Origin of the sequence: Pseudoxanthomonas sp. Root65 (assembly GCF_001427635.1) — a bacterium.
Lineage (GTDB): Bacteria > Pseudomonadota > Gammaproteobacteria > Xanthomonadales > Xanthomonadaceae > Pseudoxanthomonas_A.
Genome location: NZ_LMHA01000003.1, coordinates 280086 through 337756 on the forward strand (window position 1 = coordinate 280086; position 57671 = coordinate 337756).

The window sequence follows — 57671 nt, forward strand, 5'->3', positions numbered from 1 at the left end:
TTCCGGGTCCTTGATGATGGACAGCCACGGCGCCAGGCCGGTGCCGGTGCCCAGCAGGTAGAGGTTGCGGCCGGGATGCAGATCGCTGATCAGCAGCGTGCCGGTAGGCTTGCGCCCGATCAGCACGGTGTCGCCGGGCTTGATGTGCTGCAGGCGCGAAGTCAGCGGACCGTTCTGCACCTTGATGCTGAAGAATTCGAGCTGTTCTTCCCAGTTGGCGCTGGCGATCGAATAGGCACGCAGCAGCGGCTTGCCGTCGACTTCCAGTCCGATCATCACGAACTGGCCGTTCTCGAAGCGGAAACCGTCGTCGCGGGTGGTGGTGAAGCTGAAGTAGGCGTCCGTCCAGTGACGGACGTCGAGCACCGTCTCGGTGCCGAACGCAGAGGACATGGGGGAATGGGGGCGAGTGAAGCGACGCGTCATTGTAGCCGACCGGCGCGGAGCGGCCTTGATCGTGCTCAAGCCGGACCGTCCGGATCGGGCACGCGCCCGCCGCGCCGGTGGAAGCAGAGTTGCTCGACGAGGCGGCGTACCGGGCGCGCCGTCAGCAGCAGATCCATCGGCGCATCGAACTGCCCGTGATCGAAGGCCCAGCGCAGCAGGCGCTTGAGCGCGAAGCCCGGAACGGGTGGCGTCATCGCCACATCCGTGGCCACGACGCCCGACAGTCGGCTGGCCAGCAGGCGTCCTGTCATGGCGCCGTGGCGTAGGCCTGAATGGATGCCGCCGGCCGTCAGCGGCGACACCATGCCGGCGGCATCGCCGACGAGCACCACGTCATCGCGCCCCATCGGGCGGACGGGCCCGCCGCACGGAATCAGGCCGGCACGGACGCTGTCCGGCCGTCGCGTGGCCATCAGCCCCGTCATCGGCGCGATGTGGTGCAGGAAGCCGACCATGTCCGGCGCCTGCGTGCTGCCCGGTCGGTACCGCCGCGCCAGACCCGCCTGCACGCCGGTCGGTGTCTGCGCCACCCAGCCCAGGTAGCCGGGCGCGAAGCGCTTGCTGACAAAGCAGTGCAGGGCATCGGGTTCGCGCAGGGCCACGCCGTCGAACTCGTATTCCACGCCGTGCAGGAACTGGTTCACCCGGCCCAGTCCCAGCCGCTGCGCGACCCGCGAGCGTGCGCCATCAGCGCCGACCAGGAAGCGGGCGTGGCCGACGCCTTCGACCTGCCATCCCGTCGAGATACGCACTGCGTTGCGGAACCCGCACCCCCGCTTCAGTTCCACGCCGCACGCTTCGGCGCGTTCGCCCAGCCAGCGCATCAGCGCCGGCGTGTCGGTGGTGAAGAAGCGGTAGCCATCCGCACCCAGCCGGACGCTGCGCAGGTTCGGGGCGTAGAGGCGGACGTGGGGGACGGCACGCACGAGGGTCGGCGGCAGGCCGGCCAGCAGCGGGGCGTCGCACGCTTCCTGCACGAGGATGCCGGTGGTGTGGAGGCGTTCGCCGAGATCCTGCTTGCGATCGATCACGCAGGCGCGGAAACCACGGAGGGCGAGTGCGTGCGCGCAGGCGAGGCCGGCGAAGCCGGCGCCCACCACGATCACGTCATAACGTTGGTCCTGCATCGGTGGGCACGCGCTCCATCAAAGATGCAGTGCAGCGTGCAGGCCTGACGCGGAGTGGCGATGAAGTCGCCATGAAGTCACGGCGACCAACCCCCGAAAAGGAAGAAGGCGCCGATGGGCGCCTTCTCCGTGTTGCTTCAACCGTGGCCGCCACCGCCGCCACGGGGGCCGCGCTGGCCGCCGCCGCCGGGACGACCGCCGGGGCCACGTCCACCCGCAGGACGTCCACCCGGTCGCGGACCGGCCTGCTGCGGGCGGTTGCCGCCGCCACCGGGACGCCCCTGCGGACGCGGGCCGCGCGGCTGCTGGCCGTACGGACTGAAACCGGGATTGGCATGGTCGGAGGGGAAGCTCGGCGCGCTGCCGGGATGACCGTAGGGGCGCGCCGCGCGCTGCGGCTTGCCAGCGCCGCCTTGCGCACCACGCGGTCCGCGTTCAGCACCGAAGCCGGGACCGCGCTCGTTGCCGAAGCGGTCGCCCCCGAAGCCGCCGGGACCGCCGCCCGGACCACGCTTGCCGGCACCGCCACCAGGCTTGCCGCCGGCACCGGGAGGCCCGCCCGGCTTGCCGCCGTAGGGCTTCTTCGGGCCGCCGGGACCGGCGTTGCGGTGACCGGCCGGACCGGTGTCGACGCCATCCGGGACGTACCAGCTACGGAACGCGGCGGGGTTGCCATCCGGCAACGGCTTCGGCCCCTTGGGCGTGCGCTGCTTGAACGGACGCTGCGACTGCTTGGCCGCCTGTTCGCCGCTGACGGTCAGGCCGCCATGCGGCTTCTTGCCGCGACCACCGCGGCCGCGGTCTTCGCGCACGTGGTCGAAGCGGCGCAGTTCGCGGCCTTCGTCGGCGCTGTTGTGGCCGTTGACGTAGGCGCTGCCGCTGCGGCCGCCGCCCACGTGCACGGTGGACTTGGCGGCCTTGCGCTGGCCGATCACCGGCTGCAGGGTCAGCGCGGCGGGCGCGCCGACGTCCAGGCCCAGGTCCTTGCGCAGCGCTTCGACCTGCGCGTCCGGCAGTTCCTGCGTCTGGCCGCGCAGCAGCGGCTGCGGCAGGCTGACCTTGCCGTAGCGCACGCGCTTGAGGCGGCTGACCTGGCAGCCCTGCGATTCCCACAGGCGGCGCACTTCGCGGTTGCGGCCTTCCTTGACCACCACGCGGAACCAGTCGTGCGAATCGGTGCCGCCGATGCGGTCGATCTCGTCGAACTTGGCCGGGCCGTCGTCCAGCGCCACGCCGCGGCGCAGGCGGTCGACGATGTTGTCCGGCACGCTTTCCTGGCCTTCCGGCGCACGCACGCGCACGACGTATTCGCGCTCGACTTCGTACGAGGGATGCATCATCGCGTTGGCGAGTTCGCCGTCGGTGGTCAGCACCAGCAGGCCGGTGGTGTTGATGTCCAGGCGGCCGATCGCGATCCAGCGCGCGCCTTTCAGCGAGGGCAGCGCTTCGAAGATCGTCGGACGGCCTTCGGGGTCTTCGCGGGTGGTGACTTCGCCTTCGGGCTTGTTGTAGATCAGCACGCGGGCCGGTTCTGTCAGCGCGCTGGCGACGAAGGTCTTGCCGTCCAGTTCGACGCGGTCGCCGCCCTTGATCGACATGCCGGTCTGCGCGACTTCACCGTTCACCTTGACCAGGCCCTCGGCGATGCGCTGCTCCAGCGCACGGCGCGAGCCCAGGCCGGCCTGGGCCAGCACCTTGTGCAGGCGTTCTTCCAGGCGAGGCGTTTCCACTGCCTCGGTGCCTTCGCCGCGCTTCAGCGACAGCTTGCCCAGGGAGGTTTTCTTCGGAGGGGTGTTGCTCATTGTTTCTGCTCCGACGGTGCCCGGTCTTCCTGGTCGGAAGCAGCGGCGTCGTCATCTTCGGGTTGAGGTTCATCGTGATGGCTGGCGTCGTCGCCAGCGTCGTCCGATGGGGTGTCGTCGTCGGCATCGTCCGATGCCGCGGTGTCGTGGTGTTCGTCGTCCGTGGCGCCGTCATCGTCCGCGACGGGCGTGCTTTCGTTGTGCGTGTCGTCGTCCTGGGGGGCGTCGACGGCATCGCCACTGGCGATGCTGACCGGCAGCGGCGCACCGTCCAGCGGCAGCTGCGGTTCCAGTTCGCCGATGTCCTTGAGTTCGGACAGCGGCGGCAGTTCGTCCAGGCGCTTCAGGCCGAAGTAATCGAGGAAGCTCTTGGTGGTGCCGAACAGCGCCGGCTTGCCGGGCACGTCGCGGTGGCCGACCACGCGGATCCATTCGCGTTCTTCCAGGGCCTGGATGATGTTGCTGCTGACCGCCACGCCGCGGACCTGTTCGATCTCGCCGCGGGTGATCGGCTGGCGGTAGGCGATCAGGGCCAGCGTTTCCAGCGTGGCGCGGGTGTACTTGGTCTTGCGCTCGGTCCACAGGCGCGCGACCCAGGCATGCACGTCGGCCTTGACCTGATAGCGGTAGCCGGAGGCGACCTCGACCAGTTCCACGCCGCGGTCGGCACAGGCGTCGGCGAGGTCCTGCAGCGCCTGTTCGACGCTGCCTTCCGGCGCGGGGTCGTCCTCGGGGAACAGGCCATGCAGCTGCGCCAGCGTCAGCGGCTGGGTGGCGGCCAGCAGGGCGGCCTCCACGATGCGGTTGATGAGCGATTGATCCATGCGGTCCTGTCGTTCGGAAGTGCGGCGGGCGGGCGCCCGGCCGCGGTCACGGGCTGTCGTTGGCGGCGTCGCTGTCGTCGAATTCGCTGGAGAACTGCAGCGGTTCGTTGGTGTTGTTCAGCGCCAGCGACTTGATGTAGATGGGAGCGAGCGGGGCTTCCTGCACGATGTCGAGCAGTTGCTCCTTGGCCAGTTCCAGCATGGCCAGGAAGGTCACCAGCACGCCCAGCTTGCCTTCCTCGGGGGTGAACATGCTCTCGAAGCGGTGGAACTTGCCGTCCTCCAGTCGGGTAAGCACGTCGCCCATCCGCTGGCGCACGCTGAGCGCCTCGCGCTTGATGGCGTGGCCGGTGAACAGCTCGGCGCGCTTCAGCACGTCGTGCAGCGCCAGCAGCATTTCCTTCAGCTCGACCGGCGGCGGCAGTTTGACCGAGGCGCGGTCCGGCACGTCGGCATGCACCGGGGTGGTGTCGCGATCCTGGCGGGGCAGGGCGTCCAGGTCCTCGGCGGCCTGCTTGAAGCGCTCGTACTCCTGCAGACGGCGGACCAGTTCGGCGCGCGGGTCGCCTTCTTCGCCTTCCTCGCTCACCGGCCGCGGCAGCAGCATGCGTGACTTGATCTCGGCCAGGATGGCGGCCATCAGCAGGTATTCGGCGGCCAGCTCGAACCGCAGCTCCTGCATCACATTGATGTAGGCCACGTACTGCCGGGTGATCTCGGCAACGGGAATGTCCAGGATGTCCAGGTTCTGCCGGCGGATCAGGTACAGCAGCAGGTCCAGCGGGCCCTCGAAGGCATCGAGGATGACTTCCAGCGCGTCCGGCGGGATGTACAGGTCCTGCGGGATCTGCAGGACGGGCTGGCCATGCACCACCGCCAGCGGCATTTCCTGCTGCTGCGGACGCGTGGACGGGGATTGTGGGTTCGCGTCGGACGCGAGTTCTGGGCTCATCAAGAAACAGCCATCGTGCGGGTCACCCTGCGGGCCTGCACGTGGCAGGACGGCGCGGCACCGGCAATGCACCAACCATCATCATCATGCGTCGCAGGGCGAACGCTTCCCTTACAGCAACCAGCAAAACACACCGCAGGACTGCGGTGGCGGACAGCGAGAGGTCGTCGGGCGCGGGCGGGTGGGGGCAGCGAATCGAACGTCCCGGTAGTCCCTCGACGGGGCAGGGAGGTCGGCATCGCCGGTCTTCCCCTGGACGGGCCGCTGCTTCCGGCCGTGCAATGGAGCACAGGGTAAGCCTTGGCCCCCACCGTGTCCAGCCTCGACGCGCGGGCCGGCCCGTACAATTCAGACTTCGTCCCCGGAGTGAACACCATGTGGTATGCCATTGAAGGCCATGACGGCCCCGACGTTCTGGCCCGGCGCCTGGCCGCGCGGCCGGAGCACCTGGCGCGGCTGACCGCGCTGCGCGACGAAGGGCGGCTGCTGCTGGCCGGTCCATGCCCGGCGATCGATGCCGAAGATCCGGGCCCGGCCGGGTTCAGCGGCAGCATCGTGATCGCCGAGTTCGATTCGCTGGAAGACGCCCGGGCCTGGGCCGATGCCGACCCATACGTCGCCGCCGGCGTCTATGCCCGCGTCGACGTGCGTCCGTTCCGCAAGGTCCTGCCGTGAGCCGCGTCGAGCGCATCCGCGACGCGCTGCAGGCCGCCCTGCAGCCGGCGTCGCTGGAGGTCCTGGACGACAGCCACAAGCACGCGGGCCACGAAGGTGCCCGTGACGGACGCGGTCACTTTACCGTCCGCATCATCAGCGACGCCTTCGCCGGCAAGGTGCCGCTGGCCCGCCACCGTGCCGTGTATGCCGCCCTGGGCGAGATGATGCAGACCGACATCCACGCCCTGGCCATCGAGGCCCGCACACCGGACGAAGCCGGCTGACGTCCCCTCTTCGGCAGCGCGGCATGCGCCGGCCGATGAAAACGTTTACATTCGCCCCCTTTCGTCACGCCGGGAGGGCGCCATGTCCACCAACCACCTTTCATCGCGGCCGCTGCTGGCCGGCCTGATCGCCACCTTGCTGGCCGCCCCGGCCGCGGCCGCGCCACCGGCGTATGCCACGCCGCAGGAGAAAGCCTTCGTCGACGCCCTGATGGCGAAGATGACCGTCGAGGAGAAGCTGGGCCAGTTGAACCAGCCCGCCGGCGTGGGCAACAACACCGGTCCGGCCGCCATGACGGGCAACGAGGACCAGATCCGCAAGGGCGAGATCGGCACCTACCTGGGTACCCAGGGCGCGGTGCTGACCTGCCGCCTGCAACGGATTGCGGTGGAAGAGTCGCGACTGAAGATCCCGCTGATGTTCGGCTTCGACGTGATCCACGGCCACCGCACCGTCTTCCCCGTGCCGCTGGGCGAGTCGGCAAGCTTCGACCCGGTCGAAGTGCAGAACGGCGCCCGCGTGGCCGCGGTCGAAGCCGCGGCGCACGGCATCCACTGGACCTACGCGCCGATGGTGGACATTTCCCGCGACCCGCGCTGGGGACGTATCGTCGAGGGCGCGGGCGAAGACCCGTACCTCGGCTCGGTGCTGGCCGCGGCGCGCGTGCGCGGTTTCCAGGGCGACGACTTGCGCGCGCCGGATACCATCCTGGCCACCGCCAAGCACTTCGTCGCCTATGGCGCGGCCGAGGGTGGCCGCGACTACAACGTGGCCGACATCTCCGAGCGCGCGCTGCACGAGGTCTACCTGCCGCCGTTCAAGGCCGCCGTGGAGGCTGGCGCACAGTCGATCATGGCCGCCTTCAATGAAGTGGCCGGCGTGCCGATGCATGCGCACCGTCCACTGATCGAGGACGTGCTGCGCAAGCAGTGGGGCTGGGACGGCCTGCTGGTCAGCGACTACACCGGCGTGATGGAACTGATGCCGCACGGCGTGGCCGCCAACCGCGAGGAGGCCGGCATCCTGGGCCTGCGTGCCGGCGTGGACGTGGACATGGTCAGCCAGATCTACGTGAAGGACCTGCCGGCGGCGGTAAAGGCCGGAAAGATCCCCATGGCCGAGCTGGATGCGTCCGTGCGCCGCGTGCTCAATGCGAAGTACCGGCTGGGCCTGTTCGACGATCCCTATCGTTACTGCACCGACGACGGCGCCCGCGAGCGCGCGCTGACGCTGACCCCAGAGCATCGCGCGGCCGCGCGCCGCATGGCGCAGAAATCGCTGGTGCTGCTGGAGAACGATCGCAACGTGCTGCCGCTGTCGAAGTCCGTGCGCACGCTGGCCGTGATCGGCCCGCTGGCCGACCATCGCCGCGCCATGCTCGGCAACTGGGCGGTGGCCGGGCGCGAGGAAGACGCGGTGACGCCGGTGCAGGGTCTGAAGGCTGCGTTGGGCGAGGGCGCGCGGCTGATCGTCGCCAAGGGCGCCGACATCGACAGCCAGGACACGTCCGGCTTCGCCGAGGCGCTGGCGGCGGCCCAGCAGGCCGACGCGGTGGTGATGTTCCTCGGCGAACATCCCGACATGAGCGCCGAGGCGCACAACCGCACCACGCTGGACCTGCCGGGCGTGCAGGAACAACTCGCGCTTCAGGTCGCCGCGACCGGCAAGCCGGTGGTGCTGGTGCTGCTGAACGGGCGTCCGCTGTCGATCGGTGCGCTGAAGGGCAAGGTGCCGGCGATCCTGGAAGCGTGGTTCCCCGGCGTGGAAGGCGGACATGCCATCACCGACGTGCTGTTCGGCGACGTCAATCCGTCGGCCAAGCTGCCGGTGACGTTCCCGCACAACGTGGGCCAGATCCCGCTCTACTACGCGCACCGCAACACCGGCCGTCCGCCGAGCGACACCGACAAGTACACCAGCAAGTATCTGGATGCGCCGTCCACGCCGCTGTACGCGTTCGGCCACGGGCTCAGCTATACGACCTTCCGTTACGACGCGCCGGTGGTGGCGAAGAAGACGCTGGCGCCGTCCGCCCTGCAGCAGCAGGTCAGCGTGCGTGTCACCAACACCGGCAAGCGCGCGGGCGAGGAAGTGGTGCAGCTCTACGTGCGCGACGACGTGGCCAGCGTCACCCGCCCGGTCAAGCAACTGCGCGGCTTCCAGCGCGTCGCGCTGGAGCCGGGCGAGTCGAAGACGGTCACCTTCGAGCTCGGCTTCGAGGATCTGGCGATGTACGACGCGCGCATGCAGCAGGTGGTGGAGCCGGGCACCTTCACGGTGTTCGTGGGCGGAAGCTCGGATCGCACGCAACAGGCCGCGTTCTCGGTGGCGGCGCCCTGAAGGACGACGGCGGCGTGGCATCGGCGATGCTGCGCCGCAATATTTTCTGCCGGATCAAGGTGCGCGCAAACGACTGAATTCACAGTGTATTTCGCACCAACTAACGCGGGCTTTACACGTTTCCGTGAAAACGGTTACAGTCCGCGCCACTCAAGGCTGTCATCACCGCGGAGGGGCGGGGAATGGCGAGAACCTCGGTCACCATCAAGGATGTCGCACGCGAGGCGCGGGTCTCCGTCGCCACCGTGTCGCGTGCCTTGAACGGGCATGAGAACGTCGCCGACTCCGTTCGCCAGCAGGTCCTGGCCACGGCCGACCGCCTGCGCTACCAGCCGCATGCCGCCGCGCGCAGCCTCAGCAGCCGCCGCACGCAGACCATCGGCGTGGTGTTGCCGGACCTGTACGGCGAGTTCTTCTCCGAACTGATCCGCGGCATCGACCAGGTCGCCCGCGCACGCCGCCAGCATCTGCTGGTGTCCAGTTACCACGGCCATCCGGAAGAGCAGGGCGAAGCCCTGCGCGCCATGCGCGGTCGCGTCGACGGCTTGCTGGTGCTGTCGCCGTATACCGACCGTCCGGGCTTCCTGGTCGACAACCTGCCGTCGTCGCTGCCGGTGGTGCTGATCAATACCGATGTGCAGGACTCGCCGTACCCGGCATTGACCATCGACAACTACAGCGCCGCCGTGGCGATGGTCGAACACCTCGTCCAAGCTGGCCATCGCCGCATCGCGTTCATCGGCGGGCCGGAGGGCAACTTCGATGCGCGCGAACGGTTGCGCGGCTACCGCGATGCGATGGCGCGTCTGTTGCCAGGTGCGCAGCCGCAGGAGTTTTCCGGCGATTTCAGCGAGTCCGCCGGCTACGAAGCAGGCAGGCACATCGCGCATGCGCCAGACAGGCCGCAGGCCGTGTTCGCTGCCAACGACATGACGGCGCTGGGCTGCCTGTACGCCTTCAACGAAGCCGGTGTGAGCGTGCCGAAGGACGTGGCCCTGGCCGGTTTCGACGACATCCCGCTGGCGCGCTTCGTTCACCCGACCTTGACCACGATGCGGGTGAGTATTGCCGAGCTGGGGGGGCAGGCGATGAGCCGTCTGCTGGAAACGATCGAATCCGATGGTGCGCGTGTGGCGCCTTCGGCCATGTTGACGCCGGAGCTGATCGTCAGGGCGTCCAGCGTGGGAGAGGGCCGCCGCACACAGACATAGGGAAAGCGTGACCGCTTTTTTTTGGAGCGGGCTGTAATCGATTACAAGCGGCATCAAGCCGATTTGCAGTACATCAATCTTTGGAGGGAGAGCCAATGAATAAGCGCAACCGCACCACCACATTCCGACCCAATCGCAAGCTGTTGTCCTGTGCCCTGGCGAGCTGCCTGGCCATGGCCGCGCCGCAGGTGATGGCGCAGTCCACCTCCGCCACGCTGCGTGGTGCAGTGACGGCGGACTCGACCATCACCGTCACCAACGTGGATACCGGCCTGACCCGTACCGCGAAGGCGGCGAACGGCAGCTACAACATCGGCGGCCTGCCGCCGGGCACGTACCGGATCGATGTCAACGCCGGTGGACAGACCAGCAGCCGTGCGGTGACCTTGGCCGTGGGCCAGACCGCCACGCTGAACCTGCAGGACGCACCGCCGGTCTCCGCGCCGACGGGTGACGCGACCACGCTGGATACCGTGCGCGTGACCGCGCCGATGCTGGTGGAAACCAAGACGTCGGAAGTGGCGACGTACGTGTCGAACAAGCAGATCGAACTGCTGCCGCAGAACTCGCGCAACTTCCTGGCGTTCGCCGATATCGTGCCGGGCATGGCGCTGCAGACGCCGGTCAATGGTCAGGAGACCCAGATCCGCAGCGGTGCGCAGGGCGCGAATGCCATCAACGTGTACATCGACGGCGTTGGCCAAAAGAACTATGTCACGCCCGGCGGCGTTACGAGCCAGGACGACAGCGAAGGCAATCCGTTCCCGCAGTCCGCGATCGGCGAATACAAGGTCATCACCTCGAACTACAAGGCAGAGTACGACCAGATCAGCAGTGCAGCCATCACGGCCGTCACCAAGTCCGGTACCAATGAATTCGAGGGCAGCTTCTTCGTCGATCGCACGTCGGAGGCCTGGACACAGTCCACGCCGCAGGAGCTGAGGGATGGCGAGAACGAGGAGAAGGTGGAGCAGTACGGCATCACGTTTGGCGGCCCGATCCTGCGCGACAAGCTGCACTTCTTCGTGTCGTACGAAGCGAAGGACATCGTACGCCCGGCTCCGATCCTGCCGCCGACGGAGGTACTGAACAACAACGTGGTCCTGCCGTCCGAGATCACCCAGTACTACGGACCTGCGAGCCGGCCGTTCAACCAGGACGTCTATTTCGGCAAGCTGAGCCTGCAGGCCAGTGATGCGCACCTGATCGAGCTGATCGGACGGGTCCGCAAGGAAACCGGTGTGTTGGGCATTGGCGGCGTCAACGTTCCGAGTGCCGGCACAGCGCTCAACAACGATGAAACCCGCATTGACCTGCGTTGGCAGTACTCCTCGCAGGATTGGCTGGCCGACAGCCACCTGACGTTCGAGGAGGCGGCCTACAATCCGAGTCCGGTCAACCCGATCAACTCGGCCCGCTACACCATCGTCAATCCGCAGAACCCGAACCAGCGCGATTTGCAGGTCCTGAATCTCGGCGGCGGCCCGAACTTCCAGGACAAGGGTCAGAAGGGCGTCGGTATCCAGAGCGATGTGACGTTCTATGGTTGGGAAAATCACACCATCAAGATGGGCGTGAAGTACAAGCAGGTGGATCTGAAGGCCTTCCAGCAATTCCCGCCATTCCCGCGCTACTGGTATGACGTCAACGAGAGCCTGACCCAGCCGTGGCGCATCGAATTCACCGCGCCGCGCACCGGCCGCGACCCCTTCGTAAGCTCGGAGAACAAGCAGTTCGGCATCTACATCCAGGACGACTGGCAGGTCAACGAGAAGCTGACGCTGAACCTCGGCATCCGCTGGGATTACGAACAGAATCCGGCCTACACCGACAATCGCCTCGACCCGGCTATCGAGGCCGCGCTGCGTGGTTGGACGAACATTCAGAACACCGACTACAACATCGATAACTACATCCCCGGTCCGGGCAAGCGCGACAACTTCAAGGACGCCATCCAGCCGCGCCTTGGCTTCTCGTACGACCTGACCGGTGACCAGCGTCATGTGATTTTCGGCGGTGCCGGGCGCGCCTATGACCGCACGCTGTTCGACTACCTGGCGCGTGAGTACTACGCGGGTGCCTTCACCACCTACACGATCAACTTCCCCACCGCGTTCCATCCCTGCTCGGGCACCAACTGCATACCGTTCAATCCGGCGCTGATGACCGACGCGGGACTCGATGCCTATCGTGCGGCGAACCCTGTGGCTGGCGGCGAGATCCAACTGGTCAACAACGACTTCAAGACGCCGTACTCCGACCAGTTCAGCCTGGGCATGCGCAACGCGGTGACGCTGTGGGGGCACGACTGGAATACGGCGGTGACCCTGCAGCACATCCGCGCGCGTGATGGTTTCTATGGCCGCCTCGGAAGCCGTCGCCCGGATGGCAGCTTCCATCAGTTCCAGTCGCAGGGACAGACGTTTGGCGGTTCGCCGTTCATCGCAGTGCCTGGCTACGGCAACCTGATCCTGTTGGACAATGGGTTCTCTTTCAACCAGAACTCGCTGCTGCTGTCGGCGGACAAGCCGTTCACGCAGGCATCGCCGTGGGGCGTCAACATCGCCTACACGTACATGGATGCGGAGGAGAATCGTCCGGAAGCCTCGCTCGGCGAGACGTTCCTGTTCGATTATCCGTACGTCACGGATGATTACTACGTGTCCGTCGGCGTGCCGAAGCATCGCCTGGTCCTTTCCGGCATTTATTCGCCGGGCTGGGATCTGACCTTCAGCGGCAAGTTGATTTTGGAGACGCCGAAGCCGAAATCTGCTGTGAATAGACTCAATTCACCGGCTGACGGCACGTGCCAGCCCATCACCGGAGCTGCGAACTGCGGTGACCTGCGTGCGTTCTATGCGCCCGTCACGCCGGAGGGCACGATTGGGTACAAGCGCTTCGATCTGGCGGTGCAGAAGCGCTGGAATCCCAGCGAAGACCTGTCGGTCTGGGTGCGTGGCGACATGATCAATGTCTTCAACTGGGAGAACTGGAACCAGTTCAACACCAACTGGGGCTCGCCGGGTGGTCCGCAGAACCCGAACCTCGGCACGCGTAGCGGCATCGAAGTGTACGAACCCATGCGAACCTTCAAGCTGTCTTTCGGCTTCGACTGGTAATACACACCCGCCCTCGGGCGGCGCCTCCGGGCGCCGCCTGACCGGCGGGTTTGTTTTGTGCTCTTTTGTAATCGGTTACAACGGGATAATGTTTTGAACAAGATCACCCCAGCCCCGCGCGCGCCCTGGCTCATCGGCGTTGTGCTGACTCTGTTGATCGCCGGCTGCCAGAAGGCGCCGGAAGAGAAAGCCGCACCCGCCGCGAAGCCTGCCGCTCCCGTCGTGGCCGCCAAGCCGGAACCGCCGGCGAAGCCGGAGTTGCCGCCCCTTTTCCGCGACATCGAACGTCGCACGTTCCAGTTCTTCTGGGACACCACCAACGAAGTGAACGGCATGACGCCGGACCGCTATCCGTCGCGTCCGTTCGCCAGCATCGCCTCCATCGGCTACGCGTTGACCGCGTATCCCATCGGCATCGAGAACGGCTGGGTCAGCCGCACGCAGGCGGTCGACCGCACGCTGACCACGCTGAAATTCCTGCGCGACATCCCGCAGGGTCCGCAGAAGGAAGGGAAGGGCGGCCACAAGGGCTTCTACTACCACTTCCTCGACATGAACACCGGCGAGCGCTTCAACACCTGGGTGGAACTGTCCAGCGTGGACACCTCGCTGCTGCTGATGGGCGTGCTGTTCGCGCAGTCCTACTACGACCGCGACGACGCGCGCGAGAAGGAGATCCGCGACCTTGCCGACACCCTCTACAAGCGCGTCGACTGGACCTTCCTGCAGAACAACAAGCCGCTGATCTCGATGGGCTGGTTCCCGGAGAGTGGCGTCATCCCGCACGACTGGAAGGGCTACAACGAGGCCATGATGGTCTACGTGCTGGCGATGGCCTCGCCGACGCATCCGGTGGGTCCCGAGGCATGGGAAGTGTGGACGCGCAGCTACAGCGAACTCTGGGGTGTTTTCCAGGGACAGGAATACCTGACATTCGCACCGCATTTCGGTCACCAGTACAGCCATGTCTGGATCGACTTCCGCGGCATCCAGGACGCGTACATGCGCGAGCGCGGCATGGACTATTTCGAGAACAGCCGCCGCGCCACCTACGCCCAGCGCGCCTACGCCATCGAGAACCCGATGAAGTGGAAGGACTACGGCGCGAACGTGTGGGGCCTGACCGCCTCCGACGGACCGCAGCAGACCACCCAGGAATACCGCGGCGAACAGCGTCCGTTCCGCCATTACTCCGCACGCGGCGCCGGCTTCCGCGAGAACTTCGATGACGGCACCATCGCGCCGACGGCGGCCATCGCCTCGCTGCCGTTCGCGCCGGAGATCGTGATTCCCGCCACCGAGGAAATGCATCGCCGTTACGGCGACTACCTGTACTCGAGCTATGGCTTCCTGGATTCGTTCAATCCCAGCTTCGACTACGACATCCCGCTGAAGACCGGCCGCATCGTGCCGGGCAAGGGCTGGGTGGCCAGCGACTATATCGGCATCGACCAGGGCCCGATCCTGGCGATGATCGCGAACTACCGCAGCGATTTCGTCTGGAGCGTGATGAAGAAGAATCCGTACATCCGTGACGGATTGAAGAAGGCCGGCTTCCAGGGCGGCTGGCTGGATGCGAAGAGCGAGCAGGCGAGCGGCGCCAGCGCCGTGGCGGCGCCGACCGCACCGCCGGATCTGGACGCCGCGGCGGCGCGCGCGCTGGGCACCGCAGAATCGCGCGCCAACCAGGCCTCGCAGCCCGAGGCGACGCGCCCGCAGCAGCCCGAGTAAGCTGTCCGCATGGATCGGCGTGCACCAGCAAGGGTCTCTCCAGCACGCATCAGGGTCTTCTCCGGTGGAAGGAGGGCCCTGGTGCGCTGCTGTTTTGCTGCACTCCTGACGTTGCTGGTGCTCGCGATCGCCGGCTGTGCACGCCCGCAGGACGACCGCAGCACCGTGCGGTTCTGGGTGATGGGCTACGAAGGCGAAGTCGTCGCCAGGCTGCTACCCGAATTCGAGCGCCAGCACCCGGATATCCGCGTGGACCTGCAGATCGTGCCGTGGCTGTCGGCACACGAGAAACTGCTGACCGCCTTCGCCGGCGAGTCGCTGCCGGACGTCAGCCCGATCGGCAACACGTGGATCCCGGAATTCGCCGCGTTGGGTGCGCTGGAACCGCTGGATGACGAGATCGCCGCGACACCCGGTTTCGACCAAGCGGATTTCTTTCCCGGCGTCTGGGACACCGGCGTGATCGAGGGCCGCGCCTACGCGGTGCCGTGGTATGTCGAGACCCGGCTGCCGTTCTATCGGCGCGACATGCTGGCCAAGGCGGGCGTGGAGACGCTGCCGGTGAGCTGGGACGACTGGCGGGTCGCGATGCGCGAGGTCAAGCAGGTCGCGGGGCCGGGCAACTATTCCATCCTGCTGCCACTCAACGAGTTCGAGCCGCTGTTGAGCCTGGCGATCCAGCAGCCGGAGCCGTTGCTGCGCGACGGTGGCCGCTACGGCAACTTCCGCAGCGAAGGCTTCCGGCAGTCGCTGGGCTTCTACAAGGAGATGTTCGAGCAAGGGTGGGCGCCGGTCGTCACCAACAACCAGATCTCGAACGTCTGGGACGAGTTCGGCAAGGGGTTCTATTCGTTCTACATCTCCGGCCCCTGGAACATCGCCAAGTTCAAGGAACGCTTGCCGGCCGCCCAACAGAAGGACTGGGCGACGATGCCTTTGCCGGGTCCCAACGGCCCCGGCGCATCGCTCGCCAACGGCACCAGCTTCGTCGTGTTCAAGGATTCGCCCAACAAGGCGGCGGCGTGGCAGCTGATCGCGTGGTTGTCGTCGCCGAAGGTGCAAGCCGAATTCCATGCCTTGACCGGCGACCTGCCGCCGCGCCGCTCGCCGTGGCAGACGCCCGCGCTGGCGAATGATCCCTACGCCAAGGCCTTCCGCGAGCAGCTGGAGCGCGCGGTATCCACGCCGAAGGTACCGGAGTGGGAACGCATCGCCACCGAGATGCGGCTGGTCGGCGAACAGGTCGCCAATGGCCGCATGAGCGTGGACCAGGCGGCCGAGGAACTGGATCGTCGCGCCGACCGCATCCTGGAGAAACGTCGCTGGATGCTGGACCAGGCGGCCGAGCATGGGGCGGCACCATGAGGTCCACGCATTCGCTCGCCGGCTGGCTGTTCGCCGCGCCTGCGCTGACGGTGATCGTGGTGTTCTTCGGTCTGCCAGTGCTGGCCGCACTGGCGCTCAGCCTGACCGACTTCGATATCTATGCGCTGGCCGACATCGGCAACCTGCGCTTCGTCGGCGTCGACAACTACGTTGGCCTGCTGCAGAACCCGATGTTCTGGAAGTCGCTCGGCAACACGGTCTATTTCGTGGTGGTCGGCGTGCCGCTGTCGGTGGCGCTGTCGCTGGGCGCGGCGCTGCTGCTGCACTCCAAGCTCGGCCGATTCAAGAGCTTCTTCCGCACGGCGTTCTTCGCGCCGGTCGTCACCACGGTGGTGGCGGTGGCGGTGATCTGGCGCTACCTGTTCCACACCAAATACGGTCTGGTGAACTGGGGCCTGTCATGGGTCGGCATCGACCCGGTCGACTGGCTGGGCGATCCCACCTGGGCCATGCCGACCATCATCCTGTTCGCCGTCTGGAAGAACTTCGGCTACAACATGATCATCTTCCTGGCCGGCCTGCAGAGTATTCCGGAAGACCTGTACGAGGCGGCGCGCATCGACGGTGCCTCGCGCTGGGCGCAGTTCCGCCACGTCACCCTGCCGCAGCTCGGCCCCGTGCTGCTGCTGGTCGGCATCCTGACCATGGCCGGCTACTTCCAGTTGTTCGCCGAACCCTACGTGATGACGCAGGGCGGCCCGCTGGAAAGCACCAAGAGCGTGCTGTACCTGATGTACGAGGAAGGCTTCAAGTGGTGGAACCTGGGCAATGCGTCCGCGGTGGCCTTCCTGCTGTTCGTGCTGATGACGGCGGTGACCAGCGGCCTGCTGTGGTTCGCCCGCAAGCGGGGCGTGGAATGAGTCCGCGGATCGCCACCGTCGTCGTCAACGCCTTGCTGGTCGCGCTGGCGATCGTCAGCATCGGTCCGCTGCTGTGGATGCTGTCGGTATCCTTCATGCAGACCGGTGAGGCCGGCCATTTCCCGCCCCCGCTGCTGCCATCGGCACCGACGCTGGACAACTACCGCGAACTGTTCGTGCGTGCCGGCATGGGGCGTTACCTGCTCAACAGCTTCATCGTGTCCACCAGCGTCATGCTGCTGTCGCTGCTGTTCAACACCATGGCCGGTTATGCCTTCGCCAAGCTGCGCTTCAAGGGACGCGACCGCACGTTCCGCGTGCTGCTCGCCGCGCTGGTGATTCCCGCGCAAGTCGCGATGATGCCGCTGTTCCTGCTGCTCAAGCAGATGGGCCTGGTAAACACCTACGCCGGCGCCATCGTGCCCGGCATGGCGGCGATCTTCGGCATCTTCCTGGTACGCCAGTACGCGCGCTCGATCCCGGACGAACTGCTGGAAGCCGCGCGCATCGACGGCGCCAGCGAAGCACGCATCTTCTTCCAGATCGTGTTGCCGGGATTGAAGCCGATCCTGGTGACGTTGGCGATCTTCAGTTTCCTCGGCGCATGGAACGACTTCATGTGGCCGCTAATCGTGTTGAGCGACGACAGCCTGCAGACCCTTCCGGTCGCGCTGGCAGGCCTGTCGCGCGAACACGTCATGGACTACGAACTGATGATGGCCGGTTCGGTCGTCACTATCCTGCCGGTGCTGCTGCTCTTCCTGGCCTTGCAGCGCTATTACATCCAGGGCCTGTTGCTGGGCAGCGTCAAAGGCTGACCGGGGAACCGGATCGTCGCGGAGCTTGAATCACCATGAACATCGAACCGTCATTCCCGCGCAGTCGGGAACCCCGTGACTTCGCTTCCCGCAAGGCTGCACTGGCTTGCGGCGTGCTGCTCGCGTGCGCGGCGCCTGCCTTCGCCGCACAGGAGGGCGTCCGCATCCTCGACGACTTCAGCGATGCCTCCGCGTGGCGCGTGGTGACGTCCAACCAGGTCAGTGGTGCGCTGCGTACGGTCGACGGCGTGGACGGCAAGGCGCTGTGCCTGGACTACGACTTCAACGGCGTATCGGGCCATGCCGGCATCCAGCGCGACCTGCCGTTGTCCTATCCGGCCAACTACCGGTTCGGCTTCCAGCTGCGCGGGGATTCGCCGCGCAACGATCTGCAGTTCAAGGTGGTCGATGCTAGCGGCGACAACGTCTGGTGGGTCAACCGGCCGAAGTACGAGTATCCGATCGTGTGGACGCCGGTGCGTTACAAGCAGCGGCAGATCGACAAGGCCTGGGGCCCGGACCCGGATCGTGTTCTGCGACGGAGCGAGAAACTGGAGTTCACCGTCTACAACAACGCGGGGGGCAAGGGCTCGGTCTGCTTCGACCAGCTGACGTTCGAGTCGCTGCCGGTCGACGATGGTTCGCCACTGACGGGCAAAGCGAGCGCATCGCTCGCCTTTCCGGCCGGCGCCGCGGGGTTGGCCGTCGATGGCAACTCCGACAGCGCGTGGGCAGCGGATCTGCGCGGCGAACAGGATCCGCAGCTGACGCTGGACCTCGGCAAGGTGCGCGAGTTCGGTGGCCTGGTGCTGCGTTGGAAGCCAGGTCAGCATGCGTCGGACTATCTGGTGCAGTTGTCCGACGATGGCGTGCGCTGGCGCGATGTCCGTACGGTCGTCGGTGGCAACGGGGGTGTGGACTACCTGGCGCTGCCGGAGTCTGAGGCGCGATACGTGCGCCTCGCAATCGGCGACGGGCCCGATCATGCGTTTGCGCTGGCAGAGCTGGAAGTGAAGCCACTCGCCTTTGCCGCGCATCCCAACGATCTGTTGAAGGCGATGGCGGCGGAATCACCCAAGGGCTGGTTCCCGCGCGGCTTCAGCGGCGAGCAGCCGTACTGGACCATCGTGGGCCTGGATGGTGGGCGAGAGCAGGGGCTGATCGGCGAAGACGGTGCCATCGAGATCGCCAAGGGGGGCATCAGCGTCGAGCCGGTCGTGCAGGTCGATGGTCGCTGGATCGGCTGGGCCGACGTGGTGTCCACGCAATCGCTGCAGGACGGCTATCTGCCGATCCCGACGGTGGCGTGGAAGCACGCGGACTTCGCGTTGACGACCACGGCGTTCGCTGCGGGCACGGTCGGCGACTCGCGAGTGGTCGCCCGGCATCGGTTGACCAACACGGGCAAGCTGTCGCGCGAGTATGTGCTGGCGCTGGCCGTGCAGCCGTGGCAGGTCAATCCGCCCAGCCAGTTCCTCAACACGACCGGCGGTTTCAGTCCGATCAACGATCTGGCGATCCGCGATGGCGTGGTCAGCGTGAACGGGCGCGACAGTCTGCGTTTCGCCAGGCCCGATGCGTCATTGGCATCACGATTCGACGAAGGGCTGGTGCGTGAGCAGCTGGCATCGATGGAGGCGATGGGCGACGGTACCGACGTGCAAGTGACAGGAGAGGCGAGCGGACTCGCTTCCGCCGCCGTGCTGTACCGCATCACGCTGGCACCGGGTGAGAGCCGGGACATCGACTGGGTCGCCCCCCTCGAAGGTACGCTGCCCGCGACGATCGACGCGATCCGAGACCAGCAGGCCACAGCGGCGATGTGGCGCGGCAAGCTCGGCGAAATGAAGCTGCAGGTCCCCGCCGAAGGCCAAGCCATCGCCGACACCCTGCGCACCGCGCTCGCGCACATGCTGATCTCGCGCATCGGCCCGCGCTTGCAGCCCGGTACGCGTTCGTACTCGCGCAGCTGGATCCGCGATGGTGCGATGATCTCCGAGGGCCTGCTGCGCCTCGGCCGTCCGGAAGTGGTCAAGGAGTACGTCGAGTACTACGCGCCGTACCAGTTCGAGAACGGCAAGGTGCCGTGCTGCGTCGACGACCGCGGCAGCGATCCGGTGCCGGAAAACGACAGCCACGGCGAGCTGATCTTCAACATTGCCGAGTACTACCGCTACACCGGCGACAAGGCCTTCCTGAAGAAGATGTGGCCGCACGTGCAGGGCGCTTTCGTCTACATGGAGGCACTGCGACTGAGCGAGCGCACCGAGGCCAACCGCGCGGTCAATGCGGCCTTCTACGGCATGATGCCGGCGTCGATCAGCCACGAAGGCTACTCGGCCAAGCCGATGCATTCGTACTGGGACAACTTCTGGGCGCTGCGCGGCTACAAGGATGCCGTCGAGGTCGCCGATGCGCTGGGCGAGACGGCGGCGTCGAAGCGCATGGCCGCCTCGCGCGACCAGTTCCGCGACGACCTGTACGCATCGTTGCGCGCGGCCACGCAGAACCATGGCATCAACTACCTGCCGGGTGCGGCCGAGATCGGCGATTTCGATCCCACGTCGACCACCATCGCATTGGCACCGGGCGGCGAGCAGGGCAAGCTGCCGGCGGACCTGCTCTACGGCACATTCGAGCGCTACTGGACCGAGTTCGTGCAACGCCGCGACGGCCAGCGCGCGTGGAAGGACTACACACCTTACGAGTGGCGCAACGTCGCCGCGTTCGTCCGCCTGGGCTGGCGCGAGCGCGCGTGGGAAGTGGTGGACTTCTTCTTCAAGGACCGCGCGCCGCCAGCATGGAACCAGTGGGCGGAAGTGGTGTCTCGCACGCCGCGTACGCCGTTCTTCGTCGGCGACCTGCCGCACGCCTGGGTGGGTTCGGACTTCGTGCGCTCCGCGCTGGACATGTTCGCCTACTCGCGCGAACTCGACGACAGCCTCGTGCTGGCGGCCGGCGTGCCGGCGGCGTGGCTGGACGGCGAGGGCATCGCCATCGACGGCCTGCGCACGCCGAACGGCGTGCTGGGCTACTCGTTGCGCAGGACGGGTGGCGACGTCGTACTGGAAGCGAAAGCCGGACTGAAGCTGCCGCCCGGCGGTCTGGTGCTGACGTGGCCGTACAAGACGGCGCCCGGTGCGACCCGGATCAACGGCAAGCCGGCGCAGTGGAAGGAGGGCGAACTGCGCATCACCGCGCTGCCGGCACGCGTGGTGGTGACGTCCCCCTGACCTGTAGAACGCAGCGAGCTTCACTGCGTGTCGCAGCCGATCGTACGCAGCGCCGAGCAAGTCCGGCTCTACGCCTGGCGCGGAATCCGTCCCGGTGCATCGATCCGCAGAGCGGAGCTCGCTCCGCTGCGTGTTGCGTCGAATTTCCCTTAGCCGGATAGGTGCGGCTCCACGTCGCGTCGCGGGACGGGGTACATTGCCGGGCAACGTCCCTGTCCTGTCGTTGTCATGGTCGCTGACAACTCGCGCATCCCGCTCTGGCCACTGCCACTGTTGCTGACGCTGCTGTTCGTAGTCGCGGCACACACCGCCTATCTGTTGTCGATCGAGGGCGGCCACGTGCCGGCCTGCATTCCCTATCTCGATGGGTGCGTGTCGATCAGCCGCGCCGCCCGGCACGGGTGGGGCAACCACCTGTTCCGGCTGCTGGTGATTCCCTGCGCGGTGCTGCATGCGCTGGTGTGGCTGCTGGCGGCACGCTGGTTGCGGGGTGGCACGGCGATGCTCGCGCTCGGCGTGCTGTCGGCGGCGGCGCTGGCGGTGTACGCCACCTTCCTGGGCACGGAGGGCGAGACTTACCGTTTCCTGCGGCGATATGGCGTGGTGGTGTACTTCGGGTTCGGCTATCTGGCGCAGTTGGCGTTGATGCGGCGCGCGTCGTTGTCGAAGGCGCTGCCACCGCGCCTCATCGTGGCGATGTCATGGATATCGATCGCGATGCTGATGCTGGGTGTCGCGAACGTCGCGGCTGGCCAACTCGCGACCGATCCGGCGACGAAGGATCGCTGGGAGAACATCGTCGAGTGGTGGCTCGGCCTGCTGATGGTCGGCTGGTATGCCGTGCTGGCCATGGGGTGGCGACGGCAAGGCCTTGGCGTGGAACTGAAGAGCCGTGACCCGATGTAGGAGCGACGTGAGTCGCGACCGCGGGGATGAAATGCCATGGGCTCGGCTGGGTGAGGTCTGTCCCCAACATAGAAGACCGGTTCCTCTATCTACGGATGTTGCGCGAACCCGGTGTACGCACGGTCCCGACTCACGTCGCTCCTACACGTCGGGAGACGTGTCAGCGGCGCACGCTTTTCACGATGGCGGCGGCCTTGGCCGAGCTCTCGGTGACCTTGTCCCACTCGCCGTTGTCGAGCCAGCTCTTCGGCACCATCCACGAACCGCCGATGCACACCACGTTGGGCTGCGACAGGTAATCGGCGGCGGTGTCTTCGGTGATGCCGCCGGTGGGGCAGATCTTCAGTTCCGACAGCGGGCCGGCGAGGCCCTTGAGCATCGCCAGGCCGCCGACGGCGGTGGCGGGAAACAGCTTGCAGACGCGGAAACCACGCGCCATCAGCGCCAGCAGTTCGGTCGGCGTGGCGGCACCCGGCACCACCGGAATGTCGGCGGCGGCCAGCGCATCGGCGAGTGCCGGTGGCGTGCCCGGCGTGACCAGGAAGTCGGCGCCCGCATCGATGGACTGCGTCATCTGCTCGGTCGTCAGCACCGTGCCGGCGCCGATCACGATGTCGGGCAGTTCCTTCTTCAGCATCGCCAGCGCCTCCATCGCGACCGGCGTGCGCAGCGTCAGTTCGATCGCCGGCAGCCCGCCTTTCAGCAGCGCCTCGGACACCTTGCGCGCCTCATCCAGCGTGTGGACGGTGACGACCGGCAGGATGCCGGCGGCGCGGAGGAGGGATTCGGCTTTCTGCTGGCGGGCTTCGATGGTCATGGCGTGTCGATCAGTTGGAGTGAGTCCCTCTCCCGACGGGAGAGGGGTTGGAGAGAGGGCGACGAAGGTCAGGGCAGTTCACCATCACCATGACACCTGCCCTCATCCACTCTTCGGGCAGTTTCTCTCAGAGGGAGAAAGGAAAAGCTCAGGCATCCTTTGCCTCATGCGGTGCCTCTGCCGCATGCGCGGCATCGCCCAGTTCGTATTCGGCATCGTATTCCCAGGTGCCGTCGTGGTAGGGCAGGCCGCAGGAGATGGACATTGCGCCGCGGTCGGCGGGCGTGACCACGTCGCGGCTCACCGCGAACAGGTTGCGGCCCAGGTCCAGTGCAGCCGGTGAGGTGTTGGGCGCCATTTCGCGTGCGGCCCATTCCGCATCATCGACCAGCGCTTCCAGCGTGCCGGCCTCCGCATCGAGGCGGATGATGTCGCCCTCGCGCAGTTTCGCCAGCGGACCACCGCGTGCGGCTTCCGGGGTCAGGTGGATGGCGGCGGGGATCTTGCCGGATGCACCGGACAGGCGGCCATCGGTCACGAGTGCGACGCGACGCCCCTGGTTCTGCAGCAGGCCCAGCAGCGGGGCCAGAGAGTGCAGTTCCGGCATGCCGTTCGCACGCGGACCCTGGTAACGCACCACGGCCACGAAGTCCTGCGGCAACACGCCTGCGGCATGCAGCTTGTTGAGCGCGCGCGGATCGTCGACGACCACGGCGGGGGCCTCGATGTAGCGGTATTCGGCCTTCACCGCGGAAGTCTTGATCAGCGAGCGACCCAGATTGCCGCGCAGCAGGCGCAGGCCGCCCTGGGCCTCGAACGCGCGAGTGACCGGGCGTACGACATCTTCGTCCGCGCTCTGCGCGACACCGGGGGCGTAGGCGAGCTTGCCCTCCTGCAGGCGCGGTTCCTCGCAGAACGCGCGCAGGCCGCCGGGCACGATGGTGGTGATGTCGTGCATCAGGCCGGCATCGAGCAGTTCGCGGAATACGAACTGGATGCCGCCGGCCGCAGCGAAGCGGTTCACGTCGGCGTCGCCGTTCGGATACACGCGTGCGAGTAGCGGCACGGTCTGCGCGATCAGGTCCATGTCGTCCCAGGTCAGCACGATGCCGGCCGATCGCGCCACCGCGATCCAGTGGATCGTGTGGTTGGTGGAGCCGCCGGTGGCCATCAAGGCGACCATCGCATTGACGATGGCGCGCTCGTCGATCAGGCGTCCGATCGGGCGATAGTCGTCGCCCAGCGCGGTGATGCTGAGCGCGCGCTCAGCGGCGGCGCGAGTCAGCACGTCGCGCAGCGGTTGGTCGGGATTGACGAACGAGGTGCCCGGCAGCTGCAGGCCCATCGCCTCCAGCAATACCTGATTGGAATTGGCCGTGCCGTAGAACGTGCAGGTGCCGGCCGCGTGGTAGCTCGCGGCTTCGGCTTCCAGCAGTTCTTCGCGCGTGGCTTCGCCGGCGGCGTAGCGTTCGCGGACGGCGGCTTTTTCCTTGTTGGGGATGCCCGGCGACATCGGGCCAGCCGGCACGAATACCGCCGGCAGGTGGCCGAAGGCCAGTGCGCCCATCAGCAGGCCGGGCACGATCTTGTCGCACACGCCCAGGTAGAGCGCGGCGTCGAACATGTCATGGCTCAGCGAGATCGCCGTGGCCTGCGCGATCACGTCGCGCGAGAACAGCGACAGTTCCATGCCGGGCCGGCCCTGGGTCACGCCGTCGCACATCGCCGGCACGCCACCGGCGACCTGCGCCGTGGCGCCGAGGTCGCGCGCGACCTTGCGGATGATCTCGGGATAGTGCTCGAACGGCTGGTGCGCCGACAGCATGTCGTTGTAGGCGTTGATGATGCCGAGGTTCGGCGTCACGTCGGCGCGCAGGCGGCCCTTGTCGGTGGGGCCGCAGGCGGCGAAGGCATGCGCCAGGTTGCCGCAGCTAAGGCGCGCGCGTTGCGGGCCGTCGCGATGGGCGGCGTCGATGCCGTCGAGGTAGGCGCGGCGCAACGGTGCGCTGCGCTGGCGGATGCGTTCGGTGACTTCCTGGATGCGGGGGTGCAGGCTCATGGGCGTAGGGCTAGGCTGCAGACGCGGACATTCTGCATGGCGTGGCGAGAGGAGGCCGTGAGGCGCAGCCCTTCCGGCATCTCCAGCGCGTGGAGGGGGAGGGCGGGGAACGACGGCGACGGCATGATGCTTTCTACCGCCTTTGCCGCAGGCGCGAAAGCGACCAAAGGCAGACCAGTCTCCGCTGCGAGGCCTTGCGCGTGTTGCGTTGCAGCGCGCATCTGCGCAAAACCTCAGGCGCGGGCCGCGCTTTTCGGACCGAACAGTTCGACCGCGTACGCCGCCGCACCCAGCAGGCCCGGCCGCGGATGCATGTTCGCGAGCGTCGGCACGCGTCCCATCGCTGGCGAGAAGCGGCCTTTGTGTTCGAAGCGCTGGCGGAAACCCGAATGCTGCAGCGACGTGAGCAGCTTCGGCACCAGCCCGCCGGTGAGGAACACGCCGTCCCAGGCACCTGTGGTCAGTACCAGGTCGCCGGCGATCGCGCCGAACACCGCACAGAACACATCCAGCGTGCGCACGCAGCGCGGATCGCCGGCGGCGGCGCGTGCGGTGACGTCCTTCGGTTCGATCGGACCGCCCGGGTCCTCGCCCGCGATCTCGCTGAGCGCGCGGTACAGGTTCACCAGGCCCGGGCCGCAGATCAGGCGTTCGTTGGAGACACGGCCGAACTGGGCCGACAGGATGTCGAGGATGCGGATTTCTTCCGGCGTGCCGGGCGGAAAGCTGACATGGCCGCCTTCGGTTTCCAGCGGATACGCGCGGCCGTCGCGGATCACCAGCGCGGCCACGCCCAGACCCGTGCCGGGACCGATCACGGCATACGTGCGCGGCACCGACAGCGGTGCCGGCGTCCATTGCGCGCCGCCGATCGCGACCACGTCGCGCGGCGTCAGCAGCGACACGGCCATCGCCTGCGCGGCGAAATCGTTGACCAGCTTCAGACCCTGGAAACCGAGCGCCTGCCGCGTGCGGTTGACCGAAATGACCCACGGATGGTTGGTGATGCGGGCTTCGTCGCCATCGACACGGCCGGCAACGGCAAAGACGCCGTTCTGTGCGGTGGCCCCGGTCTCGTCCAGGTAATGCTGCGCGGCATCGGCAAGCGACGGGAAATCGGCCACCACGAATTCGCGCACGCTCTCGTCCAGCAACGGCACGCTGGCGGAGGCGTCGGCCAGCGCGAAGCGCGCATTGGTGCCACCGATGTCGGCAAGGAGGACGCGATCGGTGCTGCTCATGCGGCAAACATCCTGTTCGATGCGGGGTGGCTTCCAAAACGGGTCCGCTGCATTCGCCTGGTCGATCCTGTGCTGCCGGGAAGGGGCCACATCGCGTGGGCGGCGCATGATAGCGCGCACCTGCGCGGCCGGTGCGCAGGCGCGCACGAACGCGCGCCATCCGTATACGTATGCGCGGTTTCGCGATGGACGTGTGCGATGGCGGATCTGCGGAGACGCGAGTGGGACATGGACGGCGAAGGGAAGCGAAGGGCCCGGGCCACGTGCGCACGCTGTCCGCTTGCGTGGTGAAAACGGTTACATGGCAGAATAGCGCAACTTCCCGCACGGCGGAACGGGAGGCCGGGTGCATCGCCCACGCGGGCAGGCCCGTACCGGGAGGGCCGGGCCGCCGCGAACAATCACGGGCGTCGCCCGACCGGAGCAATGATGGCCAGTGTCCAACTCGACCGCGTGCGCAAGGTGTACGACAACGGCCAGGTGGCCGTGCACGGGGCCAGTTTCGAGATCGCCGACGGCGAGCTCATGGTGCTGGTCGGTCCGTCCGGCTGCGGCAAGTCCACGCTGCTGCGGATGATCGCCGGCTTGGAGGAGATCTCCGAAGGCAATCTGCTGATCGGCGAGCGGCGCGTCAACGACGTGGCGCCGAAAGACCGCGACATCGCCATGGTGTTCCAGAGTTACGCGCTGTACCCGCACATGACGGTGGCCGAGAACCTCGCCTTCGGGTTGAAGCTGCGCGGGGTGCCGCGCGCCGAGATCGACCGGCGCGTCCGCGATGCGGCGGAGACGCTGGGCATGACCGACATGCTGGGCAAGCTGCCGCGCGAGATGTCCGGCGGACAACGCCAGCGCGTGGCGCTGGGCCGGGCGCTGGTACGCGAGCCGTCGGTGTTCCTGCTCGACGAACCGCTGTCGAACCTGGATGCCAAGCTGCGCCATTCCGTGCGCACCGAGATCGGCCGCCTGCATCGCAAGCTCGGCGCGACGATGATCTACGTGACCCACGACCAGGTGGAAGCGATGACGCTGGGGCAGCGGATCGTGGTGCTGAAGGACGGCGAGATCCAGCAGATCGACACGCCGATGGCGCTGTACGAGAAGCCGGCCAACCTGTTCGTCGCCGGCTTCCTTGGCAGCCCGGCGATGAACGTGCTGCACGGCATGCTGCAACAGGCCGACGGCCTGCACCTGGCGCTGGACAGTGGTGGGCAGATCCCGCTGGGCCATGCGGCGGTCCCGGAGGCGTGGATCGGGCGACGCATCGCCCTGGGCATCCGTCCGGAACACCTGCAGCCTGCCGGCATTGGCAAGCTCGCATTCGAGGCGCATGTCGACCTGATCGAGCCGGTCGGCAACGAAGTCTTCGTCAACCTGCGCTTCGTCGGTCAGCCGCTGGTGGCACGCATGCCGCCGCAGGTGTTGCCGGAGCCGGGGCAGGGCCTGCGCGTCACGGTCGAGAACGCGGCGCTGCACTGCTTCGATCCGGACAGTGGCCTGCGCATCGGCTGAGGTCGTCCGAGACGACAGAAAAAAAGAAAAGGGAGGCCACGGCCTCCCTTTTCCTGTACCCGATGACGGTGCAGGTCAGCCGCGGCTGACCGTGCGTACCGCGTCGGCCACGTAGCCGAGGTTCTGCTGGTTCAACGCGGCCACGCAGATGCGGCCGGTACCGACCGCATAGATGCCGAACTCGTCGCGCAACCGGTCCACCTGCGCCTTGCTGAGGCCGGAATACGAGAACATGCCGGCCTGCTGCTGGATGAAGGCGAACTCCGGCGCGCCGAGGGCGGCCAGCTTGTCCACCAGGCCGGCACGCAGGGCGTGGATGCGCTCGCGCATACCGCCCAGTTCGCTTTCCCACAGCGCACGCAGTTCGCTGCTCGCCAACACCCCGGCGACCAGCGCGGCCCCGTGCGTGGACGGGCTGGAGTAGATGGTGCGGATGATGCGCTTGACCTGCGACTGCACTGCCTTGGTCGCGCTGGCGTCCGGACCGACCACCGACAGCGCGCCGACGCGCTCGCCGTAGAGCGAGAACGACTTGGAGTACGAATTGGCGACGATGAAGGCGTCGATCCCGGCCTCGGCGACGATGCGCACCGCGGCGCCGTCCTCGACGATGCCCTGATCGAAGCCCTGATAGGCCATGTCGATGAAGGGGAACAGCCCGCGGTCCTTCATCAGCGCGGCCACCTGCGTCCACTGCGCGACCGTCAGGTCGGCGCCGGTGGGGTTGTGGCAGCAGGCATGCAGCAGCACCACGGTGCCGGGCTTCAGCTGGCCGAGGTCGGCAAGCATGCCGCCGAAGTCCAGGCCATGGGTGGCGGCGTCGAAATAGGTGTAGTCGACGATGTCGAACCCGGCCGCGCCGAACACCGCGCGATGGTTCTCCCAGCTCGGGTTGCTGATGGCGATGGTGGCGTGCGGCAGCAGCTTCTTCAGCAGGTCCGCGCCCACGCGCAGCGCGCCGCTGCCGCCGACGGTCTGGGTGGTGGCCACGCGGCCGGCGGCGACCAGCTCAGAGTCCTTGCCGAACACCAGCTCGCGGGTGGCGGCGTCGTACGCGGCCAGGCCGTCGATCGGCAGGTAGCCGCGCGGTTGGCCGGCGGCGGCGAGCGCCTGTTCCACTTGGCGGACGCAGTCGAGCAGGGGAATGCGGCCCTGTTCGTCGTAATAGATGCCGACGCCCAGATTGACCTTCTGGGTACGGGGATCGGCGTTGTACGCCTCGGTCAGCCCCAGGATGGGGTCGCCGGGCACCAGGTCGACAGATGCAAAAAGAGACACGGAGTGGGGACCGTTGATGGGTGAGGGAGGGGGGTGAAGCCGCCCGCGATGCTAACAGGCGCACGCCTGCTCCGTACGCCCGTGGCGCGTCGGCGTACGGCGCCCGCAGGCCCGGGCATCGCGTGACAGGGGCGGCTATACTCATCCGTTGGCGTGCCCGATGGCAGGCCGGATTGCCGGACAATCAACAACTTGGCAGTCGAAGCTGATCCCACTTCACACTTGCGGCAGCGCGTCGGACCGGTCCGGTCGCGGTGCCCGGAAGACACCGTCGCATGCGCCTTTCCACCATCAAGCTGTCCGGCTTCAAGTCGTTCGTCGATCCCACCGTGCTGCACCTGCCGACCAACATGACCGGCGTGGTCGGACCGAACGGCTGCGGCAAGTCGAACATTATCGACGCCGTGCGCTGGGTGATGGGCGAGAGTTCGGCCAGCCGCCTGCGCGGCGACTCGCTGACCGACGTGATCTTCTCCGGCTCCGCGGCGCGCAAGCCGGTGTCGCAGGCCTCGGTCGAGCTGATCTTCGACAACAGCGACCACACCATCAGCGGCGAGTTCGCCGCCTTCAACGAAATCTCGGTCCGGCGCCTGGTCAGCCGCGACGGCCAGAGCAACTACTACCTCAACGGCACCAAGTGCCGCCGCCGCGACATCACCGACCTGTTCCTCGGTACCGGCCTGGGCCCGCGCAGTTACTCGATCATCGAGCAGGGCATGATCAGCCAGATCATCGAGGCCCGCCCGGAAGACCTGCGCGTGTACCTGGAGGAGGCCGCCGGCATCTCCAAGTACAAGGAGCGGCGCAAGGAGACCGAAACCCGCATCCGCCACACCCGCGAGAACCTCGACCGCCTCAACGACCTGCGCGAGGAGATCGGCAAGCAGCTCGAACACCTCAAGCGCCAGGCCAAGCAGGCGGAGCAGTACAAGGCCTTGCAGGAAGAGCGCCGCATCAAGGACGCCGAGTGGAAGGCGCTGGAGTACCGCGGCCTGGACGGCAAGCTGCAGGGCCTGCGCGAGGCGCTGTCGCAGGAAGAGACCAGGCTGCAGCAGTTGATCGCCGAGCAGCGCGAAGCCGAACGCCTGCTGGAAACCGACCGCGTGCGCCGCGAGGAAGCCGCCGACGCCCTCAACAAGGCCCAGGGCGAGGTCTACCAGGTCGGCAGCACGCTGGCCCGCATCGAACAGCAGATCCAGCACCAGCGCGAGCTGGGCGACCGCCTCAAGCGCGCGCGCGACGAAGCCCACAACGCCCTGCAGGAACTCGGCCAGCACATCAGCGGTGACGAAACCCGCCTGAACGTGCTGCGCGAATCCGTCGCCGACGCCGAACCGCAGCTGGAGCAGTTGCGCGAAGACGACGTGTTCCGCCAGGACGCGCTGCGCGAGGCCGAGGCTGCGCTGGCCGACTGGCAGCAGCGCTGGGAAGCCCACAGCCGCGAATCGGCGGAAGCCTCGCGCGCCGGCGACGTCGAACGCACCCGCGTGGATTACCTCGACCGCCAGTCGCTGGAAGCCGAGCGCCGTCGCGAGGCGCTGGCCAACGAGCGCCTCGGGCTAGACCTGGACGCGCTGGCGTCCGCGTTCGAGCAACTGCAGATGCAGCACGACACGCAGAAGGAATCGCTGGACACGCTGGCGGAACAGGTCGAGGCGCGCAAGCAGGGCGCCGCCGACGTGCAGGAACAGCAGCGTGGCACCCAGACCGAGCTGTCCGACGTGCGCAAGCGCGCGCAGGAAGCCCGCGGCCGACTGTCCTCGCTGGAAACCCTGCAGCACGCCGCGCTGGGCCAGGAGCAGGGCGCCGCCATGACCTGGCTGAAGGCGCGTGGGCTGGACAACGCCGCGCGCGTCGGCGAGAAGCTGACCGTCGAGCCGGGCTGGGAGAACGCCGTTGAAGGCGCGCTCGGCCAGCTGATCGAAGGCGTGCTGGTCGATGCGCCGGAAGCGCTGGTCGACGCGCTGGGTGAACTCGGCGACGGCCGCATCGCGCTGGTGTCGGACGAGCGCAGCGATGTCGCGTTCGCACCCACCTCGCTGGCGGCCAAGGTGCAGGGTCCGGCGGCGATCCGTCGCCTGCTGGCCCGCCTGCACGTGGCCGAGGACCTTGCCGAAGCCCGCCGCCTGCAATTGCAACTGGGCGACGGCGATTCCGTCATCACCCGCAACGGCGAACGCCTCGGTGCAGGCTGGGTGCGCGTGCTGCGCTCCGGTGCGGCCAAGCAGGGCGCGCTGCTGCGCGAGCGCGAGATCCAGTCGCTGCGCGGCGAAATCGAAACCCTGCAGGCGCGCGAAGCCGAGCTGGAAGAGCGCCTGGCCCACCTGCGTGACCAGTTGTTGGCCGCCGAACAGCAGCGCGAGGACGCCCAGCGCACGCTGTACATGGCGCACCGCGGCGTGTCCGAACTGGCCGGCCAGCTGCAGAGCCAGCAGGGCAAGGTGGAGGCCACCCGCACCCGCCTGGAACGCATCGACGGCGAGATCGCCCAGTTGGTCGAAACCCTCGACGCCAGCCGCGAGCAGGCGCGCGAAGCGCGCAGCAAGCTGGAAGACGCCGTTTCCCGCATGGGCGACCTGGAGTCCGCACGACAGGCGCTGGAAGGCGAGCGCCGCCAGTTGGTCGATGCCCGCGACCAGGCCCGCGAAGCCGCGCGCAGCTCACGCGATACCGCGCATGCGCTGGCGCTGACGCTGGAGTCGCAGCGCGCGCAGATCGTCTCGCTGAGCCAGGCGCTGGACCGCATGGGTGGCCAGCGCGGCCAGCTCGATTCGCGCCTGGAAGAACTCACCCTGCAGCTGAGCGAAGGCGATTCGCCGGTGCAGGAACTGGAAAGCCAGCGCCAGGCCGCGCTGGAACACCGCGTCACCGCCGACCGCCAACTGGCCGAGGCGCGTTCGCTGCTGGAAGGCATCGACAACGAACTGCGCCAGTACGAACAGACCCGCCAGCAACGCGACGAACAGGCCGTGGCCCAGCGCGAGCGCATCTCGCAGCGCAAGCTCGACCAGCAGGCGCTGGCACTGAAGGCCGAGCAGCTGTCCGAGGCCGTCGTTGCCGGCGGCTTCGTGCTGGATGACGTCATCAACACGCTGCCCGACGTGGCCGACATCCGCGAATGGGAGCAGGCCGTCACCCAGATCGATGGCCGCATGCGCCGGCTGGAGCCGGTCAACCTGGCCGCCATCCACGAGTACGGCGAAGCCAGCCAGCGTTCGGAGTACCTGGACGCGCAGAACGTCGATCTGACCACCGCGCTGGAAACACTGGAAGAAGCCATCCGCAAGATCGACCGCGAGACCCGCGGTCGCTTCAAGGACACCTTCGACCGCGTCAATGCCGGCGTGCAGCAGCTGTATCCGCGCCTGTTCGGCGGCGGCCATGCCTATCTGGAACTGACGGGCGAAGACCTGCTCGACACCGGCGTGGCCATCATGGCGCGCCCGCCGGGCAAACGCGTGTCCAACATCTCGCTGCTGTCCGGCGGCGAGAAGGCGATGACCGCGGTAGCGTTGGTGTTCGCCATCTTCCAGCTCAATCCCGCGCCGTTCTGCCTGCTGGACGAAGTCGATGCGCCGCTCGATGAAGCCAACGTCGGCCGCTTCACCAACATGGTGAAGGAGATGAGCGAGAAGGTGCAGTTCCTGTTCGTATCGCACAACAAGGCCACGATGGAAGCCGCACACCAGCTCAGTGGCGTTACCATGCGTGAACCCGGTGTCAGCCGGCTGGTGTCGGTGGACCTGGAAGAAGCCGCCCGCCTGGCCGGCGCCGCCTGACCCTGATCGATCCCAACCTGCCGGAGAAACCCCTGTGTCCGACATGGCCATGCTTCGTTTCGGAATCATCATCGCCGGCGTCCTGCTGGTGGCGGCGATCTTCCTGTTCGGACGCCCCAAGAAGCCCAGCCAGGGCCGTCGCATCGAAACCACCGAACGCGACAACGCGCGCGTCGAGCCGAGCATCGCCGGCGACGACACCAGCGAGCAGGTGCAGGACTACAGCGACGATCGCGTCAGCCAGCCCGAACTAGGCCTGCCCGGCGGCACGCCGGTCGCCGGCGTGGAAAGCGACCTGGGCAAGCGCCCCAGCCAGGATTTCGACAAGATCGTCTCGCTGTACGTGGCGGCCAAGGCCGGGCAGGTGCTGCGCGGCGAGGACATCGTGGTGGCCGCCGAGAAGACCGGCCTGACCTTCGGCCACATGAATGTCTTCCACCGGTTGGTGGAAGGGCATCCGGAACGCGGCCCGGTCTTCAGCATGGCCAACATCATGCAGCCCGGCAGTTTCGACATGGCCACCATCCGCACGCTGGAAACCCCGGCCATCGCTTTCTTCCTCACGCTGCCCGCGCCGATGACCGCGCTGGAAGCGTGGGAAAAGCTGCTGCCCAACGTCGAGCGCATGGCCGAACTGCTCGGCGGCGTGGTCCTCGACGACAGCCGCAACACCCTCGGCCGCCAGCGCATCCAGCACATCCGCGAGGAACTGCGTGCGTACGATCGCCAGCATGAGGCGCCGCCGTTGACCAAGGCGCCGCGGTGGTGACGTGGTTGAGTTGGATCAGTGCGTGAGGGCTTACCGTCCCTAAGTGGATGGAATTGAAGTCGATAGTCATGTGGGGGTGGCGGATGAAGTCTAGTGCTTTGCTTCTCGCGTTCTTTCTCTTGGGCGCGGTATCTTCTGTCCACGCACAAGCTGGCAAAGACGTAGGCGCGCTGATTGAGTTGCTGAAGTCAGAATCGGTAGCGGATAGAGCACGAGCCTCTAAAGAGGTTTTCGGTGCAGGTATCCGCGATGAAGCGGTTTATGCCCAGATCTCACTGCTGGTCGAAGGCGGGATGGAAGGTATCGATAAGAAGTCGCCTCGTGTCGATGAGCTGGCTTGGCATGTGAAAGCGCTGGCGAGTTCTGGTGATATTTCTTACATGCCTCTGATAGATCAGGCCGTCAACTCGGGCGTAGGTGGTTTGGCTCGGCACGCGAAAGATGCGAAGAAGATACTGGCCGAGTCAGTAAGCGCGGGCCGCCCTTATCTTCTTTACACAAATGTTCCGGTTCTAACGGAAAGACAAGCGGATGGTTGTCGGTACATCACGCAGAAGATGTGCGAGACGAGTAGGTCTGCAGAAAGATGTATCGCTCACCATCAGGTTAATGCGATTGATTCGGGTGGAAATGCCATTGTGCTGGTCCACTCCACCAGTCGTTCCGTAGGTTTTGGTCCCTTTGGGGGCGACACGACGATGCTGGCAAATTACTACTCTTGTCAGTGAGTAGGATGGGTTGAGCCGCAGGCGATACCCATCATGAGTCATTCATGCCACGGGTGATGGGTATCGCCTGCGGCTCAACCCATCCTACGATTGCGATTCATCGCTTCGTTTCGTGCGTCTGAAGGAATGACGATGTCTGGCCACCGCATCTTCACCACCTCCTTCGCCAGCGTGTACCCGCTGTACGTGCAGAAGGCCGAGCGCAAGGGACGCGCGCAGGCGGAGGTCGACCAGGTCATCGTCTGGCTGACCGGTTACGACGCCGCCGGGCTTGAGCGCCAGATCCGCGACAAGGTCGATTTCGAGACTTTCTTCGCCCACGCCCCCGCGCTCAACCCCAACGTGTCGTTGATCAAAGGCGTGGTCTGCGGTGTGCGCGTGGAAGACGTCGACGACCCGTTGATGCAGAAGATCCGCCACCTCGACAAGCTGGTCGACGAACTGGCGAAAGGGAAGGCGATGGAGAAGATCCTGCGGTGAAGCCGGGCGGCGGGCCAAGGCCCGCCCTACGTGGTTCGGGTCGTGCGTAGGGTGGGCCTTGGCCCACCGCCACACGATCCCGCACACTCCCGTCATGCCCCGCAACGTCCTTTTCATCTGCACCCAGAATCGCCTGCGCAGCCCGACGGCGGAGCAGGTATTCGCCGACTGGCCGGGGATCGAGACCGCGTCCGCCGGCCTGGGCAACGACGCCGAGGTCCCGGTCTCGCCGGAGTTGCTGGCGTGGGCGGATATCGTGTTCGTGATGGAGAAGGTCCACCGCAATCGCTTGTCGGCGAAGTTCGGGCGCCATCTCGACGGCAAGCGGGTGATCTGTCTGGATATCCCCGACGACTACGAGTACATGGACCCCGCGCTGGTACGCCTGCTCGAGCAGAAGGTGACGCGCTTCCTGCCTGCCGCCTGATCTGCGGTTACGCTGGCGCTCCCTTTCACCAGATCCCGCCATGACCTCGACCTTGAGAATGGAAGCCGCCGCGCTCCATCGCGCCGTCAGCGAAGTGCTGCATTACCTGTGGGATCCCATCGGCGTAGCAGGAGTACCCGAAGCGCGCGACGAATACGACGGCTACGTGGATGACGTCTGTGGCTTGCTGTGGCGCGGAGCAGATGCGGACACACTGGTCGCCCATCTTGTCGGTATCGCAGAGGCATCGATGGGATTGCCGGGTACGCAGGAACGGGCCGCGCGTGCGGCCGGAATCCTGCTGATCTGGCGCGAGGTCGTCACGCGATAGCATGTCAGCGTCCCGTTCTCACCACCCTCCGATGGATGACGCATGAGTCGTTCCCTGCAGACTTACACCGGCAGTTGCCACTGCGGCGCCATCCGCTTCGAGATCGACACCGATTTCCCCGAGCTGACGCAGTGCGACTGCTCGATCTGCCGCAAGAAGAACGCGCTGATGGTGAAGGTGCACGAAAGCGCCTTCCGTCTGCTGGCCGGCATGGACGCGTTGGCCGACTACCAGTTCCATACGCACACCGCGCACCACCACTTCTGCACGATCTGCGGCATCTACCCGTTCCACCGCAAGCGGGTCACGCCGGACTACTACGGCATTAACGTGTACTGCCTGGACGGGTTTGATCCGGCCGGCATCCCGGTGCGGATGACGGTCGGGGCAGGCATGCCGTGAGCACGCGCCGCTAGACTACGCACATGTGCCGATTCGTCACCGCCGTCCTGCCTGCCAATGCGCCGCTTCCGGCGCTGGATGCGCTCGCGCGGGGTTATGGGCGGCAGTTCCAGCGCTTGCACAATCCATCGGTGGAGGGACAGCTCGGGGCGGGTGAGGCGTACTTCCTGACCACGCTGGGTCACTGCGACTGCGATGCGCCACTGGGGAGGGCGCGCTCGCGCAAATCCGATGTGGACGAGGACGCCCGCAAGCTTGCCCGCAAGGGATGGAGTGCCGCCAAGGTGGCGCGCGCAATTGCGCAGAAGCGCGACAGTGCTGAGACGACATTCCAGGCCCGTGACGGAGAAGCGCTCGCGCGCTGGGCCGGTTTCGTGAGCGCGGTCGTGGCCTCCGGCCACGTGGACGAATTCGGACTGCTGCTCCACCACTACGCAGGTCCGCTGCACGAAGACGTGCCCCTGCGGGACCGCCGTAGAGTGAAAGTAAGCGCTGCGCTGCTCGAGGACCTGCGTGATCTGGACGAGGACGTGCTGTACCTGTTCCACGCTTGAGCCATCGGCATGGGACGTTTCACGCGCCATGCCACTCACGTTGCCGTCCTCAGACGGGGCTCCGGGCTCCCTCGATGGCCCCCCAAGCCTGGCGTTCCGTGCTCTGATTCCCAAGGCTCGAGCACAGGCATGCCATCGATGGCTCTCCTGGCCCCGTGAGCAACGCTCGGAATCCCAAGCGTCGAGCACCTGAGTGCCATCGATGGGATTTCCGAAGCCATCGACGGCTTTCAAGGACCCATCGATCGCTTTCCGGATCCCATCGATGGCATTCCAGAAGCCATCGATCGCTCACGGGATGCCATCGATGGCCTCCGGAATACCATGCCATCGCGCTCGAACAGCCATCGATGGCACACCGAGACCCATCGATGGCTTTCCGGACCCGGGACATCACACTCCGCGCCCGATCATTGGCATTCCGAGCCCCATCCGCCATCGGACCGCGGGCAGGGCTGGCCCCCGACACCGTCGGGCGTCCACCTGCCTTTCCCGCGACCGGCCTTAGAATTCCCCCATGACGCCGACCCCCGCCGCCCGCATCGCCGACCTCCGCCGCCAGTTGGAGGACGCCAACTACCGCTACCACGTGCTCGACGAGCCCAGCATTCCGGACGCCGAGTACGACCGCCTGCTGCGCGAACTGGATGAACTGGAAGCCGCGCATCCCGAGCTGGTCACCGCCGATTCGCCCACCCAGCGCGTCGGCAACGCGCCGGCCGGCAAGTTCGCCGAGGTGCGCCACGCCATTCCCATGCTGTCGCTGGGCAACGCCTTCAGCGACGAGGAAGTGCACGACTTCGTCCGCCGTATCGCCGACAAGCTGAAGCGGCCGGCGCTCCGGTTCTCCGCCGAGCCCAAGCTCGACGGCCTGGCGATCAGCCTGCGCTACGAGGACGGCGCCTTCGTGCAGGGCGCCACCCGCGGCGACGGCGCCACCGGCGAGGACGTCACCCTCAATCTCAGGACCGTCAAAGCCATCCCGTTGAAACTTCGCGGCAAGGACTGGCCGGCGGTGCTGGAAGTGCGCGGCGAGGTCTATATGCCGCGCGCCGATTTCGAGAAGTACAACGAGCAGGCCCGCCTGCATGGCGGCAAAGTGCTGGCCAACCCGCGCAACGGCGCCGCCGGTTCGCTGCGGCAGCTCGATCCGCGCATTACCGCGCAACGGCCGCTGGCGTTCTTCGCCTACGGCACGGGCCTGATCGAGGGCGGTGAATTGCCCGACTCGCATTCGGCCACGCTGACGCAGTTGCGTGCCTGGGGTTTCCCGGTCAGCAGTCTCAGCGATGTGGTGGAGGGCGCCGATGGCCTGCTGGCCTACTACCGCCGCATCGGCGAGGCGCGCGACGGGCTGCCGTTCGACATCGACGGCGTGGTCTACAAGCTGGACGACGGCGAAGGGCAGCGCGAGATGGGCTTCGTCTCGCGCGCGCCGCGCTGGGCGATCGCGCACAAGTTCCCGGCGCAGGAACAGGCCACCACCGTCGAGGCCATCGAGATCCAGATCGGCCGTACCGGCGCCGCCACCCCGGTCGCGCGGCTGACGCCGGTGCACGTGGCGGGCGTGATCGTCACCAACGCCACCCTGCACAACGCCGACCAGATCGCCCGGCTGGATGTGCGCGTGGGCGACCACGTCATCGTGCGCCGCGCTGGCGACGTCATCCCGGAAGTGGCCGGCGTGATCCTGGAGCGCCGTCCCGACGGCACCGTGCCGTGGCAGATGCCGACGCACTGCCCGGTATGCGGCGCTGAGATCGTGCGCGAGGAAGGCGAGGCGGTCTGGCGCTGCTCGGGCGAACTGAGCTGCCCGGCGCAGCGCAAGGAATCGCTGCGCCACTTCGCCTCGCGCCGCGCGATGGACATCGAAGGCCTGGGCGACCGCTACATCGAGGACTTGTCGGACCTGGGTTACCTGACGTCGATCGCCGATCTCTACAGGCTGACGCTGGATGACCTGCTGGAGATGAAGCGGCAGGTCGACGCGCGCGACGGGACCACGCCGGAGACCGTGAAGGCCGGCAAGGTGGCGACCAAGTGGGCGGAGAACCTGGTCGAGGCCATCGACCGCAGTCGCCGCACCACGCTGGAGCGCTTCCTGTTCGCACTGGGCATCCAGCACGTGGGCGAAAGCACGGCCAAAGCGCTGGCGCAGTGGTTCGGCGACCTGCAATTGATCCGCCGCCTGCCGTGGCCGCTATTCAAGCGCGTGCCGGACATTGGTGGCGAAGTCGCGCGTTCGCTGGGCCATTTCTTCGGCCAGCTCGGCAACCAGCAGGCCATCGACGATCTGCTGGCGCGCGGCGTGGTGATCGGCGACACGCATCCGCCATCGGGCAAGCTGCGCCCGGGTCTGGACCTGGCCACACTGCTGGTCGACTTGGAAATTCCGAAGGTCACCCGCGTGCGTGCCGAGCAGCTGGCGTCGGCGTTCCCTTCCGTGCAGGCGCTGCTGGATGCCCCGGTGCACAACTTCGTCACCGCCGGCTTGCCCAGCGAGTCGGCCAACGCCTTCGCCGCGTGGCTGGAAGACGCGACCAATGCGACGCTGCTGTCGCGCAGCGGCGCCGCGCTCGACGAACTGCGGGCGATCACGCCGGAAGACGTGGCGGCCTCCGCCGGCCCACTCGACGGCAAGACCGTCGTGCTCACCGGCGCCCTGGCCGCGATGAGTCGCGACGAAGCCGGCGAGAAGCTGGAAGCGCTGGGCGCCAAGATCGCCGGCAGCGTGTCGAAGAAGACGCATCTTGTCATCGCCGGCGAAGCCGCCGGTTCCAAGCTGGCCAAGGCGCAGGAGTTGGGCGTCGAAGTGTGGGACGAAGCGCAGCTGCTGGCGTTCCTGGAGCAGCATGCATGACGTGCAGGAAGTATGGGTGTGGGAGCGACGTGAGTCGCGATCGCTTCTGTTGGAATGCGCGGGCGGCTGATAGGGCGCTGGTGCCGACCATCGCGACTTACGTCGCTCCCACACCGGTTATTTCGTGATGAGCTGGCAACCCACCGCCTCCCTCGATGCGCTGCGCTTGCGCGCCTCCCTCAACCGCCTGGTCCGCGAGTTCTTTCACGCACGTCACGTGCTGGAAGTCGAGACGCCGATGATGTCGCGCGCCGGCAATACCGATCCCAACATCGCGTCGTTCTCGCTGGAGTTTTCCGGCCGCACCGATGGCGCGCCGCGAACGCGCTGGCTGCGCACCTCGCCGGAGTTTCCGCTCAAGCGGTTGCTCGCGGCGGGCGTCGGCGACTGCTACGAACTGGGCCGCGTATTCCGCGATGGCGAAGCCGGCGGACGGCACAACCCCGAGTTCACGATGCTGGAGTGGTACCGCGTGGGCTGGACGCTGGATCCGCTGATCGACGAGACCGTGGCGCTGGTGCAGGCGGCGCTGGCGATGACCGGCGGTGAGGCGACCGTATCGCGTACCAGCTTCCGTGCGTTGTATGTCCAGCGGCTCGGGATCGACCCGATGACGGCCGACCTAGACACCGTACGCAACGCCGCCGCCGGTATCGCCATCGATGGCGACGGGCTGACCCGCGATGACTGGCTGGATCTGCTGATGACGCACCGCCTGCAACCGGACTTCGCTGCGGGCCACATCACCGTGGTGCACGACTACCCGGCCAGCCAGGCGGCCTTGGCGCAGCTGGTCGAACGCGATGGCGTGCCGGTGGCCGAGCGCTTCGAGTTGTACCTGGGCGCGCTGGAACTGGCCAACGGGTACCACGAGCTGACCGATGCGCCGGAGCAACGCCAGCGGTTCGGGCGAGACGTGGCGGTGCGGCAGGCACGTGGCGCCATCGTGCCCCCCATGGACGAGGCGCTGTTGGCCGCGCTGGGGCAGGGCATGCCGTCGTGCGCGGGCGTGGCCTTGGGCATGGACCGCCTGATGATGGCGATGCGCGACACCCCACGCATCGCCGATGTGCTGGCCTTCGATTTCGCCCGCGCCTGAAAGCCAGCCAAACACCTCGCACGCGCGGCGTGGCTGCAAACGGTTACGTGAGGCCGCATTCATTTTTCCTGCGTAGATTGCGATCCAACACCCACGAGGACACACGCCATGGAACGCCGACTGATCGCTTCGCTGATGTTTGGAACGGCCGCACTGCTCGGCATGGCGTCGGCGCAGGCCGCGCCGCAGTACGGCGACCGCTATCAGGGCGGAGGACAGACCGTCCGCTGCGAGTCGCCAAGCAACCGCTATCGCGAATGCCCGATGGACACCCGCGGCGGCGTGCAGCTGACCCGCCAGTTGTCGAGCACGCGCTGCGAGGAAGGCCGCAACTGGGGCCAGGGCCGCAACGGTGTGTGGGTGGATCGCGGCTGCCGCGCCGAGTTCACCGCCGGGCGCGGTGGCGGCTGGGGCAATGGGGGCGGCTGGTCCGGCACCGGCGAGCGCATCCGCTGTGAGTCGGACAATGGCCGCACGCGCACGTGTGCGGTTCCCCCGCGCGCCGACGTGCGCCTGGTGCGCCAGCTGTCCAGTGCGCGTTGCGTGGAAGGGCAGACGTGGGGCCAGGATCGCAATGGATTGTGGGTAACGCAGGGCTGCCGTGCCGAGTTCGAGGTGCGCGGGCGTGGCAACGGCTGGGGCAATGGCAATGGCGGCGGCTGGGGCAACAACGGCGACTACGGTCGCACCTTCCGCTGCGAGTCCGACAACGGCCGTACGCGCACCTGTGCTGTCGACGGCCGGCGCGTAGAGCTGGTGCGCCAGCTGTCGAGCAGTGCCTGCATCGAAGGCCGCACCTGGGGCCGCGACAACCGGGGCGTGTGGGTGACCAGCGGCTGCCGGGCGGAATTCCGCAGCTGGTGAGTTCCACCGGCGCAACGGCCCGCTCACGGCGGGCCGTTACAATGGCGGCATGAACGACGCCATCGATTACGCCCGCTACGACCGCATCCGTCCCATCCGCTGGACCGGCACCGCGCTGGAACTGCTGGACCAGCGCAAGCTGCCGTTCGTGGTGGAGTACCTGGCATGCACCACCAGCGACGAAGTGGCCGCCGCCATCCACGACCTGGCCGTGCGCGGCGCGCCGGCCATCGGCATCGCGGCTGCATGGGGCGTGGTGCTGGCCTCGCGCGAGGTGCTGGCGGCGACCCCGACCGAGGCGCTGGAGAAGCTGGAGCCCGCCCTGCAGCGCCTCAACGACGCGCGACCGACGGCGGTGAACCTGGCCTGGGCACTGGCGCGCATGCGCGCCGCTCTGCGCACCGCCGGCAGCGACTGGCGTGGCGTGCTGGAACTGGAAGCGCTGGCGATCGCCGAGGAAGACCTGGCCGCCAACCGCCACATGGGCGAACTGGGGGCCGCGCTGATCGGGCAGGGCAGCGGTGTGCTGACCCACTGCAATACCGGTTCGCTGGCCACGGCCGGCTTCGGCACCGCGCTGGGCGTGATCCGTGCCGGCGTGGCGCAGGGCCGCATCGGCAAGGTGTATGCGGGCGAGACGCGTCCCTGGCAGCAGGGCGCGCGGCTGACCGCGTGGGAGCTGCAGCAGGATGGCATCCCCGCGACCCTGATCGCCGACTCCGCTGCCTCGCACCTGATGAAGACCGGCGCCGTCCAATGGGTCGTCGTGGGTGCGGACCGCATCTGCGCCAACGGCGACACCGCCAACAAGATCGGCACCTACCAGCTGGCCATCGCCGCGCGCCACCACGGTGCGAAGTTCATGGTGGTGGCGCCGTCGTCCACGGTCGACATGGCCACGCCGAACGGCGAGGCGATCCACATCGAGGAACGCGACCCGGCCGAGCTGCTCGGCATCGGCGGCACCCGCATCGTGGCCGAGGGCGTGGCGGCGTGGAATCCGGTGTTCGACGTGACGCCGGCGGCGTTGATCGATGCCATCGTCACGGAGAAGGGCGTGATCGAACAGCCCGACGAAGCACGCATGCAGGCTGCGTTCGGCGGATGAGGCGGGCGGCGCGCGACCGTCGACGGGCCACTGCCGACGTGGCGCGTCGGTCGTGCGCAGATGACGGCATGCCGGTGGCATGGGGCGGCTGAGGCGCCGCCGACGCCGGCAGGGTTCCGCCGCCGCGGACGACGTGGCACGCGGGTTGCAGCGCGGGACGCTTCCCGCCCAGGAACCGCGCATGCGCACCCATCCTCTCCACGCACCGATCGCCGTCCCGGGCATGATCCACAGCCTGCGCGCGCTGCTGTCGCGCCGCTCGACCCGTTCGCTCACCGCAGCGGAACGCGAAGACCTGGCTCAAGCCCAGTTGCGGGCTACGCGTCCGATCATCAGTGGCGTCCTGCTGTGCGGGGCGGTGCTGCTGGCGATCATCGCAGTGTTCGATCTGTCGCACGTGACCCCGTCGATCGGGTATCCGGTGTGGGCGCAGTTGCTGGCGGCGTTCGGCGTGGCGGCCTGCGCGGCCGGCGTCGCGCGCCTGCCGCAGTGGCAGCACCGGCTGATGCTGATCCTGGCCGGCACGCTGCTGACCGGCATCTTCATGAGCATGCCGTTGCCTGGCGCGACCGGGCAGCTGGCGCTGCGCACCGGCCTGTTCCAGTTGTTGCCGCTGGCCTTGATGGCGCTGACGGTGCGGCCGATGTCGCTGCTGGCGCTGGCGTTGCTGATCGTGGTGATGGCGCAGTTGCGCATCGTCCTGTATGGCGCACCGGGAACCGGCAGCGCGCTGTACTGGCTGTACACGCTGATGACCATCGGCTTCGGCCTGGTGCTGGCGGGGTACCGGACCGACTTTGCCGTGTCCGCCTGGCAGATGCGGCGGCGGCTGGTGCGGCAGGCGCATACCGATGAGCTGACCGGCCTGCTGAACCGGAATGGATGGACGGAGCGCGCCATCGCCCTGCATGCGCAGGCACTGGCCGCGGGTCGCCCAGTGGCGGTGGTGGTGCTGGACATCGACTACTTCAAGCGCATCAACGACGAGCACGGCCACGACGGCGGCGATACCGTGTTACGGCGCCTGGGCGACCTCATGCGCGCGCGTACCGGTGCCAACGGCTGCGCGGCGCGGATCGGCGGCGAGGAATTCGCGGTGCTGCTGGACGGCGACGATGCGGTGGCGGCGCAGGCGTTCGCTGAACGTCTGCGCCGCGAGTTCCGCAAGGCACAGGGCGCGGTGGTGGCCACGCTGTCCGCTGGCATCGCCGGGCACCTGCCGGGGGAGTCGCTTCGCGACCAGATGCGGCGGGCCGATCAGGCGCTTTACGAGGCCAAGCGCGAGGGCCGCGATCGCGTTCATGTGGCAGGCATTCCCTGAACTCCATTTCGATTCCAAATGTGACCACCCTGCGCTAGCATCCTTGGAACGTTCGCGCAGGCATGTCGGTCCCTGTCGCGTCCTACCGACGCTCAGGGGAACATGAACGAAGAACGCACCCGCACGCTGTGGGAAAAATCACGCCTGCCCCTGCTGGGGCTGGTGATCGTGCTGATCGTGGTGGTGCCGGTCATCCTGCTGCAGGGGCTGTCGCGCGCAAACCAGGAAGCCGCCGACGTCGTCGTCCACACCCACGAGGTGGAAGCCGCCGTGCTCGGGCTGGCGCTGGACGTCCGCGAGATGGAAAGCTCGGCCATGCTGATCGCGCTGGGCGCGGACCATCCGCTGGCACGTGAGCGGCTGGTGTCGGGCCGTGCGTCGCTGCCAGAGCGTTTCGATGCGCTTGCCCGGCTGACCGTGGACAACCCCAAGCAGCTGGTGCGCGTCGGACGCCTGCGGGAACTGGTGAACGCCAGGATCGAGGTGGTTGACCAGTTGCTGGTCGCACCGGAGACCTACAAAGGGACGGTGGTGGCGCCGCTCGCCACGCGCTTCCCGATCCGGGGGCTGCTGAACGAGATCCTCGAAGACGAGCGCGCGTTGCTGAAGGAACGCAGCCACGACGCCACCGAGCAGCGCCGGCGGATGGAGCTGATCCGCATGGCTGCGCTGGGGGCGCAACTGCTGCTGCTCTCGCTGGTGTTGATGGCGCTCGGGCGGCAGGTAGGACGCCGGCTGGCTGCCGAGAAACAGACCGCACAGGCCAGCCAGCGCGCGGCGGTGGTGCTGGACACGGTGCGCGAGCCTATCGCGCTGCTGGATGGCGCGCAGCACATCCAGATGCACAACGCCGCGTTCGCCGAGCTGTATGGCATTCCGCGAGGCGGCCAGGCCGCCAGCCTGGACGAGCTGGGCACCGCCTGGCAGGACAAGGTGATGCGGCAGCGTCTCGACGACGTGCTTTCGCGTGGCCGCGAATTGTGGGATTACGAGTTGCAGCAGGAGACCGCCGATGGCCTGCGTCGGACCGTCCTGCTGAACGCACGGCGCATGCCGCTGCCGGACAGCGACGACCACGCGGTGCTGATGACGGTCAGCGACATCTCGCTGCAGAAGACCGCGCAGCAGGAGATCGCCGCGCTGAACCGCCAGCTGGAAGGCAAGGTCGAACAGGTGTCGGAAGTGAACCGCGAGCTGGAGGCCTTCAGTTATTCGGTCTCGCACGACCTGCGCGCGCCGCTGCGCCACGTGGCCGGCTTCTCCGACAAGCTGGGACGCCATCTGGGCGAGGGCATCGACGACAAGAGCCGCCATTATCTGGACGTGATCGGCAGCTCCGCCCGCCGCATGTCGCAGCTGATCGACGACCTGCTGGTCTACTCGCGACTGGGCCGCAGCGCTTTGCGCCTGCAGGCGGTCGACATGCAGTCGCTGGTCGCCGAGGCGCGCGCCATGCTGGATGCGAACGAGGCCAACGAGGGCCGCGCCGGGCGCGTGGAGTGGCGTATCGCGCCGATGCCCATCGTGCTGGCCGACGAGAACATGATGCGCCAGGTGTGGAGCAACCTGCTGGGCAACGCGCTGAAGTACAGCAGCCAGCGCGACCGCGCGCTCATCGAGGTCGAACACCGCACGCAGGACGACGGCAGCCACCTGTTCACCGTGCGCGACAACGGCGCCGGCTTCGACATGGCGTATGCGGACAAGCTGTTCGGCGTGTTCCAGCGGCTGCACAAGGCCAGCGAGTTCGCCGGCACCGGCATCGGCCTGGCCAGCGTGCGCCGCGTGCTGGGCCGGCATGGCGGCCGCATCTGGGCCGAATCGGCCCCCGACCAGGGCGCCACCTTCTTCTTCACCCTTCCGGCAGCGCTCGACGCTCCGCCTTCCCGAGAGAAAGACGCATGAGCGACATCCGCACCATCCTGCTGGCAGAAGACAGCCTGGCCGACGCCGAAATGGCGATCGACGCGCTGCGCGAAGCGAACCTCGCCAACCCCATCGTGCATGTCGAGGATGGCGTGGAAGCGATGGACTACCTGCTGCGCCGTGGCGCGCACGCCGGCCGTGAGGAGGGCATGCCATCGGTGCTGCTGCTGGACATCAAGATGCCGCGCATGGACGGCCTGGAAGTGCTCAAGCAGATCCGCAGCGACGAGAAGCTGCGGCACCTGCCGGTGGTCATCCTGTCGTCCTCGCGCGAGGAGAGCGACCTGGCGCGCAGCTGGGATCTCGGCGTGAACGCCTACGTGGTCAAGCCCGTGGACATCGACCAGTTCTTCCAGGCAGTGAAAACGCTCGGCACCTTCTGGGCCGTCATCAACGAAACTCCCAGCCTGGACTGAGCCGTGCCGCAATCCGGATCACCCCTGGGGCGCGTCCGCCTCCTCCTCGTCGAAGATTCCGAGCTCGACGCCGAACTCCTGGTCGAGCAATTGCTGGAGGCCGGGCTGGATGCCGAGTTCCTGCGCGTGGACGGCGCCGACGACATGCGCGCCGCCCTGGCGGGCGCGCCGTTCGACCTGGTGCTGTCGGACATGGAACTGCCGGGGTTCTCGGGCTACCAGGCGCTGGAGATCCTGCGCGCACATGATGCGCGGCTGCCGTTCGTGTTCTTCTCCGGCACGATCGGCGAGGACGCGGCGGTCAAGGCGCTGCAGAAGGGTGCCAGCGACTACGTGCTGAAGCATTCGCCCGCGCGCCTGCCGGCGGCGGTGGCGCGCGCGATCCGCGAAGCCCGCACCGAACGCGAGCGCGAGCATGCCGAGCGCGAACTGATGCGCTCGCAGCGCATGGACTGCCTGGCGATGCTGGCGGCGGGCCTGAGCCACGACCTGCGCAACATCCTGCAGCCGCTGCTGATCGTGCCCGACCTGCTGTCCACCTACAGCGACGACCCGAAGATCCTGCGCCTGGGTGCGGTGATTTCCGAAAGCGGCAAGCGCGGCCATGAGATGGCCGACTCGATGCTGTCGTTCGTGCGCGGTTCGCGCAAGGCCAGCGAGACGATCAGTGTGGCGGCCCTGTTCAGCGCCGTGCAGCTGCTGCTGCAGGGCAGCCTGTCGCGGCAGGTCCAGCTGATGGTCGAACAGCCGCCGGACGACCTGCTGATCGAAGGCAATTACACCGAATTCCAGCAGTGCCTGATCAATCTGTGCCTCAACGGCATCCAGGCGATGGCCGAACGCGGCGGCCGGCTCACCCTGTCGGCGACCCCGACGGTCGCGCCGGACGGGCAGCACTACGTGGTGCTGCGCGTGTCCGACGAGGGCAGTGGCATGGACGAAGCGACCCGGCAGCAGTTGTTCACGCCGTTCTTCACCACCAAGCCCAGCGGCACGGGCCTGGGCCTGATGTCCTGCAAGCGCATCGTCGAAGCGGCGCGCGGACGCATCGAGGTGAGCAGCACGCTGGGGCAGGGCACGTCCTTCGAACTGCATCTGCCGGCGCCCGCCGATGAATGGGCAGGCAGCGAGGACGCGGCATTCGTGGATGGCGAAGGACGCCGGATCCTGCTGGTGGACGGCGACGCCACCCGCCTATCGCTGCTGGGCAACGCGCTGGCGGCACAGGGTTACGACCCGATGATGGCGCCGGACGGCGCCAACGCGCTGCAGCAGATCGCCCGCGACGGCCTGCCGGCGCTCGCGATCATGGACGACGACATCCTGCTGCTGTCTGCGGCCGACGTGCTGGCGGTGCTGCAGGAGGCCGGGTTCGACGGGCCGGTGATCCGCCTCAGGGAACCGGGCGTGCCCAGCGACGACCGCGAATGTACATTGACCTTGGCGAAACCGGTGCAGGTGCAGTCGCTGTTCGGTGCGATCGAACAGGCCCTGGGCCTGCGCGCCTGACGTCCCAAGGGGCGCCGGCGCGCCGCCGATCGATCAGACGTGGCCGGCGGGGGTGGCCGGCTTCAGGCGCTGCCACACCGCGCGCATGATGGGCTGCGCGCGGTACCAGCCGATCGGCGTGTCCGGGCAGTGCCGCTGCAGGCGGTCGCGCAGCGACGGCGCGATCTCGTCGAACTCCTGCCGGTGGTGCAGCAGGTAGGCGTCGTAACCGATCTTCAGGCACCGCTCCAGATCGCCCACCGTGGCCCCGACCACCTGGAACGTGTCCTCATTGAGACGGGTCTTCCAGTAGGCGAGTTCGGCGTCGATGTCGACGATCTGCGCGGTGGCGTCGCTGTTGCGCGTGTGCAGGCTGGCCATGGTGAATCCCCTGTGTCGATGTGGTGGTGACAGGTTGATTTTTTGGTTGGCGCAGTGAGGCTTAAGTGAAATAAAAGCCGTTTTAACTCGTGTTTAACCGTATAGGGGTTTTCTGGTTCACCTTTGCAAGCAACGCGTGAAGACCGCCGCTCACCGGTGCTGCATCGCGCGCTCCAGCAGCACGCGTTCGTCCATCACGGTAGGCGCGAACAGCGGCGGATCGTCTTCCAGCGGCGCGTTCAGCCGCTCCCACACACGGGCGATGACCTTCGAGGCAACGGGCCAGTCGAGCCGCACCCCATTCAGCGCCGCGGCCTCGTAGCGCGACGGCAGCGTGGGCAGCAGTTCCTGTAGCGAGCGTCGCCGCGAGAGGAGGTAGGTGTCGTAGGCGAACTTCAGCGTGGGCACGTAATGGCGGAACGGCGTGCCGGAACGATGGAAGGGCTGGCGGGCGTAGGTCTCCGCCCAAAAGCGCAGTTCCGAACGGATGTCGATGACCGCGCACGGCATGGCGTCGTCTTGCCAGGCGTGGGCGAACGGATCGGGCGGGCAGGGCATGGGTTCCCTCCATGGCGCAAGACCTGGCCCAGGGTCAACCCGCGGGATGACACGCGGCCTGCCAGCAGATGACAGCCGCCTGTTGCCGTTGCCGCGACCGTGGCGGAACGTGCGGGACCCCTGGTGGCAACGTGCCCCCGATCCTCGCCAAAGAAGATGCGTGGCCCCTTGCCGTGCCGGTGCTTGTCGTTGTTGTCGCCCCTGCCTTCAGGTAGACGGGCGCATGTCCGGGCAGCGGCCAACCGTTCGTCGTGTTTGCCTGCGCCGCCGTTGCGTCAATGCATGCGGGCGGGCAGGGGGCCGTGTTCGTCGAGCCAGCGCCAGGCTTCGCGCAGCAGCGTGCGGGTCACCGGCCACGCCGGGCCCGCGTCGCCGCGCAGGCGTTCCCAGTCGTCTTCCAGGGCGAGTTCGGTATCCAGGTCCAGCCGGCCGGCGTGCTGCACATGCGATGCGGCGGCGAATGCATAAGCGCTGCAGGCATCCTCCCAGGCGACGTCCGGGTGCAGCCGACGGCGGCGGCCGTAATCGTGGGCGGTGAAGGCGGCGAACGCGTCGCTGTCTGCGGCGGCCGTACGCAGGGGAACCTGCCGCAGCGTGTCGAGCTGTTCGCGATAGAGCTGTCGATCCATGTGGGGTCTCCATGTGACAGGCACGTGGTAACGCGGCGCGCGTTATCGTCGGGTGAGAAAGTCCTTCGTTATCCGATCACGACGCCGCGGAGCGACAGGCGCGATCCGCCGGCACGCAGTCTCAGCAGGTGAGACGGGCCGCGCGTCAGATGGCGATCCGCTGCCGAGATAGCCCCATGCCCGCCCAGACCGCCCTGATCCGCCGCCATGCCGATGAAGCCGCCCTGCTGCCCGTGACCACCGCGGACGGCAGCGCGCTGGCCGAACGCCTTGCCGGCAAGTACCGCGACCGCGTGACCGGGCAGTTCGTCATTCCCGCACGGGAAGGGCGGTACGAGCCGCTGCCGGAAGACCTGCCGCAGGCGCTGGCCGGAGCGTTGCGCCAGCGCGGCATCGAGCGGCTGTATTCGCACCAGGCCGAGGCGTGGCGACACGCGCAGGCCGGCGATCACCTCGCCGTGGTCACGCCGACCGCCTCGGGCAAGTCGCTGTGCTACACGCTGCCGGTGGTGGCCTCGGCGTTGGCGCGGCGCGGCAAGGCGCTGTACCTGTTCCCGACCAAGGCGCTGGCGCAGGACCAGGTGGCGGAACTGCTGGACCTCAGCAGGGCCGGCGACCTGGGCCTGAAGGCCTTCACCTTCGACGGCGACACGCCGGGCGATGCGCGTCAGGCGATCCGCCTGCATGGCGACATCGTGGTCAGCAATCCCGACATGCTGCACCAAGCCATCCTGCCGCACCACACCAAGTGGGCGCAGTTCTTCGAGAACCTGCGCTACGTGGTGATCGACGAGGTGCACACCTACCGCGGCGTGTTCGGCAGCCACGTGGCCAACGTGCTGCGCCGGCTCAGGCGCGTGTGCGCGTTCTACGGCGCCACCCCGCAGTTCATCGTGTGCTCGGCCACCATCGGCAATCCGCAGGCGCATGCGGAAGCGCTGCTGGAACTGCCGGTGCATGCGATCACCGAGTCCGGCGCGCCGACCGGCGAGAAGCACGTGCTGTTGTGGAATCCGCCGGTGGTCAATCCCGACCTGGGCCTGCGCGCGTCAGCGCGCTCGCAGAGCAACCGCATCGCACGGTTGGCGATCAAGGCGGGCTTGAAGACCCTGGTGTTCGCGCAGTCGCGCACCATGGTCGAGGTGCTGACGAAGTACCTGAAGGACGTGTTCGACAGCGATCCGCGCCTGCCGGCGCGCATCCGCGCCTACCGCGGCGGTTACCTGCCGACCGAACGGCGCGAGGCCGAGCGCGCGATGCGCGACGGTCGCGTGGACGGGATCATTTCCACCTCGGCGCTGGAACTGGGCGTGGACATCGGCAGCCTGGATGCGGTGGTGCTGAACGGCTATCCCGGCTCCATCGCCGCGACGTGGCAGCGCTTCGGCCGGGCAGGGCGGCGGCAACAGGCCTCGCTGGGCATCCTGGTCGCCAGTTCGCAGCCGCTGGACCAGTACGTGGTGCGGCATCCGGAGTTCTTCGCCGACAGTCCGCCGGAACACGCGCGCATCGCGCCGGACCAGCCGATGATCCTGCTCGACCACGTGCGCTGTGCCGCGTTCGAGCTGCCGTTCCTGGCCGGCGAGCCGTTCGGCCCGGTCGATCCGTCGCCGTTCCTGCAACTGCTCGACGAGGACAGCGTGGTGCATCGTGAAGGCGACCGCTACGAGTGGATCGCCGACAGCTATCCGGCCAACGCGGTCAGCCTGCGCTCGGTGGCGGACGGCAACTTCGTGGTGGTCGACCGCACCGATGGCCGCCAGGTGATCATCGCCGAAGTGGATTTCAGCGCCGCGCCGCTGACGTTGTACGAAGGCGCCATCCACATGATCCAGTCCACCCCGTACCAGGTGGAGCGGCTGGACTGGGAAGGGCGCAAGGCTTACGTCACCCGCACGCACGTGGACTACTACACCGACGCGATCGACTACACCAAGCTGAAGGTGCTGGAGCGTTTCGACGGCTGTGTTGCCGGGCAGGGCACCTGCCACCACGGCGAGGTCCATGTGGTGCGGCGGGTGGCCGGCTACAAGAAGATCCGCTACTACACCCACGAGAACATCGGCTACGGGCCGGTGAACCTGCCCGACCAGGAGATGCACACCACCAGCCTGTGGTGGCAGTTGCCGCCGGCGTTGCTTGAATCGGCCTTTGAGTCGCGGCAGGACGCACTGGATGGCTTCCTCGGTGCGGCGTACGCGCTGCATATCGCCGCCACGGTCGCGGTGATGGCCGAAGGCCGCGACCTGCAGAAGGCGGTGGGCGATGGTGACGGTGCCTGGTTCGCGCTGCCGGACACGCAGGGCCGCGGCCAGCTGCGCGGCACGGACAGCCAGGTGCTGTCACCGGTGTCGGGCGAGCGCTTCATTCCCACGGCCTATCTCTACGACAACTACCCCGGCGGCATCGGCCTGAGCGAGCCGTTGTGGCGACGCCAGCGCGAGCTGGTGCAGCGTGCGGTGCAACTGGTGTCGGGATGCGACTGCAAGGCGGGTTGCCCGGCCTGCGTGGGCCCGGTGCTGGCGAACGACGAGGATGCGGAGACCACGCCGCGCGCGCTGGCCGCGCGTGTGCTGCACCTGCTGGACGCCGCATGAGCGTCAGCCTGGAAAAGCTGCAGCGACTGCGCAGGCAGGCAGGGCACGGTGGCGCCGCGGCGTCGTCGGCTCCTTTGCCGCCGGCACACGATCCGTTGCCTGCATTGCGTCGCATGCTGGGCATCCGCGAGCGCACCGCGCTGCCCGCGACCGCGCGTGCGCGGGATCGCACGCTGCCGGGCGACGAGATCGCACCGGGGTTGCTGCTGCTGGAACAGACATTGGCCTTCGACGCTGTGCCGCCGCAGGTCGACGGTGCGTTCGCACGCATGGAGGCGTTCCGCACGGACAACCTGCTGTTCTTCGATACCGAAACCACCGGCCTGTCCGGCGGCACCGGCACGCGTGCGTTCATGGTCGGCGCCTCGGACTTCGTCCCCGGGGGCTTGCGCGTGCGCCAGTTGCTCATCACCCATCTGTCGGCCGAACCGGCGATGCTGCGCGCCTTCGCCGGCTGGCTGGCGGAAGACACGCGGCTGGTCAGCTACAACGGCCGCTGTTACGACGCGCCGCTGCTGGCCGCGCGCTACCGGCTGGCGCGGCAGGGCATGCCGCTGGCCGGCATCGAACACCTGGACCTGCTGTTCCCCACGCGACGTCGTTACCGGGGCGTGTGGGAGAACTGCCGGCTGGCCACCATCGAGCGCAACGCGCTGGGCATCGTGCGCGAGGACGATCTGCCGGGGTCGGAAGCGCCTGGTGCGTGGCTGCAGTACCTGCGCGGTGGCGATGCAGGGCTGCTGCGGCGCGTGCTGCAGCACAACTTCCAGGACGTGGTGACGCTGGCGCACCTGCTGCTGCACCTGTCGGCGCCAGCGGAGGAGTGAGGAGCGGATGCTGTCGGTAATCCACCGACAGCGGAGTGTGAAGCGTTGCGCATTCCCCGCATCGCGATTCAAGAATGCGTGGCCGCGGCCGACACCCTTGCTAGATTCCACATGAGCCGTGCCTCCGCCCGCGGAAGGCATGCATCGAACTTGCACCACTTGAAGGGGACGTGCCTTGCGCATTCTGTACGTTGGCGATACCGCTTGCCTGCCTGAGGACCTGGCCGATTACATCGGCGACATGGGGGACGAGTGGACCGTCGAAACGGTGGCCGACGGGAAGTCGGCGATGTTCGCGGTGGCCAACGGTCCGGTCGACGTGGTCATGGTGGGACCGGCGTTGCCCGACCTGCCGCCGGCCACGCTGCTGGGGCAGATCCGTACCCTGCGCGCGGAGACCATCCGGATCGCGCTGCTGGAAGGCAGTGCCGACAGCCTGTCCGCCCCGATCAAGCTGATCGGCGTGGCGCACCGCTTCCTGCCGCTGCCGCTGTCGTCGGAAACGGTGCTCGAATCGATCCACAGCCTGGAAGAACTGCGCGACCTGCTGGACAGCCCGCGACTGCGCCGCGCGATCGGCCGCGTCGAGCACCTGCCGTCGCCGCCGCACCTGTATTTCGCGCTGACCCGCGCGCTGGAAGAAGACGAAGGCACGGCCAACGACATCGCCACGCTGGTGGCCGGCGATCCCGCCATCGCCGCCAAGGTGCTGCAGCTGTGCAATTCGGCCTACTTCTCCAACGGACGTTCGATCACCGACCTGCGCGCCGCGGTAACGCGCCTGGGCCTGGGCACGCTGCGCGACCTGGTGCTGGCCAGCGAGGTGTTCTCGATGAAGACCGCCTCCAGCATCGATCGCGGCGCGCTGCAGCAGCGTGCGCTGCTGGCGTCGCGACTGGCGGCGAAGATCCTGCCGCGCACCAGTTCGGAACTCGGCGCCACCGCCGCGCTGCTGGCCGACATCGGCCTGCTGCTGCCGGGCGTGCGCGATGAGCGCGACACCCCGGCCAGCGAGGGCGACGACCGCCCCGGCCATACCGAGGCCGGCGCCTACCTGCTGGGCCTGTGGGGCCTGCCGATGCCGATCGTCGAAGCGGTCGCCTTCCACCGCCAGCCGCAGCGTTCCAGCCTGCGCAGCTTCTGGGTGCCCGGCGCGGTGCACGTGGCCGGCGCACTGGCCAGCAACGAGCCGGTGGACGAGGGCTACCTGAAGTCGCTGGGCGTGCTGGACCAACTGCCCAGCTGGCGGCAGATGGCCGAGACCATGGTGGAGCGGGCCGAAGAGGCCGCCTGAGATCCGCGTAGCCCGGATAGCGACGTAGCCCGGGTAAGCGAAGCGCACCCGGGAGACGTGATGCATCAGAAGTCCCCGGGTGCGGCCGACGGCCTTACCCGGGCTACGCGGATAACCGATACACGGCGTCCCCGCCAGTCTCGCCTTGTGCGATCAAGAGGTGTACAAATGTACACCCATGAACCCCGTCGACCTGCCTCCCCAGCGTGCCGCCGTCCTGGCCTTCCTGCGCCGGGAGCTGGCGGCCGGGCGGGCGCCCAGCCTGGCGGACATCGCGGCCGCCTTCGGCTTCGCCTCGCGCAACGCGGCGCAGAAGCACGTGCAGGCGCTGGTCGCCGACGGCCTGCTGGAACAGGCACCGGGGCAGAAACGCGGCCTGCGCCTGCCCGGGGGCATGGCCGACCTGCTGCCGTTGCCGGTACTGGGGCGGGTCGCGGCCGGCCAGCCGATCGGCGCCGACATCGGCCTGGACGAACAGCTGTGGCTGGATCGCCGGCTGTTCTCGCCGCAACCCGATTACCTGCTGAAGGTGCAGGGCGATTCGATGATCGACGACGGCATCGTCGACGGCGATCTGGTCGGCGTGCACCGTACGCCGGATGCGCGCGACGGGCAGACCGTGGTGGCGCGCATCGACGGCGAACTGACCATCAAGCGCCTGCAGCGCGAGCGGCGGCGCATCCGTCTGCTGCCGCGCAATCCCGCGCACGCGCCCATCGACGTGCAGCCGGGACAGGACTTCGCCATCGAAGGCGTCTACTGCGGCCTGGTGCGGCGCGGCTGACATGGGTGCCGTCGTCGCCCTCGACACGCTGCTGGCCGCGCGCACGCTGTGGCATGCCGGACGCAGCGCCACCATTGCCGCCGATGGCGAACCCACCGGGCATGCCGCGCTCGATGCGCTGTTGCCACAGGGTGGTTGGCCGCGTCGTGCCCTGACCGAACTGCTGCTGCCGGCCGACGGCGTGGGCGAACTGGCGCTGCTGCTGCCCACGTTGACGCGCCTGACCCAGGCCGGCAGCACGGTGGCGGTGATCGCGCCGCCCTACATCCCCTATGCGCCGACGTGGCAGGCGGCCGGCGTGGACCTGGCCTTGCTGGAAGTCGTCGACGCCGCGCCACGCGATGCCTTGTGGGCATTCGAGCAATGCCTGCGCAGCGGCGCCTGCGCCGCCGTGCTCGGTTGGCCGGTGCACGCCGACGGTCCCGCATTGCGTCGCCTGCAGGTGGCGGCCGACAGCGGCGAGTGCCTCGGTTTCGCACTGCGCGACCGGCGCCATGCCGCCAATCCGTCGGCGGCCGCGTTGCGGTTGGAAGCGGTGCGCGATGCGCAGGGCGGCACCGCCTGGCAGGTGCGCAAATGCCGCGGCGGGCCGGCGCCCGCGCAGTCGTTCGCGCTGGTCGCGCATTGAGGCGCGCGCATGCTCTGGGCCTGTGTATTGCTGCCGCAGCTGGCGCTGGACGCCGTCCTCCGCCGTCTGCCCGACCCTGATGCACCGCTGGCGCTGGTCGGCGGCGCCGCACAACTGCGCACCCTGCAGGCGGTGAATGCGTCGGCCGCGCAGGCGGGCCTGCGCGCCGGCATGCGGCTGACCGCCGCGCACGCGCTGCTGCCGGATTTCGCGATGGTCGAACACGACCCGCTGGCCGAAGCGCGCTGGCAGCGCTTCCTCGCCGCATGGGCGTACCGGCACAGCTCGCTGGTCAGCGCGCAGTGGCCGGGCTGCCTGGTGCTGGAGGTGCGCGCGAGTTTCCGCCTGTTGGGGCCGTGGCCGCGCATCGAGGCGCGTCTGCGCGAGGAACTGGGGCTGCTGGGGTTCCAGCACCGCCTCGCGCTGGCGCCGACACCGCGAGCGGCGCACGTGTTCGCCGGCCTGCGCGACGGACTGGCAGTGATGCATGCGGATGCGATGACAGACCTGCTGGACCGCGTGCCGGTGCGGCGCGCGCGATTGCCGGACGATGCCGGCGAGCGCCTGCACCGCATGGGCATCCGCGACCTGCGCACGCTGCACGGGCTGCCGCGCGACAGCCTGCGCCGCCGCTTCGGCCTGCCGGTGCTGGAGCACCTTGATCGCTTGTACGGCGCGGCCGACGATCCGCTGGCGTATTACGCGCCGCCGGACCACTTCGATGCGCGCATCGAACTCGGCTACGAAGTCGAAAACCACATGGCGCTGCTGTTCCCGCTGCGCCGGCTGATCGGCGATCTGTGCACCTACCTGTCCATCCGCGACGGCGGCGTGCAGCGCTTCGTGCTGCGGCTGGAACACGAGGCAGGGCACACCGATGTCGAGGTGGGTCTGCTGGCGGCCGAACGCGAACCGGCGATGCTGTTCGAGTTGACCCGTAACCGGCTGGAACGCGTGCAGATCGAACACCCGGTGGTCGGCGTGCGGTTGCTGGCGCGCGAACTGCCGCCGTTCGTCCCGGCGGCGCGCGACCTGTTCGATACGCGCCCGCAGCAGCAACTGCCGTGGCCTCAGCTGCGCGAACGGCTGCGCGCTCGCCTGGGCGACGAGGCCGTGCACCGCGTGGCGCCCGCCGGCGACCCGCGTCCGGAACGTGCCTGGCGTCGGTTGCATGGCGACGGTGGACGCATCGAACAGGCGCCGGTCCGTCCACCGCGGCCGGCCTGGTTGCTGCCGCAGCCGGTACCGCTGCGCGACCCGCATCCGCGCATCGTCTCCGGTCCGGAGCGTCTGGAAAGCGGTTGGTGGGACGGCGACGACGCGCGCCGCGACTACTACGTTCTGGAAACCTCGCAAGGGCAGCGCGCGTGGGCGTTCGCGCCCCCGGGCGAGCAGGGCGGCTGGATGCTGCACGGCTGGTTCGCGTGAGCTGGGACGATGCGGTGGACGGCGTCGACCGCGATACGCCCGGCGGGCGTCCCCCGCGCGCGTGGGAAGTGGCGCAGCGCCTGCGTCTTGCCAGCGCCGCCAATGACGACGCGCCGCGCGAGGATGCGTGGCCGGCGTATGCGGAACTGCATTGCCTGTCGGATTTCTCGTTCCTGCGCGGTGCCGCCAGCGCGGAGGAACTGTTCCAGCGCGCCCGCGATCTCGGCTACGAGGCGCTGGCGATCACCGACGAGTGCTCGCTGGCCGGCATCGTGCGCGGCTGGGAGGCATCGCGCGCGACGGAGGTGAAACTCATCGTCGGCAGCGAGTTCACCCTGGCCTGCGGCCTGAAGTGCGTGCTGCTGGTGGAAACCGCCGCGGGCTACACGCGGCTGTGCGAACTGATCACCACCGCACGGCGTGCGGTCGACAAGAAGGGCTACCGGCTGACGCGGCAGGACATGGCGCGCATCGTGTCGGATGTCGATCCGCTGGTCTGCGGCCTGTTCGCCCTGTGGCTGCCATCGCAGCGCCCGGATAACGCAGAGGGCCACTGGCTGCAGTCGGTGTTCGGCGAGCGCACGCACCTGGCGGTGGAACTGCATCGCGAGCAGGACGATGCCGCGCGGCTTGCGGGCCTGCTGGACACGGCCGCACGCCTTGGCATGACGCCGGTGGCCACCGGCGACGTGCACATGGACGTCCGCCGACGCCGCGCACTGCAGGACACGATGACCGCGATCCGACACGTTACGCCGCTGGCCGACTGCGGCGCGCACCTGTTCCGCAACGGAGAACGACACCTGCGTACGCGGCGGGCGCTGGGCAACATCTACCCCCGCGAGCTGCTCGATACAGCGGTGCAGCTGGCGCGCCGCTGCACCTTCGACCTCAAGCGCGACATCCGCTACCGGTATCCGGACGAACTGGTGCCGCCCGGGCACACGCCGACCACCTGGCTGCGCGCACTGACCGAGCAGGGCATGCGCGAACGCTGGCCGGAAGGTACGCCGCCGCCGGTGGCCGCGCAGATCGAGGGTGAGCTGGCACTGATCGAAAAGCTGAAGTACGAGGCCTTCTTCCTGACGGTGGAGGACATCGTCCGCTTCGCCAGGTCGCAGAACATCCTGTGCCAGGGGCGCGGCTCGTCGGCGAATTCCGCCGTCTGCTTCGCGCTGGGCATCACCGTGGTCAACCCGGCCGAAAGCCGCCTGCTGATGGCGCGCTTCCTGTCAGAAGAACGCGACGAGCCGCCCGACATCGACGTGGACTTCGAGCACGAGCGTCGCGAGGAAGTGCTGCAGTACGTCTACAGAAAATACGGGCGTCGCCGCGCCGCGCTGGCCGCGACCGTGATCCGCTATCGCGGCAAGAGCGCCGTGCGCGAC

46 protein-coding genes and 1 pseudogene (2 of these 47 cut by a window edge) are annotated in these 57671 nt (G+C 67.7%); 35 read left to right on the plus strand and 12 right to left on the minus strand.

Annotation, left to right across the window (positions count from 1 at the left end):
- The 5 genes from ASD77_RS16020 to ASD77_RS16040 all read right to left on the minus strand — a co-directional run.
- A protein-coding gene (locus tag ASD77_RS16020) for a ferredoxin--NADP reductase (protein WP_055944257.1) crosses the window boundary here: on the minus strand, nucleotides 1–393 show its 5' portion. The gene continues 387 nt to the left of window position 1, outside the view; the window shows 393 of its 780 coding nt (coding positions 1–393); its start codon is at nucleotides 391–393; the stop codon falls past the left edge of the window.
- A gap of 68 nt (nucleotides 394–461) precedes the next feature.
- Nucleotides 462–1574: an NAD(P)/FAD-dependent oxidoreductase gene (locus tag ASD77_RS16025; protein ID WP_055944260.1), complete on the minus strand. Its 1113-nt coding sequence runs from the start codon at nucleotides 1572–1574 to the stop codon at nucleotides 462–464.
- A 137-nt stretch (nucleotides 1575–1711) separates the two neighbouring features.
- Nucleotides 1712–3376 (minus strand): pseudouridine synthase, encoded by a 1665-nt coding sequence (locus ASD77_RS16030; protein ID WP_055944264.1) that lies wholly within the window; start codon nucleotides 3374–3376, stop codon nucleotides 1712–1714.
- A complete protein-coding gene (gene scpB, locus ASD77_RS16035; protein ID WP_055944266.1) occupies nucleotides 3373–4200 on the minus strand; it encodes an SMC-Scp complex subunit ScpB in 828 nt (275 codons plus the stop codon). Before scpB ends, ASD77_RS16030 begins: the two co-directional genes overlap by 4 nt.
- 46 nt (nucleotides 4201–4246) lie before the next feature.
- Nucleotides 4247–5152, minus strand: a complete 906-nt coding sequence (locus ASD77_RS16040; protein WP_055944269.1) for a ScpA family protein — start codon at nucleotides 5150–5152, stop codon at nucleotides 4247–4249.
- 375 nt (nucleotides 5153–5527) lie between these two features.
- Between ASD77_RS16040 and ASD77_RS16045 the strand changes: the two genes are divergently transcribed.
- The 11 genes from ASD77_RS16045 (at nucleotide 5528) to ASD77_RS16095 (ending at nucleotide 21698) form a co-directional block, all read left to right on the plus strand.
- Nucleotides 5528–5827: a YciI family protein gene (locus ASD77_RS16045; protein WP_055945045.1), complete on the plus strand. Its 300-nt coding sequence runs from the start codon at nucleotides 5528–5530 to the stop codon at nucleotides 5825–5827.
- Complete coding sequence (locus ASD77_RS16050; RefSeq protein WP_055944272.1) at nucleotides 5824–6093, plus strand: BolA family protein; 270 nt, start codon at nucleotides 5824–5826, stop codon at nucleotides 6091–6093. The genes ASD77_RS16045 and ASD77_RS16050 overlap by 4 nt, the downstream gene beginning before the upstream one ends.
- A gap of 82 nt (nucleotides 6094–6175) precedes the next feature.
- Complete coding sequence (locus ASD77_RS16055) at nucleotides 6176–8434, plus strand: glycoside hydrolase family 3 N-terminal domain-containing protein (RefSeq protein ID WP_055944274.1); 2259 nt, start codon at nucleotides 6176–6178, stop codon at nucleotides 8432–8434.
- A gap of 182 nt (nucleotides 8435–8616) precedes the next feature.
- Complete coding sequence (locus tag ASD77_RS16060) at nucleotides 8617–9645, plus strand: LacI family DNA-binding transcriptional regulator (RefSeq protein ID WP_055944277.1); 1029 nt, start codon at nucleotides 8617–8619, stop codon at nucleotides 9643–9645.
- A gap of 95 nt (nucleotides 9646–9740) precedes the next feature.
- Nucleotides 9741–12764, plus strand: a complete 3024-nt coding sequence (locus ASD77_RS16065) for a TonB-dependent receptor (RefSeq protein ID WP_055944279.1) — start codon at nucleotides 9741–9743, stop codon at nucleotides 12762–12764.
- Between the two features lie 132 nt (nucleotides 12765–12896).
- Nucleotides 12897–14495, plus strand: coding sequence for a glucoamylase family protein (locus ASD77_RS16070; protein ID WP_235578581.1), 1599 nt, complete (start codon nucleotides 12897–12899; stop codon nucleotides 14493–14495).
- An 81-nt stretch (nucleotides 14496–14576) separates the two neighbouring features.
- Nucleotides 14577–15860 (plus strand): sugar ABC transporter substrate-binding protein, encoded by a 1284-nt coding sequence (locus tag ASD77_RS16075; RefSeq protein WP_235578566.1) that lies wholly within the window; start codon nucleotides 14577–14579, stop codon nucleotides 15858–15860.
- Nucleotides 15857–16741 (plus strand): sugar ABC transporter permease, encoded by an 885-nt coding sequence (locus ASD77_RS16080; protein ID WP_055944286.1) that lies wholly within the window; start codon nucleotides 15857–15859, stop codon nucleotides 16739–16741. The genes ASD77_RS16075 and ASD77_RS16080 overlap by 4 nt, the downstream gene beginning before the upstream one ends.
- Nucleotides 16738–17559, plus strand: a complete 822-nt coding sequence (locus ASD77_RS16085) for a carbohydrate ABC transporter permease (protein ID WP_055944288.1) — start codon at nucleotides 16738–16740, stop codon at nucleotides 17557–17559. The genes ASD77_RS16080 and ASD77_RS16085 overlap by 4 nt, the downstream gene beginning before the upstream one ends.
- Nucleotides 17560–17594: 35 nt before the next feature.
- Complete coding sequence (locus tag ASD77_RS16090) at nucleotides 17595–20792, plus strand: discoidin domain-containing protein (RefSeq protein WP_082563377.1); 3198 nt, start codon at nucleotides 17595–17597, stop codon at nucleotides 20790–20792.
- A gap of 228 nt (nucleotides 20793–21020) precedes the next feature.
- Entirely contained in the window at nucleotides 21021–21698 is a 678-nt protein-coding gene (locus tag ASD77_RS16095) for a hypothetical protein (protein WP_055944291.1), read from the plus strand.
- Nucleotides 21699–21858: 160 nt separating this feature from the next.
- Here ASD77_RS16095 and ASD77_RS16100 read toward each other — a convergent pair whose 3' ends face one another.
- The 3 genes from ASD77_RS16100 to glk form a co-directional block, all read right to left on the minus strand.
- Entirely contained in the window at nucleotides 21859–22515 is a 657-nt protein-coding gene (locus tag ASD77_RS16100; protein ID WP_055944293.1) for a bifunctional 4-hydroxy-2-oxoglutarate aldolase/2-dehydro-3-deoxy-phosphogluconate aldolase, read from the minus strand.
- A gap of 148 nt (nucleotides 22516–22663) precedes the next feature.
- The gene (edd, locus tag ASD77_RS16105) at nucleotides 22664–24574 is read right to left on the minus strand and encodes a phosphogluconate dehydratase (RefSeq protein ID WP_055944296.1); all 1911 of its coding nucleotides are present in this window, start codon (nucleotides 24572–24574) and stop codon (nucleotides 22664–22666) included.
- Nucleotides 24575–24807: 233 nt separating this feature from the next.
- Nucleotides 24808–25815, minus strand: a complete 1008-nt coding sequence (glk, locus tag ASD77_RS16110; RefSeq protein ID WP_055944299.1) for a glucokinase — start codon at nucleotides 25813–25815, stop codon at nucleotides 24808–24810.
- A gap of 429 nt (nucleotides 25816–26244) precedes the next feature.
- Here glk and ugpC point away from each other — a divergent pair, with 429 nt between their 5' ends.
- Entirely contained in the window at nucleotides 26245–27327 is a 1083-nt protein-coding gene (ugpC, locus tag ASD77_RS16115; RefSeq protein ID WP_055945052.1) for a sn-glycerol-3-phosphate ABC transporter ATP-binding protein UgpC, read from the plus strand.
- A gap of 75 nt (nucleotides 27328–27402) precedes the next feature.
- Here the strand turns inward: ugpC and ASD77_RS16120 are convergent, their stop codons facing one another.
- Nucleotides 27403–28605 (minus strand): amino acid aminotransferase, encoded by a 1203-nt coding sequence (locus ASD77_RS16120; protein ID WP_055944302.1) that lies wholly within the window; start codon nucleotides 28603–28605, stop codon nucleotides 27403–27405.
- A 275-nt stretch (nucleotides 28606–28880) separates the two neighbouring features.
- Here ASD77_RS16120 and smc point away from each other — a divergent pair, with 275 nt between their 5' ends.
- The 16 genes from smc to ASD77_RS16195 all read left to right on the plus strand — a co-directional run bounded on the left by smc (nucleotide 28881) and on the right by ASD77_RS16195 (nucleotide 47178).
- Nucleotides 28881–32384, plus strand: a complete 3504-nt coding sequence (gene smc, locus ASD77_RS16125) for a chromosome segregation protein SMC (RefSeq protein ID WP_055944305.1) — start codon at nucleotides 28881–28883, stop codon at nucleotides 32382–32384.
- A 34-nt stretch (nucleotides 32385–32418) separates the two neighbouring features.
- Nucleotides 32419–33153 carry a cell division protein ZipA gene (gene zipA / locus ASD77_RS16130; RefSeq protein WP_055944308.1) on the plus strand — a complete coding sequence of 245 codons (735 nt, stop codon included), beginning with the start codon at nucleotides 32419–32421 and terminating at the stop codon, nucleotides 33151–33153.
- Nucleotides 33154–33200: 47 nt separating this feature from the next.
- Complete coding sequence (locus tag ASD77_RS18235) at nucleotides 33201–33881, plus strand: hypothetical protein (RefSeq protein ID WP_156383698.1); 681 nt, start codon at nucleotides 33201–33203, stop codon at nucleotides 33879–33881.
- 132 nt (nucleotides 33882–34013) lie between these two features.
- Nucleotides 34014–34361: a DUF2200 domain-containing protein gene (locus tag ASD77_RS16135; protein WP_055945054.1), complete on the plus strand. Its 348-nt coding sequence runs from the start codon at nucleotides 34014–34016 to the stop codon at nucleotides 34359–34361.
- Nucleotides 34362–34455: 94 nt separating this feature from the next.
- A complete protein-coding gene (locus ASD77_RS16140) occupies nucleotides 34456–34788 on the plus strand; it encodes a low molecular weight protein tyrosine phosphatase family protein (protein ID WP_055944310.1) in 333 nt (110 codons plus the stop codon).
- Between the two features lie 40 nt (nucleotides 34789–34828).
- Nucleotides 34829–35119, plus strand: a complete 291-nt coding sequence (locus tag ASD77_RS16145) for a hypothetical protein (RefSeq protein ID WP_235578567.1) — start codon at nucleotides 34829–34831, stop codon at nucleotides 35117–35119.
- A gap of 42 nt (nucleotides 35120–35161) precedes the next feature.
- The gene (locus ASD77_RS16150; protein WP_200947417.1) at nucleotides 35162–35521 is read left to right on the plus strand and encodes a GFA family protein; all 360 of its coding nucleotides are present in this window, start codon (nucleotides 35162–35164) and stop codon (nucleotides 35519–35521) included.
- Nucleotides 35522–35544: 23 nt separating this feature from the next.
- Nucleotides 35545–36075, plus strand: a complete 531-nt coding sequence (locus tag ASD77_RS16155) for a hypothetical protein (protein ID WP_055944313.1) — start codon at nucleotides 35545–35547, stop codon at nucleotides 36073–36075.
- Between the two features lie 517 nt (nucleotides 36076–36592).
- On the plus strand, nucleotides 36593–38935 hold the full coding sequence (gene ligA, locus ASD77_RS16160) for an NAD-dependent DNA ligase LigA (protein ID WP_055944316.1): 2343 nt from the start codon (nucleotides 36593–36595) through the stop codon (nucleotides 38933–38935).
- Between the two features lie 127 nt (nucleotides 38936–39062).
- On the plus strand, nucleotides 39063–40034 hold the full coding sequence (gene epmA / locus ASD77_RS16165) for an EF-P lysine aminoacylase EpmA (protein WP_055944318.1): 972 nt from the start codon (nucleotides 39063–39065) through the stop codon (nucleotides 40032–40034).
- A 108-nt stretch (nucleotides 40035–40142) separates the two neighbouring features.
- Nucleotides 40143–40898, plus strand: a complete 756-nt coding sequence (locus ASD77_RS16170; RefSeq protein WP_055944321.1) for a DUF3011 domain-containing protein — start codon at nucleotides 40143–40145, stop codon at nucleotides 40896–40898.
- A 49-nt stretch (nucleotides 40899–40947) separates the two neighbouring features.
- Nucleotides 40948–42006 (plus strand): S-methyl-5-thioribose-1-phosphate isomerase, encoded by a 1059-nt coding sequence (gene mtnA / locus ASD77_RS16175; RefSeq protein ID WP_055944324.1) that lies wholly within the window; start codon nucleotides 40948–40950, stop codon nucleotides 42004–42006.
- A 181-nt stretch (nucleotides 42007–42187) separates the two neighbouring features.
- A complete protein-coding gene (locus tag ASD77_RS16180) occupies nucleotides 42188–43327 on the plus strand; it encodes a GGDEF domain-containing protein (RefSeq protein WP_162247645.1) in 1140 nt (379 codons plus the stop codon).
- A 102-nt stretch (nucleotides 43328–43429) separates the two neighbouring features.
- Complete coding sequence (locus ASD77_RS16185; RefSeq protein ID WP_055944330.1) at nucleotides 43430–45232, plus strand: ATP-binding protein; 1803 nt, start codon at nucleotides 43430–43432, stop codon at nucleotides 45230–45232.
- Nucleotides 45229–45669 (plus strand): response regulator, encoded by a 441-nt coding sequence (locus ASD77_RS16190; RefSeq protein ID WP_055944333.1) that lies wholly within the window; start codon nucleotides 45229–45231, stop codon nucleotides 45667–45669. The genes ASD77_RS16185 and ASD77_RS16190 overlap by 4 nt, the downstream gene beginning before the upstream one ends.
- A gap of 3 nt (nucleotides 45670–45672) precedes the next feature.
- Nucleotides 45673–47178 (plus strand): ATP-binding protein, encoded by a 1506-nt coding sequence (locus ASD77_RS16195; RefSeq protein ID WP_055944336.1) that lies wholly within the window; start codon nucleotides 45673–45675, stop codon nucleotides 47176–47178.
- A gap of 33 nt (nucleotides 47179–47211) precedes the next feature.
- Here ASD77_RS16195 and ASD77_RS16200 read toward each other — a convergent pair whose 3' ends face one another.
- From ASD77_RS16200 to ASD77_RS16210, 3 genes are all read right to left on the minus strand, one after another.
- Nucleotides 47212–47538, minus strand: a complete 327-nt coding sequence (locus ASD77_RS16200) for a hypothetical protein (RefSeq protein ID WP_055944339.1) — start codon at nucleotides 47536–47538, stop codon at nucleotides 47212–47214.
- Nucleotides 47539–47688: 150 nt separating this feature from the next.
- Nucleotides 47689–48096: a hypothetical protein gene (locus ASD77_RS16205; RefSeq protein ID WP_055944342.1), complete on the minus strand. Its 408-nt coding sequence runs from the start codon at nucleotides 48094–48096 to the stop codon at nucleotides 47689–47691.
- 275 nt (nucleotides 48097–48371) lie between these two features.
- The gene (locus ASD77_RS16210) at nucleotides 48372–48725 is read right to left on the minus strand and encodes a hypothetical protein (protein ID WP_055944345.1); all 354 of its coding nucleotides are present in this window, start codon (nucleotides 48723–48725) and stop codon (nucleotides 48372–48374) included.
- 176 nt (nucleotides 48726–48901) lie between these two features.
- Between ASD77_RS16210 and ASD77_RS16215 the strand changes: the two genes are divergently transcribed.
- The 7 genes and pseudogenes from ASD77_RS16215 to ASD77_RS16245 form a co-directional block, all read left to right on the plus strand.
- Nucleotides 48902–51322, plus strand: a complete 2421-nt coding sequence (locus ASD77_RS16215) for a DEAD/DEAH box helicase (protein WP_082563379.1) — start codon at nucleotides 48902–48904, stop codon at nucleotides 51320–51322.
- 104 nt (nucleotides 51323–51426) lie between these two features.
- Nucleotides 51427–52149: pseudogene (locus tag ASD77_RS16220) on the plus strand (ribonuclease H-like domain-containing protein); the annotation flags it as partial.
- Between the two features lie 175 nt (nucleotides 52150–52324).
- Nucleotides 52325–53443, plus strand: a complete 1119-nt coding sequence (locus tag ASD77_RS16225) for an HDOD domain-containing protein (RefSeq protein ID WP_055944350.1) — start codon at nucleotides 52325–52327, stop codon at nucleotides 53441–53443.
- 178 nt (nucleotides 53444–53621) lie between these two features.
- Nucleotides 53622–54227, plus strand: coding sequence for a transcriptional repressor LexA (gene lexA / locus ASD77_RS16230; protein WP_055944353.1), 606 nt, complete (start codon nucleotides 53622–53624; stop codon nucleotides 54225–54227).
- 1 nt (nucleotide 54228) lies between these two features.
- Nucleotides 54229–54855 carry a translesion DNA synthesis-associated protein ImuA gene (gene imuA / locus ASD77_RS16235; RefSeq protein ID WP_055944356.1) on the plus strand — a complete coding sequence of 209 codons (627 nt, stop codon included), beginning with the start codon at nucleotides 54229–54231 and terminating at the stop codon, nucleotides 54853–54855.
- Between the two features lie 9 nt (nucleotides 54856–54864).
- The gene (locus tag ASD77_RS16240) at nucleotides 54865–56283 is read left to right on the plus strand and encodes a DNA polymerase Y family protein (protein WP_055944359.1); all 1419 of its coding nucleotides are present in this window, start codon (nucleotides 54865–54867) and stop codon (nucleotides 56281–56283) included.
- Nucleotides 56280–57671 carry the 5' end (the start) of an error-prone DNA polymerase gene (locus tag ASD77_RS16245; RefSeq protein ID WP_055944361.1) on the plus strand. It continues 1866 nt past the right edge of the window, so 1392 of the gene's 3258 nt are visible here — the first part of the coding sequence; its start codon is at nucleotides 56280–56282; its stop codon lies beyond the right edge, outside the window. The genes ASD77_RS16240 and ASD77_RS16245 overlap by 4 nt, the downstream gene beginning before the upstream one ends.

Coding starts and splice junctions, on each gene's coding strand:
- ASD77_RS16210 (WP_055944345.1), bottom strand. CDS start 48,725: ATGGATCGACAGCTCTATCGCGAACAGCTCGACACGCTGCGGCAGGTT.
- ASD77_RS16085 (WP_055944288.1), top strand. CDS start 16,738: ATGAGTCCGCGGATCGCCACCGTCGTCGTCAACGCCTTGCTGGTCGCG.
- ASD77_RS16095 (WP_055944291.1), top strand. CDS start 21,021: ATGGTCGCTGACAACTCGCGCATCCCGCTCTGGCCACTGCCACTGTTG.
- ASD77_RS16100 (WP_055944293.1), bottom strand. CDS start 22,515: ATGACCATCGAAGCCCGCCAGCAGAAAGCCGAATCCCTCCTCCGCGCC.
- ASD77_RS16145 (WP_235578567.1), top strand. CDS start 34,829: ATGACCTCGACCTTGAGAATGGAAGCCGCCGCGCTCCATCGCGCCGTC.
- mtnA (WP_055944324.1), top strand. CDS start 40,948: ATGAACGACGCCATCGATTACGCCCGCTACGACCGCATCCGTCCCATC.
- ASD77_RS16140 (WP_055944310.1), top strand. CDS start 34,456: ATGCCCCGCAACGTCCTTTTCATCTGCACCCAGAATCGCCTGCGCAGC.
- ASD77_RS16150 (WP_200947417.1), top strand. CDS start 35,162: ATGAGTCGTTCCCTGCAGACTTACACCGGCAGTTGCCACTGCGGCGCC.
- ASD77_RS16060 (WP_055944277.1), top strand. CDS start 8,617: ATGGCGAGAACCTCGGTCACCATCAAGGATGTCGCACGCGAGGCGCGG.
- smc (WP_055944305.1), top strand. CDS start 28,881: ATGCGCCTTTCCACCATCAAGCTGTCCGGCTTCAAGTCGTTCGTCGAT.
- ASD77_RS16185 (WP_055944330.1), top strand. CDS start 43,430: ATGAACGAAGAACGCACCCGCACGCTGTGGGAAAAATCACGCCTGCCC.
- ASD77_RS16190 (WP_055944333.1), top strand. CDS start 45,229: ATGAGCGACATCCGCACCATCCTGCTGGCAGAAGACAGCCTGGCCGAC.
- ASD77_RS16045 (WP_055945045.1), top strand. CDS start 5,528: ATGTGGTATGCCATTGAAGGCCATGACGGCCCCGACGTTCTGGCCCGG.
- ASD77_RS16200 (WP_055944339.1), bottom strand. CDS start 47,538: ATGGCCAGCCTGCACACGCGCAACAGCGACGCCACCGCGCAGATCGTC.
- ASD77_RS16155 (WP_055944313.1), top strand. CDS start 35,545: ATGTGCCGATTCGTCACCGCCGTCCTGCCTGCCAATGCGCCGCTTCCG.
- imuA (WP_055944356.1), top strand. CDS start 54,229: ATGGGTGCCGTCGTCGCCCTCGACACGCTGCTGGCCGCGCGCACGCTG.
- ugpC (WP_055945052.1), top strand. CDS start 26,245: ATGGCCAGTGTCCAACTCGACCGCGTGCGCAAGGTGTACGACAACGGC.
- ASD77_RS16180 (WP_162247645.1), top strand. CDS start 42,188: ATGCGCACCCATCCTCTCCACGCACCGATCGCCGTCCCGGGCATGATC.
- ASD77_RS16215 (WP_082563379.1), top strand. CDS start 48,902: ATGCCCGCCCAGACCGCCCTGATCCGCCGCCATGCCGATGAAGCCGCC.
- ASD77_RS16080 (WP_055944286.1), top strand. CDS start 15,857: ATGAGGTCCACGCATTCGCTCGCCGGCTGGCTGTTCGCCGCGCCTGCG.
- edd (WP_055944296.1), bottom strand. CDS start 24,574: ATGAGCCTGCACCCCCGCATCCAGGAAGTCACCGAACGCATCCGCCAG.
- lexA (WP_055944353.1), top strand. CDS start 53,622: ATGAACCCCGTCGACCTGCCTCCCCAGCGTGCCGCCGTCCTGGCCTTC.
- ASD77_RS16240 (WP_055944359.1), top strand. CDS start 54,865: ATGCTCTGGGCCTGTGTATTGCTGCCGCAGCTGGCGCTGGACGCCGTC.
- epmA (WP_055944318.1), top strand. CDS start 39,063: ATGAGCTGGCAACCCACCGCCTCCCTCGATGCGCTGCGCTTGCGCGCC.
- ASD77_RS16065 (WP_055944279.1), top strand. CDS start 9,741: ATGAATAAGCGCAACCGCACCACCACATTCCGACCCAATCGCAAGCTG.
- ASD77_RS16040 (WP_055944269.1), bottom strand. CDS start 5,152: ATGAGCCCAGAACTCGCGTCCGACGCGAACCCACAATCCCCGTCCACG.
- ASD77_RS16205 (WP_055944342.1), bottom strand. CDS start 48,096: ATGCCCTGCCCGCCCGATCCGTTCGCCCACGCCTGGCAAGACGACGCC.
- ASD77_RS16135 (WP_055945054.1), top strand. CDS start 34,014: ATGTCTGGCCACCGCATCTTCACCACCTCCTTCGCCAGCGTGTACCCG.
- ligA (WP_055944316.1), top strand. CDS start 36,593: ATGACGCCGACCCCCGCCGCCCGCATCGCCGACCTCCGCCGCCAGTTG.
- ASD77_RS16025 (WP_055944260.1), bottom strand. CDS start 1,574: ATGCAGGACCAACGTTATGACGTGATCGTGGTGGGCGCCGGCTTCGCC.
- ASD77_RS16030 (WP_055944264.1), bottom strand. CDS start 3,376: ATGAGCAACACCCCTCCGAAGAAAACCTCCCTGGGCAAGCTGTCGCTG.
- ASD77_RS16090 (WP_082563377.1), top strand. CDS start 17,595: ATGAACATCGAACCGTCATTCCCGCGCAGTCGGGAACCCCGTGACTTC.
- ASD77_RS16170 (WP_055944321.1), top strand. CDS start 40,143: ATGGAACGCCGACTGATCGCTTCGCTGATGTTTGGAACGGCCGCACTG.
- scpB (WP_055944266.1), bottom strand. CDS start 4,200: ATGGATCAATCGCTCATCAACCGCATCGTGGAGGCCGCCCTGCTGGCC.
- ASD77_RS18235 (WP_156383698.1), top strand. CDS start 33,201: ATGGAATTGAAGTCGATAGTCATGTGGGGGTGGCGGATGAAGTCTAGT.
- ASD77_RS16055 (WP_055944274.1), top strand. CDS start 6,176: ATGTCCACCAACCACCTTTCATCGCGGCCGCTGCTGGCCGGCCTGATC.
- glk (WP_055944299.1), bottom strand. CDS start 25,815: ATGAGCAGCACCGATCGCGTCCTCCTTGCCGACATCGGTGGCACCAAT.